This window comes from Ruegeria sp. F12 (assembly GCF_056533885.1).
In genome coordinates, this window is the sequence record NZ_JBQFOV010000003.1 from 341,632 (window position 1) to 396,500 (window position 54,869).

Consider the following 54,869-nt stretch of genomic DNA (forward strand, 5'->3'; position numbering starts at 1 on the left):
CTCGATCCCATCCTATTGCTCACCCAGTTGCCTCATCCAATCGGTTTGGCCTGAACCTATTGAAGAAGCGTAAACTCCGATCGAGAACTGTGGATTATTTCGTTTAATTTTTTGATACTTAAGTCGCAATCGCAGCAACAACCTATGTTACTGATGGGCCGGAATCAGAGGAACAAACGGGGATCAGATCAATGCAAAAAGCCGGGCAATATCTTGAGCATCAGATCAATTCCGCACAAACCGAACTGAACGACAAAGCCGAGATCGACTCTCACGTTGCGCGCGGCGTTTCGATCCAAGAGGATCCGACCCGCAGCACTTTGCACACGGGGGAACGGGTCGAAGGAACGATAGACGACAGGCTGCATCAAAACGGTGCACCTGAGAAAGCAGACATGCCTTCTGCGCGCGACGACTTCATCAGCGCCGAACGCTCGCTTCCTCAAGCACAGGCCGTCATTGATGGCCAGAAAACTGTGCAAACGCGGGCTGCTCCAGATGCACCTGAAGCACCCTCTTCTTTTTCAGGATCCGCCAATGAGCCTTTTTCGAAGCTCAACACCTCAAACACGGAGGGCTCTCCGACGGTTCCAGAAATTCCGGATGTTCCGCCAAGAATCGCTGCCCCGGTTTCCATTGGTCCCAGCGCAATGCCTCCTCCAGAACAGGAGGTTGACCTTGCGCCTGACGCGCTAAATCTGGACAACGCGACCGTCGCAGAGAATGCGTCTGGTGCAGCGATTGGCACCCTCACCGTCATTGATCCAAATAGCAGCGACGCGCATGAATTTACCGTCTCGGATGATCGGTTTGAAATCATTGATGGAGAGCTGCGAATAAAACCCGAAGTATCGCTGGACCATGAAGATGCAGCCCAGATCGAAGTGGACGTGACGGCCACAAACGCGCACGGGTTCAGCTTGACGCAAACCTTCACCATCGAGGTGCTGGATGTGAACGAAGGGCCCGAGGGCGTTTCGCTCAGCAATTCAACTGTGGCAGAAAATGCAGCCGGTGCCGTGGTTGGAGAGATTTCGGTGATTGATCCAGACAAGAGCGACAGCCACAGCTTCGAAGTCTCGGACGACCGTTTCGAAGTTGTTGATGGAAAGTTACGCCTCAAGCCTGAGGCGGACATTGACTATGAGACCACCCAACAGATCGAGCTTGAGGTGACAGCTATCGACGCCGTCGGGCTGAGTGTTTCTGAAACTTTCGTAGTGGATATCCAAGACATCAACGAAGCCCCGGTCGACTTGTCCATTGGCAATGCAACAGACAATCTGGTCGCAAACGGAAGCTTTGAAGAATTCGACCTCGACCGTGGCAGATGGCGCGGCTTCGACAATGACGATTCTGGGGGATGGACCGATGCTCATGGCCTTGAAATCTGGGATAATCTATGGGGGACCAAGGCTTCACATGGGGACCAATTGTTGGAGTTGGACCACGCAAGGGGCGTCGACAGTATTTCCCAGACGATTGAGACTGAAGACGGGCAGCTTTACGATTTGGGCATTGACCTGCGAGAGCGCCTATCCGGTGGCACCGACACGGTCGAAGTATATTGGAACGGACAGTTGGTCGGCGAACTGGATCCACAATCGTCCGATTGGGAAACGTTCCAGCTTCAGGTGGTCGGCTCTGGCCAGGACACGCTGGAACTCCGTGAACCAGAAAGTCAAAATGACAGCTACGGCGCCCTGGTCGACAACATCGCCTTGACAGAGGCTCAGCTTTCGGTCGCAGAAAATACCGAAGGCGCCATCGTTGGGTATCTGAGTTTCGCTGATCCCGATGCAAATGACATACACCGGTTCGAAGTTTCGGATGATCGGTTCGAAGTGGTCGGCAACCAGTTGCGACTGAAGCCTGGTGTCGCCTTGGACTATGAAGTAGCAGCCTCGATTGACATCGATGTATCAGTGATCGACGCAGGTGGTTTAAGCCGAACCGAGACAATCTCGATCACTGTTGCCGACATGCCCGAGACTGCAATCGCCAGCGGTCTGGCGTCAAAAAACAATTCCGCAAGTCAAAGCTACTCAAAAGCCAAATACCGTGATCAGGAAGTCCAACGCTCTTTCGATGAAAGCGCGCCGACCACCGCTTTGGAAACAGGTCCAGACAACCGGCCGGAAGGAGAAAGTTCAAACGCGCCCGAAATTCAGGTCAGCGGAATTCTCTCAGCCGAAGAAGGTGGAACTATAACTCTAAAAATCGACATAGCGGAAGCCAGTGAGCGCGCGACGATTTTGTTGGACGGCGCACCCGAAAACACTCTCTTCGTTAGTGGCGAAGCCTCATTGTTATCGGATGGAGAAGTGGTCAATTTGGATGGCTGGGACCTTTCGAGTTTGGAAATTTCCCCGCCCGCTGGATTCGAAGGTAGTATCAACCTCGAACTCGCAATCTCTGATCGCAACGATCCCGACTTAGTGGACAGAATAGAAATCCCGGTTCATCTCACTGTCGGAGGATCAGAACCAGCGGGCGCGGAGTCCGAAAGAATGGATGCATCTGTACTCGCCGACGCGACGGAAACTGATATGGCCTCTCAACCTTGGGACATGGCACCGGAGGCTCAGGATATAGCCCAAGAAGCAGATGTCCTGTCCGAAACAGTGACACTACCTGACAGCCCGCAAGTTTCGGCACTAGATACACAAGTCTATGAGCGTTTCGACTGGTGAAGTAATTTTGGGCAAAGGCTGATCCAAATGGACGGCCTAGTTGGATCGTATGATTTTCGGCAGATCAGTAAGCCCATGTCCTTTTGCAGGCCTATTACGCGGTTCCAGGATGGGAAACTCTACAAAAAATTCGGTTCCGACGCCTAATGTGCTGTAGTAGTCGATCGTGCCACCAAACTGTTCCACGATTTCCTTGGAAATGTTCATTCCAAGACCTGTACCTCCGGCATGGCGTTCATCAGATGAATCAATCTGCGAAAAGCGGTCGAAAACTTTGTCTCGGCTTCCCGCGGGAATACCGATCCCCTGATCCTTGACAAAAATCCGCACGCGGCCGCCAACCTGCTTGTAGCCGACGGTGATCGAGCCACCATCGAAAGAGAACTTGGCAGCATTCGAAATCATATTGGTCAGCACCTGAATCAGGCGCGATGTATCCCCGCGTATTTGCAGATCGGCTTGGCCGTCGACATTCTCTTCAATCACTACGTTATGGGCACTGGCATAACCCAGATTGGCCGCAATGGCTTCTTGCACAAGAGGACGAACATCAATCGCAGTTTGCCGAAAGACCATCTCACCCGCTTCCATCTTCTGAATATCGAGTACGTCATTGATCAGCGACGCCAGCCGCTCACTGTTGCGCGCAGCCAGATCAACAAGTTTTTGCATCTTTTCAGGCACCTCGCCCATCGCGCCTGTGTTGATCAGGTCCAGCGATCCCTTGATAGAGGTCAGCGGCGTGCGCAATTCGTGACTAACCGTAGAAATGAACTGTGTCTTGGCGATATAGGCCGCCTTAGTACGTTCGTGCTCTTCCCTTAGTTTTTCAAGCTGCTCTAGATTTTTTCGATAAAGCTTAAGAAAGACCAACGAACAGTCGATCAAAAAGTACATCACGAAGACGACCGTGAAGAAATGCAGCCAAAGTTCCGACGACAGGTCGGGTTGTTCAATCCAGATATCGGTAACGACGATCACCATGAACGACACGCCATACATGGCCAGCCGCACGATCATGGCCCAGACGAACTGATGGTTGTTCATCGCCGCAAAAAGCGCGGCCGCAAACAGGAAGAACAAGGGGGTGAAGTGCCCCCCCGACGGCTGTTTGAACGCAACTGACACCGCATAGAGGCAAATGGCAGCGGCGCTTAGGATCGTGTTCAGCAATATCCACGCGACCATCATCGCAATCGCGCGCCGTTCATCGCGCCGCAGGCGCGCCACACGTTTAGCAAGATACAGGTCTTGCGCTTCGCATATCAGGATCGTGCCATAGAACAGGATCGCGTTGAGCGAGTCGAAGAAGAAGCCCGTCAGAATGGTCGTCGCCAGAAAAATCGCTTGCCGCTGCCAAAGCAGCGCAAAGCTCATGGCGGTGTAGTCCTTGATGTTCTGTAGCAGCTGATCGACAGGCTCTTCCGAGAGCTCGATCGGCGGTGTCGTTTCTGTGATCGTCATCACGTCGTCTTCAATTGTGGCACTGTTCTCCTTGAACTACAGGCACAATGAGGACGCAGTTGGTCCGAAATTGGTTCACAGTTTGGCAATAATCTCAAAACGCGATGTGTATTGTTAATAGTCACTGTTCTCATATCAGCATCAGTGACGGAGTCTAATATGACACAGTCCGGAAACACATGGCGGTAAGTTAACGATTTCATTGATTCTTTGCGTGTTTTGACACTAAATGTTTCTGCCCAGGGGCCAATGAACCTGAAGGATGAGCAGCATGACCGCAATTGGTATGCAGGAAATGAGGCAGGCCGACGTGACACCGGTTTCGGCCCGACTGGCAGAAAAGCCCGTATCGTTGTTGCAATTCGCCCGATCAGCCGGGCGCAACATGCTTGAGGTTATCCCGATTGAGACGATTCAGCAGACCTATGTACGCGGTCCGTTGAACATCCATTATATATGCGACCCCGAAATGGTGACCGAATTGCTTGTTGGCAAAGGCCGCCGTTTTCCAAAGGCCAAGTTCACCAAAGACATCATCGGCTCAGCCGTTGGCAATGGTCTGATCCTGTCCGAGGGTGAGAAATGGCGCAAACAACGACAGCGCTACTCGCCGCTTTTCGCGGCCCGGAACTTGCCTGTCTTGTCGCGCCACTTTGCCGAAACTGGCTCCGAGATCGCCGCGTCGTTAGCTGAGAACGAAGGTCCTGTGGACATAGCGCAGGTCGCACCGGCTTCGACGCTAACGAATATCTCTCGTGTGATCTTTTCCGGCAATGAAGAGGTCAGCGCCGAACAGATCCGGGTGGGCTTGATCGCTTATTTTAACTATATTTCCGATATCTCTTTGTTCGACCTGATGGGCCTGCCCAAATGGCTGCCCCGCCGCAAATGGCTGCGCAGCACCGCCCCCGTCACTACGATGCGCGATTTGGCACGCACTGTGATCGAGCAGCGCCGCGCTGAAGGCCGGAAAGAGCCACAAGATTTCCTAGACCTGATGATCGACGCGCTTAAGGAAGACTTCGAAGATCTGGAAACCACGGTCGACAACCTGCTGACCTTTGTTGTAGCGGGGCATGAGACCTCGGCCAATGCGATGGCTTGGGGATACTACCTGCTGGCGCTCTACCCCGAGATGCAGCACAGAATCCGGGATGAGATTCGAACAGCCTGCCCTGAAGACAAAATCGAATTCTCGCATCTCGAACACATGCCGCTGTTGCGCGCGCATATCAAAGAGACGTTGCGTCTGTACCCTTCGGCTGCGTTTTTTGCGCGGGATGCTGAGGAAGCGGTGGAGATCAAAGGGATCAAGATCGAACCAGGTGACGCGTTGTTTTTCCCAGTCTATTCACTTCACCGCAATGAAAAGCTGTGGGAAGAGCCTGATCAGTACAGACCCCAACGCTTTTTGGGTGCTCCGCCTCCGCGTGGGCAATATATCCCCTTCGGTGATGGCCCTCGCATCTGTATTGGCGCGCAATATGCCGAGACCGAGATTATGGTTCTGATGGCGTCGGTTCTGCGAGACATTCATTTCTCGATGTCATCGGCTCCGATGCCCGAGCCGGTCCTGACGTTCACCATGCGCACCAGCGGTCCCATGATGTTGAACGCGGCCCGCGCCTGAGGCCAAGCCTTACTTGCGGGCCAGATAGGTCTGGCTGCCGTACATCTCCTGCAAAACGGTCTCGAACAGGCTGGTACGTGGCTTGTCCATCTTCACCACGTTAGATTTGCTAGGCAGTTCTGCCTCGGGCGCTTCGACCTTGCGAAGGGCCACTTCCCGTTCCTGCACCTTTTCGATCGCGTTATTCATTGCTGAGAATGCCCCTGACTTGGAAATAGACCGCATGGCAATAGCGGCTCCTTTGACAGCCCGAACCGACCCCGAGACACCTCGGTCCGCCAGCATCGCGCCAAAAAGCTGGTTCAATTCTTCTTCGGCAGGCAGGTCGGATGCGGCCTCGCGGCCATGCACGACGACAAGAAACACGCCGCTACCCCGGTACGAGAACACTGCTTGCGATAGCTTGGTCGTCTTTTCGATGGAGCGTCCCAAATCGGAGATCGCACGGCGGAACGCACTGAAATCGTTAAGATCGAACCGGAAGTCAGCGTCCTGAAGTTTGACGGCAACGACCCATGAATCGTACAGACATCCCCGCGAAAGTTGTTCGATGTAATTGTCGAACTCAACATATCGCAGGCACCGTTCGAGCCCGTCGATTGATAATGGATCATCAAAGCTGAACTGCTGTGTGCTGTCAAGTTCAGCCCGAAGGCTCTGCACCGAGGCCGAGCTGCGGCGAGCCTTGATACGTTCTTGCATCAAGAGATGCGCCGCGTTCATCCGGCTGCGCAGCTCGAAGAAATCAAACGGTTTGGTAACATAGTCGAACGCGCCTTCTAGAAACGCTTCTTCCACATGTTTTCTATCGCTCATCGCGGTCAGCATGATCGCCGGCGCATCGGCATGATCGGGCATTTGTCGAATACGCCGCAGCAATTCGATTCCGTTAATACCGGGCATTTGAATATCCAGCAGGAAACAGTCAAACGGCGTTCCGGTGGCTTCGATCAGCGCCAGGGCTTCAGTGGCCGAGGATGCAGCTGAAATATCACAATTCTCAAACTCGGCCAGCGCGGCCTGCAACAGCTCCAGAATGCTGGGTTCATCATCAACCACCAAGACGCGCAGCTTGGTCTTTTGCAACGCGCGGATTTCCAGTTTCCGCTGGAACTGTTCACTGTCCGGGTTGGAGTGTTTCATGACTGGTAAACCGTTTTCAACTTGTTTAACGGTCCCAACCTATTGAACGACTAGGACAAAACCGCGGCGAAAACGGTAAAAAACGCCGCGAAACGTGTTCATTTCTGGGCCTTATTTTGTCAAAACCGACCACTGGCCTCGCATCAAGAGACAAGGAACACGTAGGCCAACCCCGTGTTTACCATGCTTTCCAGCACCTTAACTGCGCTCTATGGCGATTGCCGATTGATATTGAACAAGACCGACTGGCTATAGGTCCCTTCGATCGAGAACTTCGCCCCAACCGGCGCGGCCCCTACCCCAAGCCGCCGCGACCAGCGCGCCCAGACTGACGGTACAATTCCAAGAATGCGCGTCGCCCCACCCTCGGCGGCTGTCACAGTCATTTGATAGAACAACTCTTGTTGCACGGCCATACGACGTGAGGACGGCACGCTGTCGGTGATGAAAAACCGCGATGCCTCCCACACATTGGGGGCAACTGGAGCCTCGAAAAAAAGGACATCCGTTGGCATACCCGGCAAATTCCCCTGCTGCGCATCCCGCAACATATAGGAGTAAATCCCGCAGCGCGCGGTTGTCGGTAAAAGGCGCACGCCGCCCAGAACCTCTCCGAATTCATGCAGAACGACCCAGCGACAGGCGGGTGTGTCGTATTGATCGAACTCCATGCCATCTACCTGCCCGATCTGCCAGTTCAGGCGGTCGATGAAAATCGACTTGCGGGTTTCCAGATACTTGGACAGCAGCGTGCCATATTCATGCATGTTGCGAAAACTCATCGTCGTCGCACGAATCTCACCCAGCTTTTCCTGACGGGAGGGTTGGCTTCGCTTGAGCGAAAACAACCGTCGCCGCGGCGCAGGCTTAGGCGCAGCCGCAGCGTCATTGGCAGGCTCAAGGTCCGGAAAAACTTTGGACGCCGGGTAGGCCTGCTCGTACTGGAGTGGTCGATCCATATTTTGCTCTTATTTTTGACACACTTATGCCAAGATGCCGGACACCAAGTCTACAACTTAGTGCTGTTCGCCTTATGATTGAAGCCCATGTGTGGCCAAATCACCTCCACCCTTCATTTTTGGCTGCTAAATTTTAGTTTATTCGCCATTTTGTTTGATTTTTTCGTGGATTTTCTGCGCCAGATGCAGACAGTTTGCCGCTCACAACTCTTTGAACACAAGAGAATTTTCTGGATTTTCCGATCAATTGGGAGGAATTTGGAGCGGCAAACATGAATTTTTCGCGATCACGACACGTCAACTCCGTTGCAACAGGGTGTAAAAGCTCCTACCCGAGCGGTCGAAATGATTGGCAAATTCCATGTTGATCCTAATGTTCATTAAATCCGCGCTTAATGAAAAAATGATTAATCGGACACATAGGTGCCTCTGACCCGTCAATCTTTTGCCGTTTTTCTCGGACAGCCTGAACGCACCTGAAAATCCACACGCCTGCCGTCCTTTGCCGGAAGTCTGCAAAGCAAAAGGATGGTTCGGTGGCAAAACCCGGTGATTTGTTATGCGTATACTTGCCGTAGACGACGACCCAAGCATTCTTGAGCTGTTGATCTGTGTATTGGGCGCCTTCGGTTATGAAGACGTGGTAACCGCGCGCAGCGGTCAAGAGGCGATTAAAGTCCTGTCCGAAACGGATCAGGTATTCGACTGTCTGCTGCTTGATGTGCAAATGCCCGAGATGAACGGTATTACTTTGTGCGAAGAAGCGCGCAAACTGCCGGATTATCGCTTTACCCCAATTATCATGGTCACCGCCATGGTGCAGAAACAGTATATCGACGAAGCGTTCGAGGTTGGCGCCACGGACTATGTCACCAAACCGTTCGAGTTTGCCGACCTAAAACAGCGTCTTTCGGATGCGTATCGACTGGCTGCCGAACGGCGTGCCGCGATCGAAGTGCTCGAGGCGGATGTCTACGCGCAAAACGATTCCGAGGTGAATCCGAATTTCCGCCTGAGCGATCCGCTCTATTTCGGCGATCTGCCTGGCTGCATCGGTCTGGCCGAGTTCGAAAATTACGTGGTTCAACTGGCAACCATGCACGCCAGAACGTCCAAAATGCTGGCCATCAAGGTCAACGAAGTCGAAGAGATCTTCGGCCTCAGCACATCAACCGAATTCCGCGAGATCATGGCGGTTGCAGGCGAGGCGCTACTGACATCCTCCAAGGATGGCCGCAACTTCGCGACCTATTGGGGCAATGGTGTGTTCCTTCTGATTCACGACCGCAAAAAGGGCCTGAACGCGCAAGAACTGAGCTTGCGCCTGTCACGCCTGCCTGGCACCGACGCCGGAGAGCTTCTGGCTAATGCGGGTATATCATACCACGTCGGTGAGGACGTCTCGCTGAATGCTTCGTCGAAGATGGAAGCTCTGTTCCTGATCGACAAGGCTGTTGAACTTTCAGAAATTCAGGATGGCCCTTTGGTCAGGTTCGGCTGAACCCCTTCTTCTGAAACTGAAAAATCTCGCAAGGCCGGGCTGACCACAGGTTTGCCCGGCTTTTCGTCGTTCAATTCGTACAAGATGTATCATGAGTGGCGGGGAGACAGGGATTCGAACCCTGGGGACGCTCTCACGCCCAACGGTTTTCAAGACCGCCGCATTCGACCACTCTGCCACCTCCCCGCGTGGGGCTGGGTCTAAGGCCAAGCGAAACCGGTGGCAAGTGCAAATAGGGAAAACTTGCTCAAGCCTGTCCAGCAGACTTTTCATGCTCCTTTGCTCGGGTTATGATCAACGGTGAAAAGACCGAAACACGCTGGCCTTTGAGAACCGGCAAACGGCAGTGGGGCATTGTGAACCAAGCCCTTTCAGGCAAGGGATGAGATAATGGATCGAGCGATTGTGACACGCGCAAAACCGCGGGCGTTGGTGGTTTTTGCTGTGGCGCTTACAGTTCTTGTAGGTTGCGACGAAACGCTGTCTTCGGATGAGGCTTCATCGGACGCGGACAGCAGTCCGCGCGGCAGTGACTCGGTAGAGCTGTTTCCCGATGCGACCGGAAACACACGCGAGGATGTCGAAGCCCCCGAGGTTTTCAACGTCACCGAAGCCGGGTTGTGGGATGGACGCCCGTCATTGGGCGGTATCTGGGTCGCGCACCCGGGTGTTACCCAGCCCGAACGTGTACGCATAACAAACACCGCAAATAACAAGTCCACCACAGGCGCCCTGTTCCGCCGCGAACGCAACCTTCCTGGTCCCGCGTTGCAGCTTTCTTCCGCTGCCGCCGAGAAGCTGGGTATTTTGGCCGGCGCGCCCACGCGAGTGGACGTTGTTGCCCTGCGTCGCAAACCGGTAGAGCCTGTCGCAGCCGAACCTGAACCCGAAGCTGCGGAAGAACCCGCCGCCGAGCCCGAGCAGGAAGTGGTTGAAAGCGCGGCGGTTGACGTCGAAGCCGATGGCGAGGCGGCGGTTGAAGACAAACCCAAGCGCAAATGGTGGCAAAAGAAGGAAACCGCAGCCGTCGCAGGGGCTGCCGCTGCTGCTGGCGCGGCAACCGCCGATGCCGCAGATACGGCGGTTGATACAGCGACCGAAACGGCCGCCGACACAGCCGAGGTCGCTGCAGCCGCTGCGGCTGCGCCGTCTCTGACTGACCCCGAAGTGACACCTCCCGCCGATGCCGCGCCAAAACGGAAGTGGTGGCAGAAGAAAGAGGTCGATGAAATCACCGAAACGCCCTTGGACCCGATTGAGGGCGCCGCAGCGGCGATTGAAGCCTCGGACCCGACCCCTGTGGCGGCCGAAGCCCCAGCTTCCGGCCCGCTGTCAAAACCATATGTGCAGGTGGGTACGTTCGGGGTCGAAGCCAATGCCAAAAGCGCCGCCGACAAGATCCGCAGGAACGGTCTGAGCGCCGAGGTGCGCGAATTAAAGACCGATGACAAGATCGTCTGGCGCGTGGTGGTTGGCCCCGCATCCACGCGGGCCGAGCGCAATGCCATTCATCGCGATGTCAAGGATCTGGGCTTTTCAGACGCCTTCACCGTCAAAAACTGAACCCGAAAGGAGGTGCCGCTATGCTGTCCTCACTACGCTCAACTGTTCTGACCCTCGGACTGGTAATGTTTGCTCTGCCCGCCCAGGCTTTCGATACGACGGCCAGGGCGGCCTATGTGATGGATCAGACGACCGGCACGGTCCTTTTGTCCAAAGACGCCGATCAGCCCCTGCCCCCGGCGTCAATGTCCAAACTCATGACCCTCTACGTGGCCTTTGAGGCCCTGCGCGACGGACGTCTGACACTGAATGAGACGCTTCCCGTATCAGAACACGCCATGAGCTATGGCGGCTCGACCATGTTCCTGAACACATTGGATCGCGTCCCAGTCGAGGATTTGCTGCGCGGTATCATCGTGCTGTCGGGCAACGATGCCTGCGTGGTGATCGCCGAGGCGCTCAGCCCCGACGGGACCGAGGCCGGGTTTGCCCGCTACATGACGCAGCGCGCGAAACAGCTGGGCATGGACAATTCTACCTTTGCCAATTCCAACGGCTGGCCCGCTGCCGGTCACATGATGTCAGTCCACGATCTGGCCGTTCTGGCAGATCGCCTGATCAGTGATTTTCCTGAATACTATCCTCTGTTTGCCGAGGAAGAGTTTGAATTCGACGGTCGGGCCCCCTCGAACAAGCGCAACCGCAACCCGTTGTTGAAATTGGGGATCGGCGCGGATGGTCTGAAAACCGGCCACACGCAAGAGGCAGGCTATGGCCTTGTCGGCTCGGCCAAACAGGGCGATCGCCGGGTGATCTTCGTGCTCACCGGTCTGGACAGCACCGCCACGCGCGCAGAGGAGGCTGAGTCCGTGGTTAACTGGTCGTTTCGAAATTTTGTCGAGAGGACAATTGCCAACAAAGACGCGCCGATAGCCGAGGCCGAGGTTTGGATGGGGGCGCAAAGGACGGTTGGCCTTGTACCCGAAGACGATCTGAACATCCTACTGCCGGTTCTGGGCGACGAAAACGTGGCTGCCGAGGTCGTCTATGACGGCCCGATCAACGCTCCGATTGCCAAGGGTCAGAAACTGGCCGAACTGGTCATCAAGCCTGAAGGTCTGCCCGAAATCCGGCGTCCTCTGGTCGCGGTACAGGATGTGGCCGCGGGTGGTTTTCTGGTTCGGATGATGACCGTCGGAGGGATCGTTCTGACCGATGTGATCGGCAACCCTCTGGACGCATTTTGACAAGGGCACCGCGTGTTTCTGACATTTGAAGGCATTGATGGGTCGGGCAAGTCCTCGCAGGCGCGTATGCTGGCCGATCACTTGCGCGGATTGGGCCGCGACGTTGTTCTGACCCGCGAACCCGGCGGTTCAGCCGGGGCCGAGGAAATCCGCAGGCTGGTATTGGAAGGTGATCCCGACCGCTGGTCAGCCGAGACAGAGCTGCTGCTGTTCACTGCCGCCCGCCGCGACCATCTGGAACGAACCATTGAACCCGCGCTGGCGGCTGGAAGAGTCGTGATCTGCGACCGGTTCGCCGACAGCACGCGCATGTATCAGGGCATGTCACGTGGCAATCTGCGCCCTGTGGTGGATCAGTTGCACAAGCTGATGATCGGGCGCGAACCCGACCTGACACTGCTGATCGACATGGACCCCGAAATCGGCCTTTCTCGCGCCAAGGGGCGGCAAGGCACCGAGGAACGGTTCGAGGATTTCGGCCTGGAGTTGCAGCAAAAGATGCGCGCAGGGTTTCTGGCGCTGGCCGATGAGTTCCCGGACCGTTTTCGCGTGATCGATGGCAACCGGGACATGGACAGTGTGGCCCGCGATGTGACAGATATCGTCCTGCAATCCTTGTGACGGACGACCCATGAGCGACGACACCCCGACCCCGGATCAGGCCCCCGGTGCCCCGCATCCGCGCGAAACCGCGACCTTGTTCGGGCAGGCCGAGGCCGAACAGGCCTTTCTGAACGCCTACACCTCGGACCGTCTGCACCACGGCTGGCTGCTGACCGGCCCGCGCGGGGTGGGCAAAGCAACGCTTGCGTGGCAGATCGCGCGGTTCCTGCTGGCGACCCCTCCGGCTGAGGATGACGGGCTGTTCGGCACGCCCCCGCCCCCTGAGACGCTCGCGATCGACCCCGACCACCCCGTCGCCCACCGCATTCAGGCCGGGGCCGAACCCGGCCTGGCCGCCATTACCCGAACGCTGAACGATCAGGGGCGGCTGCGGAATGAGATCGTGGTGGATGACATCCGCAAGCTAGGCAAGTTCTTCGGCCTGTCTTCGGCCGATGGCGGGCGGCGCGTGGTCATCGTAGACGCGGCTGATGAGATGAATGTCAGCGCCGCCAACGCCCTGTTGAAAATGCTGGAAGAACCGCCCGCGCGTACGACGCTGCTGTTGATCTCGCACCAGCCCTCGCGCCTGTTGCCAACAATCCGGTCGCGCTGTCGAACCCTGCGCCTATCCCCGTTAGGGGCTGACGATATGCAGTCCGCACTGGCCCAAACCGGAGCCGAAATGCCTTCGCAACCAGATCATCTGGCCGCCCTCGCCGCTGGCTCTGTCGGGGACGCGGTGCGCCTGATTAACCTGGGCGGGTTAGAGATCTACGCCGAGTTCATCGCCATCCTCGGCACCCTGCCCCGCATGGACCGTCAACGCGCCCTGAAACTGGCCGAGGCCGCCGCCCAGCGCGGCGCGGCTGAGAGGTTCGAGCTGCTTTTAACCCTGATCGACGTGGCCCTGTCGCGCCTTGCCCTGACCGGAGCGACCGGCGCAGCCCCTCTGCCCGAAGCCGCCCCGCATGAGGCCGAAATCCTGTCGCGCCTATCCCAATCCCCCCATCAGGCCCGCAAATGGGCTGAGGTGGCTGCGACAATCACAGCCCGCGCACGCCATGGTCAGGCGGTGAACCTTGACCCTGCGGCTCTGGTCCTAGATACGGTGTTCAAGATACAGGAAACGGCCGGTCAGAGCAGATGAGCGACACCCCCCAGATCACCGACAGCCATTGCCATCTGGACTTCCCCGATTTCGAAGGCCAGTTGGACCAGATCGTCGCCAATGCGATTGACGCGGGCGTAACCCGTATGGTCACAATCTGCACCAAGCTGCGCAATGAACCCAGCGTCCGCGCGATAGCCGAGGCCCACGCCCCCGTCTTCTACGCCGCCGGCACCCACCCCATGAGCGCTGCGGATGAGCAGATGGCAACCGTAGACGAACTGGTCGCACTGTCCCAGCACCCGAAATTCGTCGGTATTGGTGAGACCGGGCTGGATTACCATTACACCGCCGACAGCGCCGAAGTGCAAAAACAATCTCTGCGTGTCCATATCGAGGCGGCCCAGCGCACCGGCCTACCCCTGATTATTCACGCCCGTGCGGCGGACGAGGACATGGCCCGCATTCTGGCCGAGGAACATCGCAACGCGCCCTATTCCTGCGTGATGCACTGCTTTTCCTCATCGGCGGAACTGGCCAAAGCCGCGCTGGATCTGGGTTTTTACCTGTCGATGTCCGGCATCGCCGCCTTCCCCAAAAGCCAGGAGCTGCGCGATATCTTTGCCACCGCCCCAGTCGATCGCGTTCTGGTCGAAACCGACGCGCCCTATCTGGCCCCGCCCCCGTTCCGCGGCAAACGCAACGAGCCCGCCTATACCGCCCATACCGCCCGCAAAGGGGCCGAGGTGTTCGGTATGGACTATGCCGAGTTCGCCGCTCAGACCCAGCTGAATTTCGAGCGGCTGTTCACCAAAGCCGCAACCTACAAGGCGGCTGCATGACCCAGCTGCGCTGCACCATTCTGGGCTGCGGTTCCTCCGGTGGCGTACCTCGACTGGGCGGGCATTGGGGCGATTGCGACCCCGAAAACCCCAAGAACATCCGCCGTCGCTGTTCCATGCTGGTAGAGCGCGATGGGCCCGAAGGCACAACCTCGGTCCTGATCGACACCACGCCGGATATGCGCAGCCAGTTGCTGGATACGGGCACCGGGCGTCTGGATGGGGTGGTCTACACCCACAGCCATGCCGACCACGTCCACGGCATAGATGACCTGCGCATGATCGTGTTCAACATGCGCACCCGCGTACCTGTCTGGGCGGACGGTGACACGCAAAACGACCTGCTGGGACGGTTCGGATATGCGTTCATCCAGCCTGACAGCTCGCCCTACCCGCCGATCCTTGATTTGAAAACCATCAGTGGCCCGTTTGAGATCGACGGCCCCGGCGGCCCGATCCCGTTGCAGCCGTTCAAGGTTAATCACGGCTCGATCGACGCGTTGGGCTTTCGGATTGGCGGACTGGTCTATTTGCCAGACGTGGCCGAGATCTATGACGACGCGTGGCCTGCGCTGCAAGGGCTGGACTGTTTGGTCATCGACGCGCTGCGCCGCACGCCGCACCCAACTCACGCGCATCTGGAAAAGACGCTCGGCTGGATCGAACAGCTCGAGCCGAAGCGCGCGGTGCTGACCAATATGCATATCGACATGGACTATGCCACGGTAAAGGCCGAAACCGCCGACCACATCACCCCGGCCTATGATGGCATGGTGATCCATCAGGCGCTGTAAAATGTCGGTGGTGCCTGCCGCAATATCTCACCGGATGGCACCATGCTGCAAAGCCTGATCGACGTTATCCTGCCAGTATTTCTGGTGATCGGCGCGGGATATGCCTCGACCCGGTTAGGGTATTTCAAAGAGGTCCATATCGACGGGCTGATGAAGTTCACCCAGGGCTTCGCCATTCCCTGCTTGCTGTTTCTGGCCATCGCCAATCTGGACCTCAGCGCCAGTTTCGACCCGCGTCTGCTGTTCAGTTTCTACACCGCTGCGGGCCTATGTTTCTGCGCCGGCCTGTTCGGCGCGCGCCTGATCTTCCGGCGCGAGTGGGAGGATTGCGTCGCGATCGGCTTCTGCTGCTTGTTCTCGAACTCGGTCCTGCTGGGCCTGCCGATTACCGAGCGCGCTTATGGCCCTGAAAACCTGGCCGGGAACTATGCTATCATCGCCTTCCATGCGCCGTTTTGCTATGGCATCGGCATCACAGTGATGGAGGTCATTCGCAGTCGCGGCAACGGTGGCACGCATATGTTCCGTTCGGTCTTGTCAGCGATGTTCCGAAATGCGCTGATCCTGGGGATCGCATCGGGATTCATAATCAACCTGTCCGGGGTTGGCGTGCCCGGAGTGGTCGATGACGCCCTTGGCCTGATCACCCGCGCCGCCTTGCCCGGAGCCTTGTTTGCCTTGGGCGGCGTTCTCGTCAAATATCGGCCCGAGGGCGATCTGCGCACCATCGCCTATGTTTGCGGTGTGTCGCTGCTGCTGCATCCAAGTCTGGTCTGGCTATTCGGATCAAGCGTCGGGCTGCCGCAGGATCTGTTCCGCTCAGGCGTGCTGAACGCGGCCATGGCACCGGGGTTCAACGCCTATATCTTTGCCAATATGTATGGGCGCGCGCGACGGGTCGCGGCCTCATCGGTGCTTATCGGTACTGCGTCGTCGATCCTGACGGTATGGCTGTGGCTTGCTCTGCTGGGATAGAGCATTTGGTTTCCTGTTGACTTTGGGTTGTACAAACACACCTATCCGGTCACGCAACAAGGATCGTACTTATGCCGCATGCCGTCATCGTCGCCCATGGCCAACCCTCTGACCCGGAACCGGCCGAGGCCGCATTGGCAGACTATGCCCGTAGCGTCGATGCGCTGTGCCCGGATATCACGGTGGTTTCCGCCACGCTGGCCGCACCAGGACAGTTCGAATCCTGCCTGCAAAAGCTACCGGACGATACCGTTCTCTTTCCGCTCTTCATGGCCAAGGGGTGGTTCGTGACCAGCGCGTTGCCCAAGCGGTTGGACGAACGCCCCCTTCGTATTCTGGACCCGCTGGGAGTAGACCCCGAAATGCCCGATCTTGTGGCACAGGCTCTGACCGAGGCTCTTGCGCAGCGTCAGTGGCAGGCCACAGAGACCGATTTTGTTCTCGCCGCCCACGGGTCCGGCCGCAGCCGCAACCCCTCTGCCGTGGCTTTGCACTTCGCCGAGGCTTTGGGTCAAACTTTACCGTTCAAGTCTCTTCGCGTCGGCTTTGTCGAGGAACCCCCGTCCATCTCTGACGCCGCATCAAAAGCGGGTGCGCAAGCAATTTGTTTGCCGTTTTTTGCCTGCACTGGCGGACACGTTCTAGAGGACATCCCGCAAGAATTGGAAAAGGCTGCCTTTCAGGGCGACACCTTACCCGTCGTCGGAGAGCTTCCCGGCATTCAACGCCATATCGCCGCGACCCTCAGCAAGGCGTTTCTTTCTACCTGACGCCTGCTATTGCGGAGGCATCGCCTTGTGCGCCAGTGATGAGAACAAGCAGTGACGAGACCTGCCTTTTCGCTTGGCCTCGTACAAGGCCTGATCGGCGGCGTTCAAAATCTCGGCAGGTTTGGGGGAGTGAAATTGCGTGGAAAGCGCGGTTCCGATACTGGCCGATATGCAGCAGGTTGACCCTTCAAAACTTATGGGATGTTGCAACCGCTCGATCAGTCGGATCGCGATCGCGGACAGTACAGCCTCATCGACCAAGCCTTTGAACATGATTACGAATTCATCCCCTCCGACGCGCGCGACGGTGTCATCTGCACGCGTCTCTTCCATCATGATGCGCGCGGCCTGTTTCAGAACATAATCCCCAGCGGCATGGCCAAACCGGTCATTGACTGATTTGAAATAGTCCAGATCCAGATGCATTAGCGCAAATGGTCCATTGCCCGAGACCAGATGCCCCAACACCACATCCATCGCACGGCGGTTCTTGAGGCCGGTCAACATATCGGTATAGGCCTGCTCCTCGGCCGCAAGCATCGCGCCCTGCAGGCGCAGGTTTAGTGAACGGGACGCCTCCATCGCGGCGGATTTGGCTTCGACCAGATAGAGCAGTTCAATCGCAAGATCTGTGCCGGAAAAATCGGCACTGGTCAGCGCATAGTCCCGTACCGCATCCAGGATCGAAATTCCGAAGGACAGGTTCACGACCGCCCCCATATCGTTCGGCAAGGGCGCGACCAAGCCTTTAAGGGCCGTACGCGGCCTGTCATGCAGCTTGAGGTGCAGTTTTGCCCCGGCCAGAGAAAGCAAGGCCGACAAGGTTGTCACCTTTCGTGGTCGAACCAGTTCGAAAACGTCCAGGAAAGCCTGCCCACGCATCGGTGTATCCGGCCGAAGTTTTTGAACGGTCGGCCCCACACGCTGAATGTGTCCGTCTCGATCGACGAGAACGAACATCGGGCAAAGCGTGTCCAGCAACCCGGCCAATTCGACATTGCTCATCATGCTTTTCGCGCCCCCAACTCAAACTGTCGGCCTTGAGCAAAGGCGCTTTCAACCAGGATGATCGAAATAACTTCGGCGTCCCCCCTTTGCCCCTCATGGGTAAGAATGGCCAATGCACCATAGTCATCCGCAACCGCGCGGAGCACGCCCACCATCACGCTGGAATATCCGGGCAAACCCGGATGACACAGAAGCTGGAACTCGGTTGGCGACATCTCGCGTAGTTCCAGTTCGGGCAAACGCAGGTCCGAGACCGCAAGGCGAACCCGATCAGAAAGGTCATCAAGCGAATGCAGAAATTCGACATACGTCACTCCGCCAAACCGCAGCAGGCGTCGCAGATCTTCCATGTTGGGGTGAGAGACTAGATAGGTCCCCAAATCCTCCAGCAGTTCGGCGCGCGGGCGATCGAGTTTAGCGCACAATACCTCCAGCATGCGCGCGCTGACGTCATCGTCATAGACCAACATCGCCTCAAACTCGGAAAAGCCAAGTTCTGCGACTTCGGTCACGTGCAGCCAGCAGGATTGCCCGTATGTCGCGCAAACGAAGGATTGGACCGCTCGATTGATCAGACCATGCATGACAAAGCCCCAGCTTGGTTTCACACGTAGTCTGACCGACGAATCCTTAACAAATCGCCAAAACGCAGCTTCGGATATGGACAATCCAATCGAGTATCAAACTGGAATCTCTTTCTAAACTGCTAGAAATCGGTCGGTGCTCCGCCCTCGGCCTTTCGGCGTTCAACGAATTCCGCCAGTTCCTGTCGGATACCTTCGTCCATCGGTGGGGGTTCAAAGCTGGTGATGATCTCTTTGAACATATGATGGGCGCGTTCTGCAGTCCAGATACCACCCGCTACGTTCCACCCTTCGAAATTCTTCCAGTCGCTGAGGAAAGGTTGGTAGAATGCCGTAGTGTAACGGTCCTGCGTGTGCTGGATGCCAAAGAAATGCCCGTCATTGCCGACCGCACGGATCGCATCCAACGCAATCTCATCCGGCCCGGTCGCCGTGATCTCGGGCTGCATATACCTTTGGATTTGCTGCAAAACTTCGCAGTCCATAATGAACTTTTCCGGGCTGGCGATCAGCCCTCCCTCAAGCCAACCTGCGGCGTGGTAGACTATATTGGTCCCAGACTGCACCGCCGCCCACAGTGAGTTCGACGTTTCCCAAACCGATTGCCCATCTGGCACGTTTGCCGCACACACGCCCGAGGACCGCAAGGGCAGGCCGTAAAACCGTGCCATCTGGCCGGTCATCTGGGTCGAGCGCATATATTCCGGTGTTCCGAACGCCGGCGCGCCAGATTTCATATCCACGTTCGAGGTAAAGGTTCCGATCACGCAGGGAATGCCAGGCCGGACATATTGGAACAGCGCAATCGCGCAGAGCGCCTCGGCCAGAGATTGCGCGACCGCGCCCGCCATTGTAACCGGGGCCATCGCGCCAGCCAGCGTAAAGGGCGTCACCACAATCGCCTGCCCCCGCCGTGCCAGACGTAGGCAGCCGTCAATCATCGGGTGGTCGTGTTTCAACGGCGAGGTCGAGTTGATGTTGGTATACATCCGGGGCGTCGCCTCGAATTCCTCATGGCTTAGACCGCCTGCGATCCTCACCATCTCCATCACGTCTTCGACCCGTTCCTTGCCCAGTGAATAGGCGTGCATCGCCTTGTCGGTCAGGGTCAGCTTGTCATAGAGCACATCCAGATGGCGCACGCTGGCGTGGATGTCGACCGGTTCCACCGGATAACCGCCCGCAAAGTGAATGCAGTTGAAATATTGCGTCAGTTTCAAAAGGTTCCGGCACATTTCGCGATTGCCGGGCACTTTCGTGCCGATCTCCATATCCCAATAGTTGGGCGGGGACGAGACATTGCCGAACAGCAGATTGCGCCCACCGATTTCAATCTGGCGTGCCGGATTGCGCGGCGTGATGGTAAAGGATGACGGAGCCTTGCCCACCATCTCCATCACAAAATCGCGCCCCATGCGGACATTGTCGCCGTCAATGGTGCAGCCTGCCTGACGCAGTATGCCGATGGCTTCCTCGTTGTAGAATTCAATACCGATCTCTTCGAGAATGCGCATCGCCCCCTCGTGGATCGCTTCAATCCCCTCAGGACCAAGCGGCTCGGTCGGTGCATCCGTATTGACCGGAGGGTTCCACGGCATCTGGTCGATTACGGCCGAGCCTCGGCGTTCAGCGGCCCCCGCGCGCCCTCCACTGCGGCGTCTGCGCTTTGTCGTATCTGCCATCGGACCGTCCCCTTGTGTTCGCGTTGCCTCAAGCAAGCCCCGAACAGGGAAGACTGGCCGCTCTGTCTGCGACAGGCTATGTCGGATTTAGAACCTAATCCGCCGAAATCGAGCCGGATTCGGTCAGCGATCCGCCAACCAGCCGGGGATGTGCCCGATATCCGGCAAGACCACATCCGCCATAGGCGTAAGCGCTTCGGCCTCGGCCATACCGGTCAGAACACCGATCGTTGTCATCCCTGCCGCGCGTCCGGCCTGAAGGTCATGCAGGCTGTCCCCCACCATCGCAACGCGATCCGGGGTGACGCCCACATGTTTAGCAAAGGCCAAAAGCTGACCCGGACCCGGTTTGAACCCGTGCCCACTGTCATAGCCAGCCACAAAGTCAAAGTGATCCCGTATCCCGGCCGAGCTCAGATGCTCGAGCGCGGGCATCTCGCTATCATTCGTCGCCACGCCCAGCCTCAGGCCAGACCGCCGCAGCCCATCTAGGAACGGCGCAAGTGGCACTGCGGGGGCTTGTGGTGCATTTGCGGATTCGGTGTTCAGAACGTCGATCAGCCCTGCCTTAGGCAGATCAGGAAAATGCGGCGCCAGAACCTCGGCCACTTCTTCCACTGTTCCCGCAATTACGATGCTGTCAGGCGAATAAGTCAGCGTCTCAAGATCAAAGCCGATCACCTTGCCCAGCGTGGCAGCGCGGGCGTGATCCCCCTCCGTCAGATGCAACAGCATATTGCGTCCGAAGGCACCCCAGGTATCGGCAAAATCGAACAGAGTGCCGTCCTTGTCGAACAGAATAGCGTCGATTGGCATGGTGTTCTCCTGTGAGGGTCAGGTCCAGTGAATGTCAGCGCCGCCGGAAAGCGCGGCCTTGGCTTGCGCAGGCAGATCGTAAGGCACGGAATTGGCATCGCAAAACGCCACAACCCACGAATCGTCCAACATCAGAAACTCCAGCACCGAGCCCAGAAACTCGGGTTCGGACGCCCTTTCGCGCAGATCACCTTCGGATGCGCCTGTGGAGCCCAGAAACACCGGCAAGAGCTCGTCATTTCCGACCAGCCAGCCAAGCACATTCAACGCCAGCATTTCAGCGGATTGCGCGGTTATCGACATAAAGAGTTCCTGAATCTGCTCTTGGAAAGGGTTTGTTAACCAGACTCATAAACACTTTGGTCATACATGCAATCAACGGTGGCAGATATGTCCGTTCACGGCACCATCCTTGTCCTTGACGGGACCTCGACCAATCGGATCATGCTGAAAGTTCAGCTTACGGCAGCGTGGTATCACGTTGTGCAGGGCGAAAAGGTTCAGGGGCTGGCCGGGCTGTTGCGGCGGGCTCGGCCCGACCTTGTGCTGACCGCACAAACCTTGCCAGATGGCACCGCAGCCGATGTGAAAAAGCTGGTGATGGCCGACCCCGAACTGGCGGATGTGCCGGTTGTCGCAATCGCACCGCAAAACGACAAGGCCGCGCGTCTTCAGGCTTTGTCGGACGGGCTGGATGATGTTCTGGCGCATCCTTTCAAAGACACGCTGCTTTTGGCGCGGGTCCGCAGCCTGATGCGCGTCCGAGCCGAATCGCAGGACCTGCGTCTGGGTGGCTCGCAGCCCATCGGATTTGCCGAACCCGCACCCGTGTTGATCATTCCGCCGAAATCTGGCCATGTTGCCTTGCTGACCCAAACATCAAGCATTGGCGCGAAGTGGCGAAACGCTTTGGCTAACCGGTTGAAGCACAGGTTGACGGCCCATACGTCCTCCAACTTGCAGTGTCTGTTATCCGGCCCCACCCCCGACGCCATCCTGATCGAGATCGGAGCCGACCGGTCTGGTCTGTCCGTTTTGAACGATCTTAAATCGCGCGGCGCCACCCGCCACACGGCGGTTATAGGCATTCTGACGCAAAATGACCCCGGTATTGCAGCAGAAATTCTGGACCGGGGGGGAGATGCAGTCTGCATGAACGGGTTCTGTGCCGACGAAACCGTGCTGCGTTTGGAGAACCTGATCGCGCGCAAGACCCGCTTGGACCAGATGCGTGCATCGCTGCGCCGCGGGATTGCGGAATCCTGGATTGATCCGCTGACTGGGTTGCACAACAGGCGTTATGCAATACACGCAATCGACCGCATCGTCACTCAGTCCAACCAAACCCAGCGCGGCTTTGCGGTAATGTTGGCGGATCTGGATCATTTCAAATCCATCAATGACCGCTTTGGCCATGTGTGTGGTGACCGTGTCTTGACCGAAACCGCAAGCCGGATGCAGCGCGCCATCGGCACGGCTGGGTTCGTGGCCCGGATCGGCGGAGAGGAATTCATGATTGGCGTACCCGATACCACTCAGGACAATGCGCTGAAACTGGCGCGCACGTTGTGCGATTGTATCTGCAAAACACCCTTCAAGCTGCCGGGCACCTTCGCGCCAGTACCGGTCACGATCAGCATCGGCGTGATTTCAGCGCAACCGGCCCGCTCAAGTGGTGCTCCGGTCGAGACGTTGATTCAATCAGCCGACACCGCGCTCTATGCCGCGAAGCGCGCGGGACGCAATCAGGTCAGTTTTCGGCAATGCGCCGCCTGACGGATCAATCCTTTTTACCCCGCTTATGCGGGCCGCGGCGTACGACCTCATCCAAACGCGCGGCATAGTCCATACGTTCCTCTTCGCTCATTGCAGAGACGCGCGTCAGCCATTCATTCTGCAAGGACATCTGCAACGACACCAGTGACGCGCTCTGATTAGCCAGTATCGCCCGAACGGATTCGGGGTCGAACGGATCGGCCCGCAGGGCTGCGCTGAGCATGGCGAAATCCTCGGCCCGCAGCTTTGAGCCTTTGCGGTGCTGTTTCGACAAATCCCCGCGCAGCGCCTTGCGGTCCTCTTTCGGCAACGCGCGATAAAGAGCCGAGCCAAAACCAGGTGGCGCCTTTGCATGGTCACTGCCTTTGACCCGTAGAACCGTTCCGACTGCTACGCCTACAATCAGCAAGTTCACAGCAAGGGAAACCGCCAACAAGATTGGCATCCAACGGCGTTTGGGCTTGGGATTGTCGCTCATTCGGCGTCCTCCAGGAATGATGTGTCCAGATCGGCAAGTGCAAATGTGGCCTCCGATCCGTAGAGGTAAGTGGCCGCGTCAGGCAGGAAATCCGGCGCAGCGAACCCGATCCACAGGCCGGCGACACTGGCGGCGGCCAGACCGCTCAGGCCCTGCCAGCCACCGATCCCTTCGACCATGCGGCGAAAAACGGATCGGGGTGCAGACCGCTTGGGTTTGGCAAGGTCCAGCCGCACCGCTTCGGCATCGGTCAGGATGCGAACGGCCAAATCGTCAGGCAGCGCCGGCCGATCCTGACGAGCCTGTGCAAAAAGCTGATCCAATCTCGTGTCATCTTCAGTCATCGTCATACCCCAATTCGTCCCGTCTCCCCGCCAATATCGCTGTCAGAGCCCGCTTGCCCCGCGCCGTCAGACTTTCCACCGCTTCGACCGAAAGCTCCATGATCCCGGCAATCTCGGGGTTGGGCAATTCCTCGATATGGCGCAGTATCACGGCCTGTCGCTGCCGGTCCGGAAGTTTCGACAAGGCCGCCTGCAACGCGTCCCGGCGGGCCTCGTCCTGCATCTTCTGCGCTGCGCTGGCACACTCGTCCTCAGGCTCTGGCACATCCGACAAACGGTCGGGCGTCTGTTTGCGCAGCCGGTCCAGACACAGGTTCATCGTCACACGGTACAGCCAGGTCGAGACCTTGGCATGCCCCGCCACCCAGTCCGGCGCGACCTTCCACAGCCGCATCATCGCCTCCTGGGTCATATCCTCGGCCTCGGCCCGGTTGCCCAGCATCCGCAGCGCCACCGAATAGCTTCGCGGGCCCAGCCTGTCGGTCAGCACACGCGCAGCCGCCGCATCACCTGCGGCGAACATGGCCAGCAGGACGTCATCCGCTGGCGCATCCGCGGCACTGTCAGCGCCGCGGACGATCTGACCTGAGGGCCTCAAGTCCCGCATTCCAAATCAGCTATCGTCGGTATCCGATTTGGCGCGTTTCTTGTGACGCTTGCCCATCCTGTCCTTTGCATCGGCAAATTCCTGTTCCGAGATCGAACCGTTGCTATCAGCGTCGATACGATCAAACATCTTGTCAGCCCGGCGCGGTTTGGGCAACTCATCCTCGCTCAGAAATCCGTCCTGATTGGCATCGTGCTTTTCGAACATTTTGGCGACACGGTCGTTCACCTTCTGCTGCCCCGCCGCCTGCATCTCTTCGACGGTCAATTGCCCGTCGCCATTGGCATCTGCATCCGTAAAGCGCTTGGCGCGGTGGGCCTGCATTTCATCCTTCGTCACCTGCCCGTCGACATTGGCATCCAGTTCCTGAAACGTCACAGGTTCGTGATTGCGTGGCCCTGCGGCCAGAGCGGAGGTCGCCGTGATCGCAACGGCCCCAAGGATAATCGCAGGTATGATTTTTGCGCTTTTCATGTCGGTTTCCCTTTGTTTGCACAGCGCTTTTGTCGCTGCCTACATAGGTTCAAACGCAGATTCACCGGGGTTCCGTCGCAAAAATTGAAATTTTTTTCCGTCACCTTTCAGGGCGCAAAGCGACGCACCCCCCTTTTAAGTTGCACAAAAGATGCGCAATATCCGCCCATTGAAACCCGTGAGTCTCGCAATGACAGATCAAACAATAGACACCCAGCCCGATGCGGATCGCGCCACCAAGCCAGCACTGCTGAAAGGCTTTCGCGGCCGCTGCCCGAAATGTGGTGAGGGCAAGCTGCTGAGCGGCTATCTCAAGGTCAATGATAGCTGCTCGAATTGCGGGCAAGAGCTGTTTCATCACCGCGCCGACGATGGCCCTGCCTATCTGACGATCCTGCTGGTCGGCCACCTGCTGGCCCCTGCGCTGCACGTGACTTATGTCGAGTTCCGGCCTGAACCGCTGACCATGTTCCTGATTTTTGCAATCGGTTGTACGGCGTTGTCGCTGTTCTTGCTGCCGCGCCTGAAAGGGGCTGTTGTGGCCTATCAATGGGCACGTCGCATGCACGGATTCGAGAACGCGTAATGCGATTTCCGACCGGATTGATCCGCACATGACACAGGACAAGACCGCCATCCGCAACGCGGCAACGGTCATTGTTCTACGTGACCGTTTGTCAGACCCGTCGATCCTGATGGGGCAACGGGGCGCGAAAGCCGCTTTCATGCCCAACAAGTTTGTCTTTCCGGGCGGCGCGGTTGACGCCGAAGACGCCAATGTCGAATTGGCCACGGCCCTGTCTGAGTTGTGCCATGACCGCCTGTCCGAGCGGGCGGAAGCGGGTCTGCAAAATGCACTTGCCGCCGCCGCAATCCGCGAGTTGTGGGAAGAGACCGGCCTAGTTCTGGGGCAACCCGGCGCATGGCCCGGACAACCGCCGGAGGATTGGGCCGAGTTTGCCCAGCTAGGTTTTCGCCCCACGGCCCAAGCGCTGCAATTCGTATTTCGCGCGGTGACGCCTCCGGGAAGACCCCGGCGGTTCGATGCGCGGTTTTTCCTTGTTGATGCTTCGGCGGTTCAGGGCGACCTGGACGACTTCTCGCGCGCCTCGGATGAGCTGTCTCACCTGCAATGGGTGCCTCTGGATCGCGCACGCGAGTTTGACCTGCCCTTTATCACCGAGGTCGTGCTGGCCGAGATTGCAGCGCGCGTATCAGACCCCACACCACCGACATCGGTCCCCTTCCTGCTGAATCAGGAAGAGGAGAGCTTATTTCTGAAACTCAAAGGCTATCCGATGCCTCTGACAGACTGAGGTCGCGCCTATTTCATTCGGCTGATCACCGTCGTGACCTCGGGCTTTTTGCCGATCTCGGCCTTGGCGGTCTGGCGCACGATCCGGCGCATGGCCTCTTCCAGCTTGTCGTCGTCGCGCAGCGTTTTGGCGTCGGCGCGCATCAGGAATTGGTTCAGATCCTCTTCCAAAACCTCGGCCAATGCCGCGCGCGAGGACCCAATCTCGGGCAGGCCCATCGTATCGCACCACGGCTCACCCAACGGTTCATCCTCTTCGTCCAGAATGACCGTGACGGTCACATGACCGTTCAGAGCCATGCGGATACGATCCCGTACAACGCCGTCCAGCGCCCCGACCTTGACAGTGCCGTCCAGATAAGTCCGACCCGTCTCGACATAGTCCACCACTTTCGGTGCGTTGCCGGTCAGATCCAGCATCGTGCCGTTCACGGCCAGAATTCCTGTGCGTCCCCCAGCTTCGGCCAGCTTGGCGTGCTCGCGCAGATGGCGATGTTCACCATGCATCGGGATCACGACCTGAGGGTCGATCAGCGCATGTACCCTCTCAAGATCAGGGCGGTTGGCATGGCCCGACACGTGATATAGCCCCGAGCTGTCATCGACCACGTCCACCCCTTTTTCACTAAGCTGGTTGATGATGAAGATCACGCCCCGCTCATTGCCCGGAATGGTTTTCGACGAAAACAGAAACAGATCGCCCTCTTTCAACTCCAGACCGCGATACTTGCCACGGGCCAGTTGCGCGCTGGCGGCACGGCGTTCGCCTTGGCTGCCAGTCACGATCAACATTAGGTTCTGGCGTGGAACGTCCACCGCCTCTTCGGCGCTGATGACTTTGGGGAAATCCGACAGGATGCCGGTTTCGGTGGCGGCTTCGATCATGCGGCGCATCGCGCGGCCCAACAACACGACCGAGCGTCCGGCCCGCTGCCCCGCCTCGGCCAGGGTTTTCACCCGTGCCACGTTGGACGCGAAAGTGGTCGCGACAACCATTCCTTCGGCGCTTTCGACCAGTTTGGTGATCTCGGGGCCGACCTCGGATTCCGATCGCCCGTCATGGGGCGAGAATACATTGGTGCTGTCACAAACCAGAGCCTTGACGCCCGGTTTGGCAATCTCGGCCCACAAATCGGCGTCAAAAGGCTCACCTACCACAGGGTTGGTGTCCAGCTTGAAGTCACCCGAATGCACGACCCGGCCCGCAGGCGAGTCGATGACCAAGGCTGCACTTTCCGGGATCGAATGCGAGACCGGCAGGAAACCGACCGAGAACGGCCCCACCTGAACCTGCTCGGGCCATGGCGACACGGTTTGAACGGCGTCCTCGGGATGGCCATGTTCATCCATCTTGCGGCGCGCGATATTGGCGGTGAAGGCACGGGCATAGACCGGCGCGCCCAATGCCTCAAAGCAATGCGCTACGGCCCCCACGTGGTCTTCGTGGGCGTGTGTGACGAAGATGGCGTCAAGACGATCAGCGCGTTCCTGCAGCCACGAGATATCCGCGTGGATCAGATCGACGCCCGGCGTGGTGTCCATATCCGGGAACGTCACCCCAAGATCGACGAGGATCAGACGTTCCTGCCCCGGCTTGCCATAGCCATAGACATAGGCGTTCATGCCGATTTCGCCTGCACCGCCCAGCGGCAGATAGATCAGTCGTTCACTGCTCATGTTGAGCCATTTTCCTTGTTATAGCGATGGATCACGGTCAGACCGTGCATCGTCAGATCATCCTCGATCACGTCAAAGCCCACATCCGCCTGATCGAACAGAGGTGCAAGCCCCCCGGTTCCAACGACTTTCATCGGCATTCCATATTCCGCCTTGATCCGGGCAATCAGCCCCTCGATCAAACCGGAATAGCCCCAATACACGCCCGATTGGATACAGCCAACCGTATTTGTCCCAATCACTTTTTCGGGGCGCGTGATGTCGATATGAGGCAACGCCGCCGCGCCTTGGTGCAGCGCTTCAAGGCTGAGGTTCACACCCGGTGCAATAATGCCGCCCACGTAAGCCCCGTCCGATGCAACAACATCGAAATTCGTGGCGGTTCCGAAATCAACCACAACCACATCGCCACCATGACGATCAAACGCTCCAACCGCATTGGCCAGCCTGTCCGGTCCGGGAATGGTGCCTTCGTCGATGCGTGGGGCGACTGGCAACAGGCATTCCGGCTTGCCCACAACCAGCGGACGGCAGCCAAAGAAACGGTCTGCAAAGATGCGTAGATTGAACACCACGCGTGGCACGGTCGACGCGATCACGACATCAGTGATATCCGCCTCGATCCCGTAATGTTTCACCAGAGTAGAATACCATGTGAAATAGGCATCCGCCGTACGGGAGTGATGGGTCGAGGTGCGCAAGGTGCACAAAAATTGCGCGCCGTCCCAGATCGAGAACACGGTATTTGTGTTGCCGCAGTCGATTGCAAGAAGCATCTCAGCCCCCTTTAGAAATAAACATCCGCGGCAGGTATGGCCGCGCGGCCTTTGGCGGTGTTTAAGACAAGGTTGCCATTCCCGTCCACCGTTTCAAACGTGCCCACCGTTTCCGACGTTGTGGTCCGCGCCGTGATCACTTCCCCCAGTCGCGCGGCCCGGTCCAACCATGCCGTGCGGATCGGTTCGAACCCGTAGGTCACGAACTGGCTTTCGTAGCGCGCATAGTTGGCGGCCAGCTCGGTCAGAAAATCCTCGGGCATGACGTCGGCCCCAGTCTCGGACAAAAGCGAAACCGGGCGTACCGCTCCTTCCTCGAGCGCGTCAGGCTGCGGAGCTTGCGACAGGTTGACCCCTATGCCAATCGCCAAATGGCCCAGCTCGCGCCCCATACCCGTGCTTTCAAGAAGGATGCCAGCCAGCTTGCCACCGTTCAGCAGCACGTCATTGGGCCATTTCAGCGACAATCCGTCAGACCGCCCCGTCACAGCGACACAAGCATCGTACAGTGCAAGCGCTGCGACGAAGCTGCGCAATGCGGCCTGTTCCGGCTCACCCTGTGGACGCATCAACAAAGTAGCTGCGAGGTTTCCGACAGGATTGGCCCATGCCCTGCCCCGCCGCCCGCGCGCCGACGTTTGATTATAGGCCATGATCCAGACCGGCCCTGCCGCCGTTGGGGCGATACGCGCAGCTTCGTTCAACGTGCTGTCGACCGTTTGCAGCACGTGCAACCCATATCCTTGCGGCCACTGCGTCATCGTAAAAAGGCCCGGTCCAGCGACCGAGCCCTCCTGAATTGAGTTAGCTGGAGATCAGTTAACAAGCGTCGCTGCCGCAGCTGCCGCTGCGCCCTCAACCCCGAACTGATAGAAGATACCTACCAACATCAGAGCAGCCGACCCCATCAACGCAACCCACAGAACGGGCGTGGAATGCGTCTCGATCGGGTCCTCGTTCTCCTCGCCGAAATACATATAGAACACGATCCGCAGGTAGTAGAACGCACCAATGACCGAGGCGATGGCCGACACGATCACCAGACCGGTCAGACCCGCGCTGACACCGGCCTGCCAAACGCCAAACTTGGCGAAGAAACCCAGCATCGGCGGGACGCCCGCAAGGCTGAACATCAGGATCAGAACCGCCAGCGCCTTACCCGGATCACGTTTAGAATATTGCCGCAGCGCATCAATATCGGTGACGGGTTTGCCGTCGCGCTCCATCATCAGGATGAAGGCAAAGGTGCCGATATTCATGGTCACGTAGATCGCCAGATACATCAGCATCGCCTTGACGCCCATTTCAGTACCCGCCGCCAGACCGATCAGCGCATAGCCCATATGGGCAATCGACGAAAACGCCATCAGTCGCTTGATGTCGCGCTGACCAATCGCAGCCACAGCCCCCAACAGCATCGACAGGACCGAGAGCAGAACGATCACCTGCTGCCAATCCTTGATAACTCCGCCGAACGCGTCATGCAGCAATCGCGCAAACAATGCCATCGCGGCCACTTTGGGCGCAGTGGCAAAGAAAGCGGTGATCGGCGTGGGTGAGCCTTCGTAAACATCCGGTGTCCACATATGGAACGGCACCGCCGAGACCTTGAACGCCAGTCCCGAGATCAGGAAGATCAAACCGAACAGCAGGCCAACCGAGACGTCGCCGTGATGAACCGTCTGGATGATGCCCGAGAACAGCGTGGTGCCCGTGAAGCCGTAAACCAATGATGCACCATACAGCAGCAAGCCCGAGCTGAGCGCGCCCAGAACGAAGTACTTCAAACCGGCCTCAGTCGATTTCGCACTGTCGCGGCGCAGAGCGGCCACGACGTACAGGGCCAGCGATTGCAGTTCCAACCCCATATACAGGGACATCAGGTCGCCCGCGCTGACCATCATCATCATACCCACGGCGGCAAGTGCCACCAGCAAGGGGTATTCGAACCGCAACAACCCACGGCGCGACATGTAATCCTGACTCATCAATAGAACGGCTGCCGCTGACAGCAGGATTGCAACCTTGGCAAAGCGCGAGAACCCGTCATCCACGAACATCCCGTTAAAGGCCACATTCACACCGTCGCCATTGGTGGCAATCCAAATCGCCAGCAGCGCCATCAGGCCCGAGGTCGCCCAGACCAGAACCGGCGCCAGCCCGTCTTTTGTGGTGTAGACAGCCCCGATCAGCGCCGCCATCGCATATACTGCCAGAACGATCTCTGGCAGGATGATTGTCAGATCAGCCTGGATCATCTCCGAAGCCCCCTTAATGCGCAGCGGCAGACTGGGTCACGGCCTCAGCCGCGGCCAGAGCCGTGTCATAGTTCGAAATCAGCGCGGCAGTCGAATTGCCGATCACATCGGTCACCAGCGATGGGTAGACGCCCAGCAGGATCGTCATGATGATCAGCGGTGCAAAGATCAGCCGCTCGCGCGAGCTCATGTCAGTCATGGCCTTGAGGCTTTCCTTGATCAGATCGCCAAAGACCACGCGACGGTACAGCCACAGCGCATACCCGGCAGAGAAGATCACGCCGGTTGCAGCCACCGCCGTTACCCATGTGTTAACCTGGAAGGCCCCCATCAGGGTCAGGAATTCGCCGATAAACCCGGACGTGCCCGGCAGGCCGACATTCGCCATGGTGAACAGCATGAAAACCAGCGCGTAAGCCGGCATCCGGATGACCAGACCGCCATAAGCGTCGATATCCCGGGTGTGCATCCGGTCATAAATCACGCCCACACACAGAAACAGTGCCGCCGAGATAAACCCGTGGCTCAGCATCTGGAAAATCGCGCCATCAATCCCTTGCTGGTTCGCCGCAAAGATGCCCATGGTCACAAAGCCCATATGCGCGACCGAAGAGTAAGCGATCAGCTTTTTCATATCCTCCTGCACCAGCGCCACCAGCGAGGTGTAGATAACGGCAATGGCCGACATCCACAGCACCAGATCGGTCATCACCGCCGAGCCCACAGGGAACATCGGCAGGCTGAACCGCAGGAAACCATAGCCCCCCATCTTCAACAGGATCGCCGCCAGTACGACGGAACCCGCCGTCGGCGCCTGAACGTGCGCGTCCGGCAGCCAGGTATGAACCGGCCACATCGGCATTTTCACGGCAAATGAGGCAAAGAACGCCAGGAACATCAGCGTCTGCATCCCGCCGACCACATAAATGCCCATCACGCTGAAGCTCTCGGATGAGAAGTGATGGCTCATCAGCGCCTCAATATCCGTCGTGCCCGCATCCGCATACATCGCCACCATCGCCACCAGCATCAGCACCGAGCCGAGGAATGTGTAGAGGAAGAACTTGAAGCTGGCATAGATGCGGTTCGCGCCGCCCCAAATGCCGATGATCAGGAACATCGGGATCAGACCGGCCTCGAAGAACAGGTAGAACAGCACCAGATCCAGCGCCATGAACACGCCCAGCATCAGCGTTTCCAGCAGCAGGAAGGCGATCATGTATTCCTTGACCCGCTCGGTCACGTTCCAGCTGGCCAGTATGGTCAGCGGCATGATGAAGGTGGTCAGCAGCACGAACAGCACGCTGATGCCGTCCACGCCCATCTTGTATTTCAGGCCCAGCAGCCACTCACCCTCTTCCACCATCTGAAAGCCGGTGTTGGATGGATCAAAGCCCGTATAGATGCCAATCGAGACAAGGAACGTCACCGTGGTCGCCACCAGCGCGACCCATTTCGCGTTGCGCTGCGCGGCGTCGTCATCTCCGTGCAGGAACAGGGCCAGAATGGCCGCTGCCACAGCGGGGATGAAAGTAACGATCGAGAGGATATTGTCCATTAGTGTGCGCCTCCGCCGATCGACATCCAGGTGACAAGGGCTGCTATCCCCAAGACCATCCAGAAGGCATAAGTAAAGATGTAGCCCGTCTGCGCCTTGCCTGCGAGGCGGGTGAAGAAGGGAACAACGCCCATGGCAATCCCGTTTAGGAAGCCGTCAATGGTGTTGCCATCACCGCGTTTCCACAGGAACCGGCCAAGCGCCACGGTGGGTTTGACGAAGATCACGTTGTAGATCTCGTCAAAGTACCATTTGTTCAGCAGGAACAGGTACAGCGGACGCTGGTTCTGTGCCAGACGTCCCGGCAGCGATGGGTTCAAGATGTAGAACCAATAGGCCATCGCAAAGCCCAGCAGCATCGCAACAAAGGGTGAAACCTTGACCCACTTAGGCGCCGCATGCGCATCGTCCAGCACATGGTTGTCCGGCGCCATGTACAGCGCGCCCTCGCCCGGCTCACCTGCGAAAACATAGTGATGATCGCCATGAGCATCCTTTTCACCATGACCGTCATCTGCGTGGTCATCACCATGGCTTTCATCTGCGTGGCTGTCATCGCCATGCGCGTCCGCTTTGCTGTGATCACCGGCCTCGGCATGTTCCGACGCCTCAGCCACCGGGATGCCATAGAACTTGCCCACCTTGTCCGCGTGGCCGAAGAAATTGCCGTACCAAATCATGCCCGCAAAGACCGCACCAAGAGACAGAACGCCCAGCGGCACCAGCATGACCATCGGGCTTTCATGCGCGTGGTCATGCGTATGTTTGTCGCCACGCGGCGCGCCATAGAAGGTCAGGAAGATCAGACGCCAGCTGTAGAAGGACGTGAACGCCGCCGCCACGACCAGCAGCCAGAAGCCATAAGACGACCCACCGGCATAGGCGCTCTCGATGATGGCGTCTTTCGACAGGAAGCCAGCGAAACCGAAGGTCGTCAGCGGAATACCAACGCCTGTGATGGCCAGCGTGCCAATCATCATCGCCCAGAAGGTATAGGGGATCTTTTTGCGCAGACCGCCATACTCGGTCATTTCCTGTTCGTGGTGCATGGCGTGGATCACGGACCCCGCGCCAAGGAACAACAGCGCCTTGAAGAACGCGTGCGTGAACAGGTGGAACATCGCCGCCGAATACATCCCAACACCTGCGGCCACGAACATGTAACCCAGCTGCGAACAGGTCGAATAGGCGATGACGCGCTTGATGTCGGTCTGAACCAGACCCACGGTCGCGGCGAAGAACGCCGTCGTTGCCCCCAGTACGGTGATGAATCCGGTCGCACCCGGCGCGAACTCCATGAGCGGCGACATGCGGCAGACAAGGAACACACCCGCCGTCACCATAGTCGCGGCGTGAATCAGGGCCGACACAGGCGTCGGGCCTTCCATCGCGTCGGGCAACCATGTGTGCAGGATTAGCTGCGCCGATTTCCCCATCGCGCCGATGAACAGCAATACGCAGATCACCTCGATCGCTGTCCATTCGCCCCATAGGAAGTGCAGCTTTTCTTCCGCCAGCGCTGGTGCCGATGCAAAGATGTCCGAAAAGTTGATACTGTCCGTCAGGAAGAACAGCGCGAAAATCCCCAGCGCAAAGCCAAAGTCGCCGACACGGTTCACGATAAACGCTTTCATCGCCGCCGCATTGGCACTCGGCTTACGATAATAGAAGCCGATCAGCAGGTACGAGGCGACGCCCACGCCCTCCCAGCCAAAGAACATCTGAACCAGGTTGTCCGCCGTCACCAGCATCAGCATCGCAAAGGTGAAGAAGGACAGATAGGCGAAGAACCGCGGCTTATAGCTTTCGCCTTCACGCCACTGCGGGTCGTGATCCATATAACCAAAGGAATAGAGGTGCACGAGCGCTGAGACGGTCGTCACCACGATCAGCATGATCGCGGTCAGACGGTCCAGACGGATGGCCCAGCTTGTCGACAACGATCCGCTCTCGATCCAGCGCATGATCTCGATCTGCTGCGTCACCCCGTCGAAGGCAAAGAACACGATCCACGACAGAAGACAGGCCAGAAACAGCAGGCCCGTTGCGGTCCACATGGCGGCTTTCTCGCCAATGAACCGCCAGCCGAAACCGCAGATCAACGCGCCCACCAGCGGGGCAAAGAGGATGGTGGTTTCCATAGTTCTCTTAGCCCTTCATCATATTGACGTCTTCAACCGCGATGGTGCCACGGTTGCGGAAGAAGCAGACCAGAATGGCCAGACCAATCGCCGCCTCGGCCGCCGCCACGGTCAGCACAAACAGCGTGAACACCTGCCCGACCAGATCGCCCAGGAAACTGGAAAACGCCACAAGGTTGATATTCACCGCCAGCAGCATCAGTTCGATGCTCATCAGCAGGATGATGACGTTCTTACGGTTCAGAAAGAGACCGAAGATGCCGATGACGAACAGCGTCGCCGCCACAGTCAGGTAATGTTCAAGTCCGATCATTTTCTTTCGGTCCCATTCGTTTCCTGTTTTTCGCGGCCCTATACCCGATCCAACCAAGTACAACAGGCACCGCAACTAGTATTTTTAGCAGCCGGTACTCCATTGGAAGTACCAGCGGCAATGTCACAACCCCTGCCCCGGTTTCACGTCCTTCAGCTCCATCGCCTTAGCCGGGTCGCGCATCATCTGGCCGATGATGTCCTGACGTTTGATGTCTTGACGGTGGCGAAGGGTCAGTACGATGGCGCCAATCATAGCCACCAGCAGGATCAGACCCGCCAGTTGGAACAGAAGGAAGTATTGGTCGTAAAGGATGACACCCAGCGCCTCGGTGTTGTGTCGGTCGGTCGGAACCGGCTGGGCCAGATTGGCCTCAACGCCTTGTGCTTTGTCCCATGCACCGAACGCCATGACGAACTGCATCAGGATGACCAGACCGATCAGCAATGCCAGCGGCATATAACGTGCCATCTCGGCCTTAAGCTCGGCAAAGTCGACGTCCAGCATCATCACCACGAACAGGAACAACACCGCGACCGCGCCCACATAGACGATGATCAGCAGCATCGCCACGAACTCGGCCCCCAGCAGCACGAACAGTCCCGCCGAGGACAGGAAGGACAGGATCAGCCACAACACTGAGTGCACAGGCTGGCGGCTGATCACCGTGAACAGGCCGCCGGTGATGGCGCTGATGGCAAACAGATAGAAGGCAAAGACGGTCATTGATCCTTATCCTCGTTGTCGCCCAGAACCTCTTGCGCCAGTTCCAGCGCACGGGTCATGGCCGGGATGCCGGCAAAGACCGACATCTGCCCGATCGTTTCGACGATCTCTTGTTTCTTGGCACCGGCCTCTAACGCGTGGCGCACGGTCTGACGTACCGCTGAATCCGCTTGCGCGCCCTGCATGGTCAGCCCGGCCAACGTCAGCAACAGGCGGGTCTTGGCGTCCAGCCCGTCCTTGTTGACGGTGTTGCCGAACATCATTTCCATGACCTCTTTCGGCATCGTCGGCCAAAGCGCTTCGAACCCTTTGGGCGAAAAGTTCTCCATCGCCGGATTCATCGCCTTCGCCATGTCCTGCGCCTGTTTCATCATCAGTTCAAACGGGTTCGAGCTTTTGTCGTTCATCGGTACGGCGCGTCCATTTCCAGATTACGGGCGATTTCAGCCTCCCAGCGCTCGCCATTCGACAGGAGTTTTTCCTTGTCATAGAAAAGCTCTTCGCGGGTTTCCGTGGCGAATTCGAAATTCGGACCTTCGACGATAGCATCGACCGGGCAGGCCTCTTGGCAGAAGCCGCAATAGATACACTTGGTCATGTCGATATCGTAACGCGTGGTGCGGCGGCTGCCATCTTCGCGCGGTTCGGCGTCGATGGTTATGGCTTGGGCCGGGCAGATCGCCTCGCACAGTTTACAGGCAATGCAGCGCTCCTCGCCATTGGGATAGCGGCGCAGGGCGTGTTCACCGCGAAAGCGCGGGGAAAGAGGGCCCTTTTCATGCGGGTAGTTCACGGTGGCCTTGGGGGCGAAGAAGTACTTCAACCCCAGCTTCATGCCGACCCAGAAGTCCTGCAGAAGGAAGTATTTGGCGGCGCGGGTATAGTCGATTTGGGTCATATCAGCCTCCAACGCTCCAACGGGCGAACGCGCCCCAGAACCAGTCGAATTTCGCCGCGAAGGCCACGAAAACCACCCATACCAGCGAGAATGGCAGGAACACTTTCCAGCCCAACCGCATCAGCTGGTCATAGCGGTAGCGGGGTGTGATTGCCTTGACCATCGCGAAGAGGAAGAAGAAGAACGCCATCTTCGCGACCATCCACAGAACACCATCCGGCAGGCCCGGGATCGGCGACAGCCAGCCACCAAAAAACAGCAGCGAGATCAGCGCGCACATCAGGAAGATGGCGATGTATTCACCTGCCATGAACAGCAGGAAAGGAGTGGCCGAGTATTCGACCTGATAGCCTGCCACCAGCTCCGATTCTGCCTCCGGCAGGTCAAACGGTGGACGATTGGTTTCGGCCAGTGCCGAGATGAAGAACAGGAAAACCATCGGGAAATGCGGCAGCCAGTACCAGCTAAAGAAGCCAAACCGACCGTCCTGTGCCTCGACGATGTGTCCAAAATTCATCGACCCGGTCGAGATGATCACGCCTATAATGATCAGGCCCAGCGAGACCTCGTACGAGATCATCTGCGCCGCAGACCGCAGTGATCCAAGGAACGGGTACTTTGAGTTCGACGCCCAACCGCCCATAATCACGCCATAAACTTCCAACGAAGATACGGCAAAGACATAAAGGATCGCCACGTTCAGGTCAGACAACACCCAGCCATCGTTGAAGGGGATCACCGCCCAGGCGATCATCGCCAGCACGAAGGAGGTCAGCGGAGCCAGCATGAATACCGTGCGGTCGGCACCTGCCGGAATGACAACCTCTTTCACCACGTATTTCAGCGCATCCGCCACCGATTGCAGCAGGCCATAGGCGCCCACCACATTGGGGCCCCGACGCATCTGGACCGCGGCCCAGATCTTGCGGTCGCCATAAACGAGGAACAAGAGCGAGATCATCACAAAGGCAACGACTGCAAGCACTTGCGCCAGAATGATGATGGCAATTCCGCCTGGGGTGTTAAAGAATTCAGCCATTGGTCCTCACACCGTGGGTATTCCGTTTTCCGCGTGCGATACGAAGGCCAGATGCCTGCGCATTTTGCGGCTGGGTCGGCGCGTTGGTGTAAACAGCATCTGCCGGCATTGCGCCACCCTTATTGTTGAATTTCACACGCAATTCGGGCGCGGCGATCTGCCACCCGGCACTCGCCCCTGCCTGCGATATGAAAACTGTCTGGTTCATTCCGCCGCAATCTTTTCGGATTTGCGGGCCTGTGCCTGCGCCGAAAGCTCGGCCATTAGCTGCGAGGCACGTGCGATCGGGTTAGTCAGATAGAAATCCTTGATCGCATATCGGAAGCTGGCATCACCCAGTTTTCCCGATTCCAGCGCTTGAACTTCGTTCTCTACGACCTCGTCGATCTGCGCCAGATGCGGGACCGCCTCGATCAATGCAGTGCGCAGTTGCGCCAGCGAGTCGTAGGGCAGTGTCGCGCCCAACTCGGCCGACAAGGCCCGCAGGATTGCCCAGTTTTCCTTGGCGTCACCCGGTGCAAACCCGGCGCGCATGGCCAGTTGCGGACGGCCTTCGGTGTTCACGAACAGGCCATTTTCCTCGGTATAGGCCGCGCCCGGCAAGATCACGTCGGCACGGTGCGCGCCCCGGTCGCCATGGCTACCCTGATAGATCACAAAGGCACCCTCGCCAATCTCGACCTCATCCGCGCCGAGGTTGTAGATCACGTCAGCGGCACTGACCGCTTCCATGCCGCCTTCGTTGGTAGCATCCACATCCATCGCACCTACACGAGACGCAGCAGTGTGCAGAACAATCAGGCCGCTTTCGGTATTTGCAGCGATGGTTTGCGCTGCGGCCAGAACAGCGGCCCCGTCAGCCTCTTGCAAGGCACCCTGACCCACGATGACCAGCGACGGCTTGGCCTTGATCTCATCATCCCCGCCCATATCCAGCGCAGCCTGCAGCGCCGCGCGGTCGTCGCCCATATGGTGATATTCATAGGTCAGATCAACGGCGGGCCCGACCAGAGCAACCTCAGCGCCATGCGCCCACGCCTTGCGGATGCGGGCGTTCAGAACCGGAGCTTCGTCGCGCGGGTTGGTGCCGATCAACAGTATACGTTCGGCGCTGTCGATATCCTCGATCGCAGCGGTGCCAGCATAGGCCGCACGGTTGCCCGCCGGCAGCTTAGCCCCGTCCGTGCGGCATTCGACAACACCGCCCTGCCCCTCGATCATCTGTTTCAATGCAAAGGCGCCCTCAACCGGAACAAGATCACCCACGATCCCGGCCAGCTTCTCGGCGCCTTTAAGCGCCTCGGCGGCCTTGGTCAGCGCCTCGGGCCACGAGGCCGGGCGCAGTTTGCCGTTTTCGCGCACGTAAGGCTTGTCAAGACGCTGGCGACGCAGCCCATCCCAGACAAACCGCGTCTTGTCGCTGATCCATTCCTCATTCACGCCATCATGGTTGCGCGGAAGGAACCGCATCACTTCGCGTCCCTTGGTGTCTACGCGAATGTTCGAGCCCAGAGCATCCATGACATCGACGCTTTCGGTCTTGGTCAGTTCCCACGGACGCGCGGTAAAGGCATAAGGCTTCGAGGTCAGCGCCCCAACCGGACATAGGTCGATAACGTTGCCCTGCAGGTTCGAATCCAACGTCTGGTTCAAGTACGAGGTGATCTCGGCATCCTCCCCACGCCCCGTCTGGCCCATCTGAGTAATCCCGGCGACCTCGGTCGTGAAGCGCACGCAACGCGTACAGCTGATGCAACGGGTCATCGCCGTTCCAACCAACGGCCCCAGATCCAGATCATCAACCGCGCGCTTAGCTTCCTTGAAGCGCGTGCCGGACAAACCATAGGCCATCGCTTGATCCTGCAGATCACACTCGCCGCCCTGATCGCAGATCGGGCAGTCCAGAGGGTGGTTGATCAGCAGGAACTCCATCACGCCTTCGCGGGCCTTCTTGACCATGGGAGAGTTCGTCTTGACCACCGGCGGCTGGCCTTCCGGCCCCGGCCGCAAGTCGCGCACCTGCATCGCGCAAGACGCGGCGGGTTTCGGCGGGCCGCCCACAACCTCAACCAGACACATCCGGCAGTTCCCGGCAATCGACAGACGTTCGTGGTAGCAGAAACGCGGCACCTCGACCCCGGCCTCTTCACACGCCTGAATCAGGGTCATCGCACCATCGACTTCGATTTCCTGCCCGTCGATATTGATCTTGCGGAGGTCAGACATGGTCTAGTTCGCCCTCAAATAAACGCCAATGGCGCTGTTTCTTTCGATTTCCTTCTGCCCCAACGAGCAGAATGTTTCAGGAGAGTCATACGTCACCCCCTGCTGCGCCAGATACGCCTCGCCCTTGGCGCGCATCCGGTCTTTTTCAGCATCGGATTCGATATACGCCCGGATTTCCTTGTCCGAGTACCCCAGTTTGTTCGCTTTCGACCGAAGATCCCACAACACGCCAATCGCCTTGAGCCGTCGCCCACTGACGGTGGGGCAAATCTCGGAAATCTCATTTGCGATCGCGATATAGTAAAGCTGATCGTCGATCTCTTTGACCTCGCGCAAAGGCGGTTTGGCATCCGCTGAGACCGGCAGGGTCAGCACGGCGGCCAAGGTCAGCATCTTCATTCCAGACATCACAGATCCTTTCGTCTTGGGAAACCCAAGACGACCGGTGTGCGCTGCGCTATGCAATAACACGTCGCGCAACCCTGCGTGATATGCGGAAAATCGCGTCATGGACGACGGCACCGCCCGATAAAGGTGATCTTGTCATCGCTGATGCGCAGTTTTTCCGTCTCTGTAAACGGCCCCACGGCCCAGTCGATACGGGACGAGCCAAAATTGGCAATGCAGAACTTGATAGCCTCATGCTGTGCTGCCGCGCGCGCGCCATCCAGCGAGGTCGAGACGTCGTTTACCAGGACGGTAAAATCCGTAGGCGAGGCCTTTTTGTCCACCTGCTTGACCTTGGTTTTGAAGAAGTGACCGTCAAAGGCCACACGCTGTGAGGACGGTGTTATGACGCCGCAGGCCGACACCAGCATCAAAGCGATGATCGCAAAACCCAAGGGGGGGCGCGCGCGTTTTCTTACAGATGAAAAATCTACCTGCTGCATCAGAACGCCGCCACCAGTGCCATCAGGCCTATCACGAACATGCAGACCCACCCCAACACATAAAGAATCGAACGCAACCCACTGTTTGGCTTTCCGATTCCACGAATATGCACTACCAGCATCACAAGTCGCGCAACCAGTGCGATCGACGCCAGTAGGTTCACCCAGAACGGGCTGACCCCCATCAGAACCGCCGCCACAACCACTGCTGCAAAAGCAGGCAGGGTTTCCGTCCCGTTCAAATAGGCTCGGTTCAGTCGATAGGCCTTATCTGCATAGTCTTGCGACGGTGTAGCCCCCGGTGCCAGCCCCTTGGCCGTCTTTGCCAGTGCCGTGAACGGAGCCATGAAAAGCACCACCAGGGTGAAAACCATTACCGAGGCAATTGCGTGGCCGTATTCTGCGAAGACGCCCATAGTTATTCCGCCGCCATCGCGCCGCTGCGACCGGATTTTTGCGCTTTGATGCGATCCTCGATCTCTTCGCGGAAATTGCGGATCAGACCCTGGATCGGCCAAGCAGCCGCGTCGCCCAAGGCGCAGATTGTGTGACCTTCGACCTGTTTGGTCACATCGAACAGCATGTCGATCTCTTCCAGCTCAGCCTCACCGCGCACCAGACGATCCATCACGCGCATCATCCAGCCGGTGCCTTCGCGGCACGGCGTACACTGGCCACAGCTTTCGTGCTTGTAGAACTTCGACAGCCGCCAGATAGCCTTGATGATATCGGTGGATTTGTCCATCACGATCACCGCCGCCGTTCCCAGGCCCGAGCCCAGGTCGTTGCGCAGGTAATCGAAATCCATGATCGCGTCGCGCATGTTTTCACCGCGCACGCAAGGAACAGACGAGCCGCCCGGAATCACCGCCAGCAAATTGTCCCAGCCGCCGCGAATACCGCCGCAATGGGTCTCAATCAGTTCCTCAAACGAGATCGACATCGCTTCTTCGACCACGCAGGGATTGTTCACATGGCCCGAGATCGCAAAAAGCTTGGTGCCCGCGTTGTTCTGACGGCCAAAGCCCGCAAACCAATCCGCGCCTCGGCGCAGGATCGTCGGCACAACGGCAATCGATTCCACATTGTTCACCGTGGTTGGGCAGCCATAGAGGCCAGCGCCCGCCGGGAATGGAGGTTTCATCCGCGGCATGCCCTTCTTGCCCTCAAGGCTTTCGATCAGGGCGGTTTCCTCACCACAGATATAGGCCCCGGCCCCGTGATGCAGGAACAGGTCGAAATCCCAGCCCGAACCGGCGGCGTTCTTGCCCAGCAGACCAGCGTCGTAGGCTTCATCAATCGCCGCCTGCAGCGCCTCACGCTCGCGAATGTATTCGCCGCGCAGATAGATGTAGCAAGTATGTGCATTCATCGCGAAAGAGGCGATCAGACAACCCTCGATCAGCGTGTGCGGATCATGGCGCATGATCTCTCGGTCTTTGCAGGTGCCGGGCTCGGATTCATCCGCATTCACAACCAGATAGGCCGGACGACCGTCGCTTTCCTTGGGCATGAACGACCATTTCAGACCTGTCGGAAAGCCCGCCCCGCCACGCCCCCGCAGGCCCGAGTCCTTCATCGTCTGGATGATCCAGTCGCGGCCTTTATCGATCAGGCCCGCCGTGCCGTCCCAATGCCCGCGCGCCTGTGCGCCCCGCAATGTGCGCTCATGCATCCCATAGATGTTGGTAAAGATCCGGTCCTGATCCTTCAGCATCGCGTGTTACCTTCAGCTATCCTGGCGCATGCGCCAGAGTTGAAAAATGTTGATGCCCGCATAGATGAATCCTGCCAGAGCGGCAAAATCAAACAGCAGCGCATAACGGCCCGGCAGCCCCAACTGCGGACCGACAAAAGACATGGCAAGCCACAGCACCATTGTCGCAGCGATGACAATGCCGATGTGACGGCCCTTTCGGGCTATGGCCTGTTCCTTGTCTTTGTCCATCTCATCCCGATGCCCCGGATGGGCACCCGCTTAATCCTCGTAAGTGCCGTCTTCCTTGGCACGTTTGGCAAAATCGGTCTCTTCCCCCGCAGCCAGACTGGTTGCCTGCGCAACCCAGCCATCGCGTTCAATCCGCCCCCTGAACTTCAACCGAGCGTCCACCCAAGCGATATTCCCGGCCGTCCAATTCGCGATCTGGTCATAGTGGTAGACGCCCAGATCGTTCAGCTTTTCTTCCAGCTTCGGCCCGACACCTTTCAGCATCTTCAGATCATCGGCCTTGCCACCGCGCGCTGCGGTTAGCGTTTCGGGCTGGTCCTCATCCGCCGCTTTGGCCTTCGCCTCTTCAGCCTGCTTCACAGCAGGTTTCGGCGTCGCGCCTTCCTTCGGAGGTTTCGGGGCCGATTTGCTTGCCGCCGTCTTGCCATCCTTGCCCAACCACGGGGTCAGGATCGGAACCTCGGTCCCGTCGATGCGCTTGACGGTGTCACCCAGATCGGTCGCCAGCTCAACACTGGCATTGTGTTCAGGCTTGCCCGCCTCGTACTCCGCCAGGCTGCTGAGCCCGCTGAGCGGCTCAGCTGCATAGCGCCCATTCTGCGGACCCGGAGTCGGAACCTTGCCCGCCACCAGATCATCGATGATCTTGCCAAAGCTCTCGGCGGTTAGGTCTTCGTAGTAATCCTTGCCGATCTGCGCCATCGGCGCGTTGGTGCAAGAGCCGAGGCATTCAACCTCTTCCCAGCTCAGCTTGCCATCGGCGGAGAGCGCGTGCGGCTTGGCCGCGATCTTTTCCTTGCAGACCGTGATCAAGTCCTCGGCCCCGCAGATCATGCAGGACGTCGTGCCGCACACCTGAATATGCGCCACCGATCCAACCGGTTGCAGTTGGAACATGAAATAGAACGAGGCGACCTCAAGCACGCGGATATAGGCCATGCCCAGCATGTCGGCAACGGATTCAATCGCCGGACGGGACAGCCACCCCTCCTGCTCTTGCGCGCGCCACAGCAGCGGGATCACCGCGCTGGCCTGGCGACCCTCGGGGTATTTGGTGATCTGTGCTTCGGCCCATTGCTGGTTGGCAGCAGTGAAGGCGAAAGCATCGGGTTGTTCGGGGTGAAGACGGCGGAGCATTAGCGGTCAATCTCTCCAAATACGACATCCATGGTGCCGATGATGGCGGCGACGTCGGCCAGTTGGTGCCCTCCGGCGACGTGGTCCATGGCTTGCAGGTGCAGGAAGCCCGGCGCGCGCAGTTTGGCGCGGTAGGGTTTGTTGGTGCCGTCGGCCACCAGATAGACGCCGAACTCACCTTTAGGGGCTTCGACGGCGGCATAGACCTCGCCTGCAGGGACGTGGAAGCCCTCGGTATAAAGCTTGAAGTGATGGATCAGGCTCTCCATCGAGGTCTTCATGTCCGAGCGTTTCGGCGGGGTGATCTTTCCGCGTGCCAGCACGTCACCGGGGCATTCGCGGATCTTTGCGATGGCCTGACGGATGATCAACAGCGACTGACGCATCTCTTCCATCCGCACCAGATAGCGGTCGTAGCAGTCGCCATTCTTACCGACGGGGATCTGGAACTCGAACTCGTCATAGCATTCATAGGGCTGCGCGCGGCGCAAATCCCATGCCAGACCCGAGCCACGGACCATCACGCCCGAGAAACCGTATTTCTGAATGTCGTCCTCGGTCACGACGCCAATATCGGCGTTGCGCTGTTTAAAGATGCGGTTTTCGGTCAGTAGCCCGTCAATGTCGTCCAGAACGGCGGGGAATTCGTGGCTCCACGCCTCGATATCATCCAACAGTTCGGGCGGCAGGTCCTGGTGGACACCACCGGGGCGAAAATAAGCGGCGTGCAAGCGGGCACCACAGGCGCGCTCATAGAACACCATCAGCTTTTCGCGTTCTTCAAACCCCCAGAGCGGCGGCGTCAGCGCGCCAACGTCCATCGCCTGCGTGGTCACGTTCAGCAGGTGGTTCAGGATGCGTCCGATCTCGGAATACAAAACTCGGATCAGCGAACCCCGGCGCGGCACCTCAACCCCGGTTAGTTTTTCAATGGCCAGACACCAGGCATGTTCCTGGTTCATCGGCGCCACGTAGTCCAGACGGTCGAAGTACGGCAGGTTTTGCAGATACGTCCGGCTTTCCATCAGCTTTTCGGTGCCACGGTGCAGCAGACCGATATGCGGGTCGCAGCGTTCGACAATCTCGCCGTCCAGCTCAAGCACAAGGCGCAAAACTCCGTGCGCCGCTGGGTGTTGCGGACCGAAGTTAATGTTGAAGTTGCGGATCTTCTGTTCTCCGCTCAGCGCGTCCGTGCTGCCGTCATCGTATCTTGAGCCGTCCATCAACGCCCTCGTTTCTTCTTTGCCTCGGCCCGAACGCGGACCTTTTCGGCCTCAGCCGCCTTGGCTGCAGCCCCTGCAAGCAAGACGCCCAAAGCGCCCAAAATGATCAGTTCGCCCATCATGTCAGCGTCTCTCCATCTCTTGCAGTTTCATGGCCATCATCCACAACAGGACAATCACAGCCGGAGAGATAACGCAGGCAAACGCCCAGTTCTTGTTGATCCCGAAATGCGGCAGCAGCTTGATCATCGGTACGATCGTTACGACCACCAGAACTATCCAGATCAGGAACTCAAACATGATGGCTACTCCTGTTTTTCATCCCCTGGTAGGATGTAATTCGCACCTTCCCAAGGGGACATGAAATCGAATTGCCGGTATTCCTGCACTAGGCTAACCGGTTCGTATACGACACGCTTTTCAGCCTCGTCATAGCGAACCTCGGTATAGCCCGTCGTCGGGAAATCCTTACGCAGCGGATAGCCGCGGAAACCATAGTCAGTCAGGATCCGCCGCAGGTCGGGGTGACCCGAGAACAGGATGCCGAACATGTCGAACACCTCACGTTCGAACCAGTTGGCCGAGGGGTGAATATCCACGATTGAAGGCACCATATCCTCTTCGCGCACCGAAACCCGCAGGCGAATGCGCTGGTTCTGATACATCGACAAGAAGTGATAAACCACATCGAACCGCTTGGCCCGCTCGGGGTAATCGACGCCGGTGATATCAACCAGAGACGAGAATTTGCAGTTCTGGTCCGTCCGCAGGAACTCCACGAATTCCACAAGGTTCGACGGGGCCACATCCACGTTCAGTTCGCCATGGGTCACATCCCAGAACAGAACACAATCGGCCCGCTTCAGCTCAAGCTGCGCGCCGAGTTCTTTGAGCGCGTCACTCATCGCGTCCCTCCTGAAGAACTTCGTCATAAAACGTTGCTTCGGCATCGTATGACTTGAAAAACTTCGCCATAAAATCAGGCATGACCGTCTTTTCGGCGTTTTGGCCAGCGTAAGCCACAATAGCCGCCATATCGCGCCATTTTGTCAGCACGACGATGTGGCAAGGGTCCTGCTCGCGTCTGACCAAGAAGGAAACTGACAGGAACCCGTTCAGGGTGCGCATTCCGGGCAAAGCACGGGTACGAAATGTCTCAACCCAGCCCGGAACATCCTCCCGAGCGACAACGGCTTCCCAGCGCCTGACGACAGCAGCACTCATCGGACAATAGTCCCCGTGCGGCGAATTTTGCGTTGCAGCTGCATCAGGCCGTACAGCAGCGCCTCGGCGGTCGGGGGGCAACCGGGCACGTAGATATCCACGGGCACGATCCGGTCACAGCCGCGCACGACAGAATAGGAATAGTGGTAGTACCCGCCCCCATTGGCGCAGGACCCCATCGAGATGACATAACGCGGCTCGGGCATCTGGTCATAGACCTTGCGCAGCGCAGGGGCCATCTTGTTGGTCAGCGTCCCGGCCACGATCATCACGTCGGACTGACGCGGTGAGGCGCGCGGCGCGATACCAAAACGTTCCGCATCGTAGCGCGGCATCGAGGTATGCATCATCTCAACCGCACAGCAAGCCAAACCGAATGTCATCCAGTGCAAAGACCCGGTACGCGCCCAGTTGATGATGTCCTCGGTCGAGGTCAGCAGAAAACCCTTGTCCTGCAATTCCGCATTCAGGGCCTGGGTGGCGACTTCTTTATCGACGCCGGCGGTGTTTGCGCCCGTCATCACTCCCATTCCAAGGCCCCTTTCTTCCATTCATAGGCAAAGCCAATGGTCAGAACGCCCAAAAACACCATCATGGACCAGAAGCCCACATCGCTGATGTCTTTGAAGCCGACGGCCCAAGGGAACAGGAAGGCGATTTCGAGATCGAAGATGATGAACAGAATCGAGACCAGATAGAACCGGACATCGAACTTCATCCGCGCATCGTCAAAGGCGTTGAAGCCACATTCATATGCGCTGACCTTTTCAGGGTCGGGATTGCGGACAGCCAAAACCACAGCGGCCAGAATCAGGACGATCCCAAGGCCTACGGCAACGGCCAGAAACACCAGAATCGGGAGGTACTCCCGCAGCAGGTCTTCCACGAATAGCTCCTTTCCTGCGCATACCCTCAAAAGGTGCGCCGTCAATTGGCGAGTTGACTGGACATTCTCTATCCCTGCGGGGTCAGAGGGTCAACCGAACACAAACGCGCAGGGCATGAAATATCCGCTTGCCAATACGGGTTGGTTCACCACGGCGATTCCCGACCCCGCTGGCTTGGGACTATCGGCTAAACCTTATCAATCCATGCAGCTTTTCGTTTCTCGAAAAAGGCGGCGATTCCCTCCTGCGCTTCATCGGTTTCCCACCGGTCCACCAAGGCGCGGATGGTCTGGTCGATCACGGTGTCGTCAATCCGCGGTCCCAGATCACGCACCAGCGCCTTGGCCGAGGCGACCGCGCCAGGCGCACAGGACAGATAGGGGGCAACTTCGGCCTCAACCGCATCGGCCAGATCATCTACCGAGGCGGTCTTGGCCAACAGCCCAAGCTGAACGGCTTCGGCGGCATCGAACAGGCGCGCCGACATGAAGACGCGTCGTGCGCGCGCCGCGCCCATACGGGAGATTACATAAGGGCCAATGGTGGCCGGGATCAGACCCAACCGGGTTTCGGTCAGCCCCATCTTCAGCGTATCAACTCCAATGGCGACATCGCAGACCGAGGCCAGCCCCACCCCGCCTCCGAATGCGTTTCCCTGCACCAAGCCGATCAACGGTTTGGGCATCGTGTTCAAGGCCTGCAACATCTCGGCCAGTTTGCGTGCTTCAACGAAACGGGTTGCGGGGTCAGCCGCCATCTGCGCCTGCATCCAGCCCAGATCACCTCCGGCGCAGAAGCTTTTGCCCGCGCCGGTCAAAACGACCACCCGAACTGCGTCGTCGGCCCCCAACTGCGCAGCCGCCTGCGTCAGTTCGGAAATCATTTGCGCCGACATGGCATTGTGTTTTTCTGGGCGGCTCAGCGTCAGAGTGGCAACACAACGCGCATCCGACGTAACCGAGATCGTTTCGAACATCCCTCACTCCGCCCGCATGGCGCGCGCCATCTGCGCGGCTTCTTCTACTGTGGCCATGTCAATGCCCGTCTCATACCCCAATCGTTCCAGATGAGCGACAACCGCTTCGGTCGCGACATTGCCAGCCGCCCCCGGCGCATAAGGGCACCCTCCCAGACCGCCGACCGCCGAATCGAATGTCCGCACACCAAGCGCCAGAGCTGCGTCGATATTGTCGATGGCACGTCCTGTGGTGTCATGAAAATGCCCCGACAAACGCGTCACAGGCACCCGTTCGCGCACGGCCAGAAGCATATGAGCGATTGTGTCAGGCGTCCCCTGCCCGATCGTGTCGCCCAGCGAGATCTCATAGCAGCCCAGCGCGAACAATGTGTCGGCCACCTCGGCCACCTTTTCGGGCGAGGTCGGACCGTCATAGGGGCAGTCGGTCACGCAGGACACATAGCCCCGCACCGGCAGGTCGATATGGCGCGCGGCCTCAAGGATCGGGGTGAAGCGTTCGATGGATTCTGCAATCGTCGCGTTGATATTGGCCTTCGAGAACCCCTCGGACGCCGAGGCAAACACTGCAATCTCATCCGCTTTAGCGGCCAACGCGTCCTCATATCCACGCATATTCGGTGTCAGCGCAGCATAGCGGATTCCATCGGCCCGGCTGATCCCGGCCAGCACCTCGGCACTACCTGCCATGTGCGGCACCCATTTGGGCGAGACAAAGCTGGCCACCTCGATCCGGTTGAACCCGGCGCGGCTGAGGCAATCCACCAGAGCGATCTTTTCCGCTACCGGGATTTCCCGCTGTTCATTCTGCAGCCCGTCGCGCGGCCCCACTTCGAATATCTCGACCCGATCGCCCATCTTACTCCTCCGCTAAGCTGTTGATCCAACTGTGCCACGGCTAAGGCGGCAGGAACAGGTCATTCCTCCTCCAGCCGGACCAGCGCGGCCCCGGCCTCGACCTGAGCGCCCGCCTCGACCAGCACTTCGGCCACGACGCCATCGCGGGCTGCCAGCAACGAATGCTCCATCTTCATAGCCTCAAGGATGGCCAACCGGTCGCCCTCGGCCACAGCTTGCCCAGCCTGCGCAAAGACCGCCTTGACCAGACCGGGCATAGGGGCCTCGATCACATTGGTGTCGCCGGTGGCGCTGGTATCGCGGTCCAGCGGATCGATCTGATCGAACACCTGACCATACGTCTCGAACACAGTGATCCGAGAGCCCGCAACCGATACAGACGGTATCGCTTCGCCATCGATCACCCAGCCTCCGGGGCCACGTTCAGCCACTAAAGTATCGTTGCCGATGTGCCAAACCTGCCGGTTCGGAACTTCGACCTGCACATCCAGATCAATCACATCATCCGCCATAAGCTGAACGGCACGATGCAGAGGCGCCCAAAGCGAGAACCCAGTTTCCTCGGATGTGTCCACCAAACCCGCAGCGGTCATGGCCGCCGCAACTGCAGCACGCGTTGAGGTTGCGGAGGTCTGAACCAACCCATCCAGATCACGCCCGATCAGCCCGGTATCCACATCACCCGACGCGAACCCCTGATGGCGCGTCAGCGCGCCAAGAAAGGCAAGGTTGGTTACAGTGCCCGCGACCTCAGTCTGACGCAACGCACGGTGTAACTGTTCCAGCGCAATGTCGCGCGTAGGGCCGTGGACGATGACTTTTGCGATCATTGGGTCATACCAAGGACTGATCGTATCCCCTGCCCGCACACCGCTGTCCGCCCGGCAGAGTGCCGGGAAGTGCAGATGCGTCAACGTTCCTGTCGCAGGCAGAAAGCCTTTGGGCACGTCCTCGGCATACAGCCGCGCCTCGAACGCGTGACCCGAGATAGAAAGGTCACTCTGCTGTTTCGGCAGCGTCTCGCCCGCGGCCACGCGCAACTGCCATTCCACCAGATCAACCCCGGTAATCGCCTCGGTCACAGGATGTTCCACCTGCAAGCGCGTGTTCATCTCCATGAACCAAAACCGATCCGGCCGCAGCCCGTCCGAGGCATCAACGATGAATTCAACCGTACCCGCGCCCTTGTAGCCAATCGCCTCGGCGGCGCGTACACCGGCCTGCCCCATCGCTTCGCGCATTTCAGCCGTCATACCGGGTGCCGGAGCCTCTTCGATCACCTTCTGGTGGCGCCGCTGCAACGAGCAATCGCGTTCGAACAGATGAACCGCATGGGTGCCGTCGCCGAAAACCTGCACCTCGATATGGCGCGGTTTGGAGACGAATTTCTCGACCAGAACGGCGTCGTTGCCAAAGGCCGTGCGCGCCTCGCCTCGCGCACTGTGCAGCGCGTCTGCGAAATCTTCGGCACGTTCAACCAGCCGCATACCCTTTCCGCCGCCACCTGCAACAGCTTTGATGAGAACAGGGTAGCCGATTGTGTCCGCGGCACCGGCCAAATGCTCCGGGTCCTGATTGTCGCCATGATAGCCCGGCACCACAGGCACGCCCGCCTGTTCCATCAAGACTTTGGCAGCATCCTTGAGGCCCATCTTGCGGATCGCATCCGCCGAAGGCCCGATGAAGGTAAGGCCTGCCGCCTCGACCGCATCGACGAAATCGGGGTTCTCGGACAGAAACCCGTATCCCGGATGGATCGCCTGCGCTCCGGTGTCGAGCGCCGCCTGAATGATCGTGTCGCCCTTCAGATAACTCTCCGCCGGGGCCGCACCACCGATATGCACTGTCTCGTCCGCCATCTGCACATGCTTGGCCGAGGCGTCCACATCAGAATAGACCGCAACGCAGGCCACACCCATCTTCTGGGCGGTCTCGATCACCCGACAAGCAATCTCACCCCGGTTGGCAATCAGGATTTTGGTGAACATGACTTACCCCTCAACCGTCAGATCTTCGACCAACCGGAACCGCTCGCAGAGCAGCTCCATCTCGGGCTCGAACCCGCCATTTCGTTTAAAGTACCGGCGGTGATCTTCGCGCCACCCCTCAAGCGTCTCATTCTCGCCTTCGGCCAACGCAAACTCCTCGGTCACATCGCAATAGCGGCAGATCGAAACTTCGACCGTTTCGATGACCAAAGCGGGGCGATCATCCCAATCCAGAGCAATATCGCGCCGTCCCACAACCGGAGTGTCCGCGCTGCCCTCAGGATAGTCTCGCAACGCACCGCAGGTCGCGGTTTTCTTTCCTGCGCGCACCAACGCCAACAACTCGGCGCTCAGCGTTGGGTTGTCTCCAAACTTGAAGGTCTGCGCACCGGGGTAGCGGGATTTCAGTTTTTCCAGATCGACCATTTTACATCCTGAACACGCCAAAGCGTGTCTCCTCGATCGGAGCATTCAACGCCGCACTCAGCGACAAGGCCAACACATCGCGCGATTTGCGCGGGTCGATGATGCCGTCATCCCAAAGCCGCGCCGAGGCATAGAGTGGATGCGATTGCTCTTCGAACATGTCCAAGGTTGGGCGTTTGAATTCGGCCTCTTCCTCGGCCGACCAGGTGCCGCCCTGCCGCTCGATCCCATCGCGCTTGACGGTGGCCAGAACGCCCGCAGCCTGCTCCCCGCCCATCACGGAAATCCGGGAATTCGGCCAGGTCCACAGAAAACGCGGCTGATACGCCCGCCCGGCCATGCCGTAGTTCCCCGCGCCGAACGAGCCTCCCACCAACATTGTGACCTTCGGCACCGAGGTCGTCGCCACCGCCGTCACCATCTTGGCCCCGTGCCGCGCGATGCCCTCGTTCTCGTATTTGCGGCCGACCATAAACCCGGTAATGTTCTGCAGGAACACCAGCGGGATGCGACGCTGAGAACACAGCTCGACAAAATGCGCGCCCTTCTGCGCCGCCTCGGAAAACAGCACGCCGTTATTGGCGATGATCCCAACTGGGCAGCCTTTAACATAAGCAAAGCCGGTTACCAGCGTTTCCCCGAAGCGCGGCTTGAACTCATCGAAGCGCGAGCCATCGACCAGCCGCGCAATCACCTCGCGGATGTCATAGGGCGTGCGCAGATCGGCGGGGACAACACCAAGGATTTCCTCGGGGTCATAGGCCGGGTCCTCGGGGCTGGCCCAATCCACCGTCTGCGGTTTGCGCAGGTTCAGCGAGCCTACGGCGCGGCGCGCCAAAGCCAGTGCATGCGCATCATCCTCGGCCAGATAGTCCGCCACGCCGGACAGACGCGTATGTACGTCACCACCGCCCAGATCCTCGGCGCTGACCACCTCGCCCGTTGCGGCCTTGACCAGAGGCGGACCGGCCAGAAAGATCGTGCCCTGTTCCTTGACGATGATCGTCACATCCGACATCGCGGGCACATAAGCCCCACCCGCCGTACACGACCCCATCACCACGGCGATCTGAGCAATCCCCTTGGCGCTCATCCGAGCCTGATTGTAGAAGATGCGGCCAAAGTGATCGCGGTCGGGGAACACCTCATCCTGATTGGGCAGGTTCGCGCCGCCGCTATCGACCAGATAGATGCAGGGCAGATGGTTTTCCTCGGCAATCTCCTGTGCCCGCAGGTGTTTCTTGACGCTCATTGGATAGTAGGTGCCGCCCTTCACGGTGGCATCGTTGCACACCACCATGACCTCACGCCCCTGCACTCGGCCTATCCCCGCTATCATCCCAGCACAGGGCGCGGCGTCGCCATACATCCCATGCGCCGCCGTTGCGCCGATTTCCAGAAACGGCGACCCCGCGTCCAGCAAATTCGCCACTCGGCGTCTGGGGAGCATCTTGCCCCGGGACACATGCCGCGCGCGGGATTTCTCACCCCCGCCCATGCGAGCCGCTTCGGCAGCAGCTGAGATGTGCGCCAGAGCGTCGAGATGGGCGGTGCGGTTTGCCTTGTAGCCCTCAGAGGTAGGTATGGCTTTGGATACTAGCTTCATTGGTCGTTACCTTCCGGTTTAGATAGCCCAGCCCACCTAGCCAACCTGCGAGCCTCCACCCATCGAAGCCCCGACGCTTTCACGTGACACCTAGTCAGGATGTCACCGTTTTCCCCGCCTGAGGTGCAATCGCTTGCCCCAACCTTTGCGCGTGATCGGGATGGAACGTTTAGGTAGTTCTGGGCTTCCGCCTCATTCACAGCAGGAATCTCATTCGGGAGATCTGCAAGTATTTCATGCGATCGTATTTCTAGGTGCCTGACAAACGCATTCTTGCAAGAAATTCGCGTCTCTAAAGAGGGTGGATAGTAGCAATGCCTAACTCCCCACTCAAAGCACTTGGTATCCATATGCATCTGAGTGATTGGGGCGCCCCTCGACAAAGCCGAACATCCGTCAAGCCATGGAAGAGCATCAATGTATTGGGATTCCGTACTCTGCGCACTCGCTTTTGATGCAAAGCACAAAGTAACTAAAAATAGGCTGACTAGTTTCATACAGCTGTCTCCCCAGCAGCCCGCGCCTTCAATTCCTTCCGGATAACCTTTCCCGTCACCGTCATCGGTAATTCCTCCAGAAACGCCACCTCGCGCGGGTAGGAATACTGCGCCAGACGAGCCTTGACCCACTCCTGCAGCTCTGTGCCCGACGCTTCGGCCCCTGGCTTCAACACCACATAGGCCTTGACGATCTCGGTCCGCAGCTTGTCGGGCTTGCCGACCACGCCCACGGTCGCCACTGCCGGGTGGGTCAGCAGGCAATCCTCGATTTCGGCGGGGCCGATCCGGTATCCGGCCGACGTAATCACGTCATCATCGCGCCCCACGAAGCGCAGATAGTCACCCACCCACACGCCACGGTCGCCGGTGATCAGCCAGTCGCCACGATACTTCTCAGCTGTTGCCTCAGGCCGGTTCCAGTATTCCAAGAGCATCGAGGCCGAGCCGCGCCGGATGGCCACGTCGCCCTCGTCGCTGGTCGGATTGCCAGCCTCGTCGATCACCGCAACCTCATGCCCCGGAACAGGTTTGCCGATACAGCCGGGACGCACCGGGAAATCCTCGGCGCAGGAGGACACGACCATGTTGCATTCGGTCTGCCCATAGAATTCGTTGATCGTCAAACCGAACGCCTGCTGCCCCCAAGACAACATCTCGGCCCCCAGTGGCTCACCGCCCGAGGCGACCGAACGCAGACCGGGAATGGCCTGATCCGCCGCTTTCAACATCCGCAGCGCGGTGGGCGGAAAGAAAACGTTGCGCACCCCGCCGCGCGCGACCACATCGGCGCAGGCCTCGGGCGTGAACTTCTCAAGCCGCGCAGCGACCACCGGAATGCCCAGCGCCAGACCTGGCATCAGCACGTCAAACAGCCCACCGATCCACGCCCAGTCGGCGGGGGTCCACAGGCAATCGCCGTCGCGCAGATGGTTATGGCTGATCGACACGCCGGGCAGATGGCCGGTCAGCACCCGATGCCCGTGCAGCGCGCCCTTGGGGCTGCCAGTGGTGCCCGAGGTATAGATCAGCACCGCCGGATCCTCGGGGCCGGTATCGGCAAAGGGTAGCGTCTGATCCGACGGCGCGATTTGGTCGACACGCAGCGGATCCGCCAACCCACTCAGCAGCGTCTGCCCCTCGGCATCCGTCAGCGCAACTTGCACCCCGGCGTCGCCCGCGCGTGACGCCAGCGCATCGTGTTGGAACAGCTTGAACAAAGGCACCGAGATCGCGCCCAGTTTCCAGATCGCCAGATGCGCCGCCGCACACCAAGAC

General features: G+C 58.6%; 59 protein-coding genes and 1 tRNA gene (2 of these 60 only partly in view). 14 read left to right on the forward strand and 46 right to left on the reverse strand.

What is annotated here, in order from left to right; all coding sequences use genetic code 11:
* Nucleotides 1-11, reverse strand: partial view of an ABC transporter transmembrane domain-containing protein gene (locus tag ACR0CA_RS06405; RefSeq protein WP_480897821.1) — the beginning only. The gene continues 1,696 nt to the left of window position 1, outside the view; the window shows 11 of its 1,707 coding nt (coding positions 1-11); the start codon lies at nt 9-11; its stop codon lies off the left edge, out of view.
* 180 nt (nt 12-191) lie between these two features.
* Here ACR0CA_RS06405 and ACR0CA_RS06410 point away from each other — a divergent pair, with 180 nt between their 5' ends.
* On the forward strand, nt 192-2,693 hold the full coding sequence (locus tag ACR0CA_RS06410; RefSeq protein WP_480897823.1) for a cadherin repeat domain-containing protein: 2,502 nt from the start codon (nt 192-194) through the stop codon (nt 2,691-2,693).
* A 36-nt stretch (nt 2,694-2,729) separates the two neighbouring features.
* On the opposite strand, the gene ACR0CA_RS06415 is transcribed toward ACR0CA_RS06410, so the two are convergent.
* Nucleotides 2,730-4,157 carry a sensor histidine kinase gene (locus tag ACR0CA_RS06415; protein WP_170769311.1) on the reverse strand — a complete coding sequence of 476 codons (1,428 nt, stop codon included), beginning with the start codon at nt 4,155-4,157 and terminating at the stop codon, nt 2,730-2,732.
* A gap of 271 nt (nt 4,158-4,428) precedes the next feature.
* Between ACR0CA_RS06415 and ACR0CA_RS06420 the strand changes: the two genes are divergently transcribed.
* Nucleotides 4,429-5,787 (forward strand): cytochrome P450, encoded by a 1,359-nt coding sequence (locus ACR0CA_RS06420; RefSeq protein WP_480897826.1) that lies wholly within the window; start codon nt 4,429-4,431, stop codon nt 5,785-5,787.
* Between the two features lie 9 nt (nt 5,788-5,796).
* Here the strand turns inward: ACR0CA_RS06420 and ACR0CA_RS06425 are convergent, their stop codons facing one another.
* Nucleotides 5,797-6,930, reverse strand: coding sequence for a response regulator (locus ACR0CA_RS06425; protein ID WP_480897827.1), 1,134 nt, complete (start codon nt 6,928-6,930; stop codon nt 5,797-5,799).
* Between the two features lie 209 nt (nt 6,931-7,139).
* The gene (locus tag ACR0CA_RS06430; protein WP_170769308.1) at nt 7,140-7,889 is read right to left on the reverse strand and encodes an acyl-homoserine-lactone synthase; all 750 of its coding nucleotides are present in this window, start codon (nt 7,887-7,889) and stop codon (nt 7,140-7,142) included.
* A gap of 559 nt (nt 7,890-8,448) precedes the next feature.
* On the opposite strand from ACR0CA_RS06430, the gene ACR0CA_RS06435 reads away from it, so the two are divergent.
* Nucleotides 8,449-9,390, forward strand: a complete 942-nt coding sequence (locus ACR0CA_RS06435) for a response regulator (RefSeq protein WP_170769307.1) — start codon at nt 8,449-8,451, stop codon at nt 9,388-9,390.
* Nucleotides 9,391-9,486: 96 nt separating this feature from the next.
* On the opposite strand, the gene ACR0CA_RS06440 is transcribed toward ACR0CA_RS06435, so the two are convergent.
* A tRNA-Ser gene (locus tag ACR0CA_RS06440) sits at nt 9,487-9,576 on the reverse strand.
* A 204-nt stretch (nt 9,577-9,780) separates the two neighbouring features.
* Here ACR0CA_RS06440 and ACR0CA_RS06445 point away from each other — a divergent pair.
* The 8 genes from ACR0CA_RS06445 (at nt 9,781) to ACR0CA_RS06480 (ending at nt 17,235) form a co-directional block, all read left to right on the forward strand.
* Nucleotides 9,781-10,953 carry an SPOR domain-containing protein gene (locus tag ACR0CA_RS06445; RefSeq protein ID WP_480897830.1) on the forward strand — a complete coding sequence of 391 codons (1,173 nt, stop codon included), beginning with the start codon at nt 9,781-9,783 and terminating at the stop codon, nt 10,951-10,953.
* A 20-nt stretch (nt 10,954-10,973) separates the two neighbouring features.
* Nucleotides 10,974-12,140, forward strand: coding sequence for a D-alanyl-D-alanine carboxypeptidase family protein (locus tag ACR0CA_RS06450; protein ID WP_480897832.1), 1,167 nt, complete (start codon nt 10,974-10,976; stop codon nt 12,138-12,140).
* Between the two features lie 12 nt (nt 12,141-12,152).
* Nucleotides 12,153-12,761 carry a dTMP kinase gene (gene tmk / locus ACR0CA_RS06455; RefSeq protein ID WP_480503099.1) on the forward strand — a complete coding sequence of 203 codons (609 nt, stop codon included), beginning with the start codon at nt 12,153-12,155 and terminating at the stop codon, nt 12,759-12,761.
* Between the two features lie 10 nt (nt 12,762-12,771).
* Nucleotides 12,772-13,893: a DNA polymerase III subunit delta' gene (locus ACR0CA_RS06460; protein ID WP_480897834.1), complete on the forward strand. Its 1,122-nt coding sequence runs from the start codon at nt 12,772-12,774 to the stop codon at nt 13,891-13,893.
* Nucleotides 13,890-14,696, forward strand: coding sequence for a TatD family hydrolase (locus ACR0CA_RS06465; protein ID WP_170784261.1), 807 nt, complete (start codon nt 13,890-13,892; stop codon nt 14,694-14,696). The genes ACR0CA_RS06460 and ACR0CA_RS06465 overlap by 4 nt, the downstream gene beginning before the upstream one ends.
* On the forward strand, nt 14,693-15,490 hold the full coding sequence (locus ACR0CA_RS06470; protein ID WP_170769301.1) for an MBL fold metallo-hydrolase: 798 nt from the start codon (nt 14,693-14,695) through the stop codon (nt 15,488-15,490). Before ACR0CA_RS06465 ends, ACR0CA_RS06470 begins: the two co-directional genes overlap by 4 nt.
* A gap of 42 nt (nt 15,491-15,532) precedes the next feature.
* Entirely contained in the window at nt 15,533-16,465 is a 933-nt protein-coding gene (locus ACR0CA_RS06475) for an AEC family transporter (protein ID WP_170788393.1), read from the forward strand.
* Between the two features lie 71 nt (nt 16,466-16,536).
* Complete coding sequence (locus ACR0CA_RS06480) at nt 16,537-17,235, forward strand: CbiX/SirB N-terminal domain-containing protein (RefSeq protein WP_480897836.1); 699 nt, start codon at nt 16,537-16,539, stop codon at nt 17,233-17,235.
* Nucleotides 17,236-17,241: 6 nt separating this feature from the next.
* Here ACR0CA_RS06480 and ACR0CA_RS06485 read toward each other — a convergent pair whose 3' ends face one another.
* The 5 genes from ACR0CA_RS06485 to ACR0CA_RS06505 form a co-directional block, all read right to left on the reverse strand.
* Nucleotides 17,242-18,243: a GGDEF domain-containing protein gene (locus tag ACR0CA_RS06485; protein WP_480897837.1), complete on the reverse strand. Its 1,002-nt coding sequence runs from the start codon at nt 18,241-18,243 to the stop codon at nt 17,242-17,244.
* Nucleotides 18,240-18,827 (reverse strand): heme NO-binding domain-containing protein, encoded by a 588-nt coding sequence (locus tag ACR0CA_RS06490; protein WP_170769297.1) that lies wholly within the window; start codon nt 18,825-18,827, stop codon nt 18,240-18,242. Before ACR0CA_RS06490 ends, ACR0CA_RS06485 begins: the two co-directional genes overlap by 4 nt.
* 122 nt (nt 18,828-18,949) lie before the next feature.
* A complete protein-coding gene (locus ACR0CA_RS06495; protein WP_170769296.1) occupies nt 18,950-20,509 on the reverse strand; it encodes a trimethylamine methyltransferase family protein in 1,560 nt (519 codons plus the stop codon).
* A 123-nt stretch (nt 20,510-20,632) separates the two neighbouring features.
* Nucleotides 20,633-21,325, reverse strand: coding sequence for an HAD family hydrolase (locus ACR0CA_RS06500; RefSeq protein ID WP_480897838.1), 693 nt, complete (start codon nt 21,323-21,325; stop codon nt 20,633-20,635).
* Nucleotides 21,326-21,343: 18 nt separating this feature from the next.
* Nucleotides 21,344-21,628, reverse strand: coding sequence for a DUF3572 domain-containing protein (locus ACR0CA_RS06505; RefSeq protein WP_480897839.1), 285 nt, complete (start codon nt 21,626-21,628; stop codon nt 21,344-21,346).
* 87 nt (nt 21,629-21,715) lie between these two features.
* Between ACR0CA_RS06505 and ACR0CA_RS06510 the strand changes: the two genes are divergently transcribed.
* The gene (locus ACR0CA_RS06510) at nt 21,716-23,101 is read left to right on the forward strand and encodes a diguanylate cyclase (RefSeq protein WP_480897841.1); all 1,386 of its coding nucleotides are present in this window, start codon (nt 21,716-21,718) and stop codon (nt 23,099-23,101) included.
* Between the two features lie 4 nt (nt 23,102-23,105).
* On the opposite strand, the gene ACR0CA_RS06515 is transcribed toward ACR0CA_RS06510, so the two are convergent.
* The 4 genes from ACR0CA_RS06515 to ACR0CA_RS06530 are packed head-to-tail and all read right to left on the reverse strand — an operon-like array spanning nt 23,106 to nt 25,004.
* Nucleotides 23,106-23,579, reverse strand: coding sequence for a periplasmic heavy metal sensor (locus ACR0CA_RS06515; RefSeq protein WP_170788388.1), 474 nt, complete (start codon nt 23,577-23,579; stop codon nt 23,106-23,108).
* Nucleotides 23,576-23,923 carry a hypothetical protein gene (locus ACR0CA_RS06520; RefSeq protein WP_170788387.1) on the reverse strand — a complete coding sequence of 116 codons (348 nt, stop codon included), beginning with the start codon at nt 23,921-23,923 and terminating at the stop codon, nt 23,576-23,578. The genes ACR0CA_RS06515 and ACR0CA_RS06520 overlap by 4 nt, the downstream gene beginning before the upstream one ends.
* Nucleotides 23,916-24,530, reverse strand: coding sequence for an RNA polymerase sigma factor (locus tag ACR0CA_RS06525; protein WP_480897843.1), 615 nt, complete (start codon nt 24,528-24,530; stop codon nt 23,916-23,918). Before ACR0CA_RS06525 ends, ACR0CA_RS06520 begins: the two co-directional genes overlap by 8 nt.
* A gap of 6 nt (nt 24,531-24,536) precedes the next feature.
* A complete protein-coding gene (locus tag ACR0CA_RS06530) occupies nt 24,537-25,004 on the reverse strand; it encodes an EF-hand domain-containing protein (RefSeq protein WP_480897844.1) in 468 nt (155 codons plus the stop codon).
* A gap of 190 nt (nt 25,005-25,194) precedes the next feature.
* Here ACR0CA_RS06530 and ACR0CA_RS06535 point away from each other — a divergent pair, with 190 nt between their 5' ends.
* A complete protein-coding gene (locus ACR0CA_RS06535; RefSeq protein ID WP_170769288.1) occupies nt 25,195-25,590 on the forward strand; it encodes a DUF983 domain-containing protein in 396 nt (131 codons plus the stop codon).
* 28 nt (nt 25,591-25,618) lie between these two features.
* Nucleotides 25,619-26,320 carry an NUDIX hydrolase gene (locus ACR0CA_RS06540; RefSeq protein ID WP_170788384.1) on the forward strand — a complete coding sequence of 234 codons (702 nt, stop codon included), beginning with the start codon at nt 25,619-25,621 and terminating at the stop codon, nt 26,318-26,320.
* An 8-nt stretch (nt 26,321-26,328) separates the two neighbouring features.
* Here the strand turns inward: ACR0CA_RS06540 and ACR0CA_RS06545 are convergent, their stop codons facing one another.
* The 32 genes from ACR0CA_RS06545 to ACR0CA_RS06700 form a co-directional block, all read right to left on the reverse strand.
* A complete protein-coding gene (locus tag ACR0CA_RS06545; protein WP_480897845.1) occupies nt 26,329-27,996 on the reverse strand; it encodes a ribonuclease J in 1,668 nt (555 codons plus the stop codon).
* On the reverse strand, nt 27,993-28,772 hold the full coding sequence (locus ACR0CA_RS06550) for a type III pantothenate kinase (protein WP_170769285.1): 780 nt from the start codon (nt 28,770-28,772) through the stop codon (nt 27,993-27,995). Before ACR0CA_RS06550 ends, ACR0CA_RS06545 begins: the two co-directional genes overlap by 4 nt.
* An 11-nt stretch (nt 28,773-28,783) precedes the next feature.
* Entirely contained in the window at nt 28,784-29,533 is a 750-nt protein-coding gene (locus ACR0CA_RS06555; protein WP_170788382.1) for a biotin--[acetyl-CoA-carboxylase] ligase, read from the reverse strand.
* Between the two features lie 54 nt (nt 29,534-29,587).
* Nucleotides 29,588-31,030, reverse strand: a complete 1,443-nt coding sequence (gene nuoN / locus ACR0CA_RS06560) for an NADH-quinone oxidoreductase subunit NuoN (RefSeq protein WP_480897846.1) — start codon at nt 31,028-31,030, stop codon at nt 29,588-29,590.
* 13 nt (nt 31,031-31,043) lie between these two features.
* A complete protein-coding gene (locus ACR0CA_RS06565) occupies nt 31,044-32,588 on the reverse strand; it encodes an NADH-quinone oxidoreductase subunit M (RefSeq protein WP_480897848.1) in 1,545 nt (514 codons plus the stop codon).
* Nucleotides 32,588-34,729 carry an NADH-quinone oxidoreductase subunit L gene (gene nuoL, locus ACR0CA_RS06570; RefSeq protein WP_480897850.1) on the reverse strand — a complete coding sequence of 714 codons (2,142 nt, stop codon included), beginning with the start codon at nt 34,727-34,729 and terminating at the stop codon, nt 32,588-32,590. Before nuoL ends, ACR0CA_RS06565 begins: the two co-directional genes overlap by 1 nt.
* Before the next feature lie 7 nt (nt 34,730-34,736).
* Complete coding sequence (gene nuoK / locus ACR0CA_RS06575; RefSeq protein WP_005984024.1) at nt 34,737-35,042, reverse strand: NADH-quinone oxidoreductase subunit NuoK; 306 nt, start codon at nt 35,040-35,042, stop codon at nt 34,737-34,739.
* Between the two features lie 123 nt (nt 35,043-35,165).
* A complete protein-coding gene (locus ACR0CA_RS06580) occupies nt 35,166-35,768 on the reverse strand; it encodes an NADH-quinone oxidoreductase subunit J (protein ID WP_480897851.1) in 603 nt (200 codons plus the stop codon).
* Entirely contained in the window at nt 35,765-36,175 is a 411-nt protein-coding gene (locus ACR0CA_RS06585; protein ID WP_170769279.1) for a carboxymuconolactone decarboxylase family protein, read from the reverse strand. Before ACR0CA_RS06585 ends, ACR0CA_RS06580 begins: the two co-directional genes overlap by 4 nt.
* A complete protein-coding gene (gene nuoI, locus ACR0CA_RS06590) occupies nt 36,172-36,666 on the reverse strand; it encodes an NADH-quinone oxidoreductase subunit NuoI (RefSeq protein ID WP_170769278.1) in 495 nt (164 codons plus the stop codon). Before nuoI ends, ACR0CA_RS06585 begins: the two co-directional genes overlap by 4 nt.
* Nucleotide 36,667: 1 nt before the next feature.
* The gene (nuoH, locus tag ACR0CA_RS06595) at nt 36,668-37,705 is read right to left on the reverse strand and encodes an NADH-quinone oxidoreductase subunit NuoH (protein ID WP_480897854.1); all 1,038 of its coding nucleotides are present in this window, start codon (nt 37,703-37,705) and stop codon (nt 36,668-36,670) included.
* Nucleotides 37,698-37,913 carry a hypothetical protein gene (locus ACR0CA_RS06600; RefSeq protein WP_480856834.1) on the reverse strand — a complete coding sequence of 72 codons (216 nt, stop codon included), beginning with the start codon at nt 37,911-37,913 and terminating at the stop codon, nt 37,698-37,700. Before ACR0CA_RS06600 ends, nuoH begins: the two co-directional genes overlap by 8 nt.
* Entirely contained in the window at nt 37,910-39,931 is a 2,022-nt protein-coding gene (gene nuoG, locus ACR0CA_RS06605) for an NADH-quinone oxidoreductase subunit NuoG (RefSeq protein ID WP_480897856.1), read from the reverse strand. The genes ACR0CA_RS06600 and nuoG overlap by 4 nt, the downstream gene beginning before the upstream one ends.
* A gap of 3 nt (nt 39,932-39,934) precedes the next feature.
* A complete protein-coding gene (locus ACR0CA_RS06610; protein WP_170769274.1) occupies nt 39,935-40,339 on the reverse strand; it encodes a DUF5333 domain-containing protein in 405 nt (134 codons plus the stop codon).
* Between the two features lie 98 nt (nt 40,340-40,437).
* Nucleotides 40,438-40,821: a hypothetical protein gene (locus ACR0CA_RS06615; protein WP_170788375.1), complete on the reverse strand. Its 384-nt coding sequence runs from the start codon at nt 40,819-40,821 to the stop codon at nt 40,438-40,440.
* Nucleotides 40,821-41,237 (reverse strand): MAPEG family protein, encoded by a 417-nt coding sequence (locus tag ACR0CA_RS06620; RefSeq protein WP_480897857.1) that lies wholly within the window; start codon nt 41,235-41,237, stop codon nt 40,821-40,823. Before ACR0CA_RS06620 ends, ACR0CA_RS06615 begins: the two co-directional genes overlap by 1 nt.
* Nucleotides 41,238-41,239: 2 nt before the next feature.
* Entirely contained in the window at nt 41,240-42,538 is a 1,299-nt protein-coding gene (gene nuoF / locus ACR0CA_RS06625) for an NADH-quinone oxidoreductase subunit NuoF (protein ID WP_170788373.1), read from the reverse strand.
* A 12-nt stretch (nt 42,539-42,550) separates the two neighbouring features.
* Nucleotides 42,551-42,769: a DUF5337 domain-containing protein gene (locus ACR0CA_RS06630; protein ID WP_480503119.1), complete on the reverse strand. Its 219-nt coding sequence runs from the start codon at nt 42,767-42,769 to the stop codon at nt 42,551-42,553.
* A gap of 30 nt (nt 42,770-42,799) precedes the next feature.
* A complete protein-coding gene (nuoE, locus tag ACR0CA_RS06635; RefSeq protein WP_480897859.1) occupies nt 42,800-43,906 on the reverse strand; it encodes an NADH-quinone oxidoreductase subunit NuoE in 1,107 nt (368 codons plus the stop codon).
* Nucleotides 43,906-45,129 carry an NADH-quinone oxidoreductase subunit D gene (locus ACR0CA_RS06640; RefSeq protein ID WP_170352614.1) on the reverse strand — a complete coding sequence of 408 codons (1,224 nt, stop codon included), beginning with the start codon at nt 45,127-45,129 and terminating at the stop codon, nt 43,906-43,908. The genes nuoE and ACR0CA_RS06640 overlap by 1 nt, the downstream gene beginning before the upstream one ends.
* Entirely contained in the window at nt 45,129-45,251 is a 123-nt protein-coding gene (locus ACR0CA_RS06645; RefSeq protein WP_257599041.1) for a hypothetical protein, read from the reverse strand. The genes ACR0CA_RS06640 and ACR0CA_RS06645 overlap by 1 nt, the downstream gene beginning before the upstream one ends.
* Before the next feature lies 1 nt (nt 45,252).
* Nucleotides 45,253-45,429: a hypothetical protein gene (locus ACR0CA_RS06650; protein ID WP_170784206.1), complete on the reverse strand. Its 177-nt coding sequence runs from the start codon at nt 45,427-45,429 to the stop codon at nt 45,253-45,255.
* A gap of 5 nt (nt 45,430-45,434) precedes the next feature.
* The gene (locus ACR0CA_RS06655; RefSeq protein ID WP_480875241.1) at nt 45,435-46,034 is read right to left on the reverse strand and encodes an NADH-quinone oxidoreductase subunit C; all 600 of its coding nucleotides are present in this window, start codon (nt 46,032-46,034) and stop codon (nt 45,435-45,437) included.
* On the reverse strand, nt 46,027-46,353 hold the full coding sequence (locus ACR0CA_RS06660) for an antibiotic biosynthesis monooxygenase (RefSeq protein WP_170769266.1): 327 nt from the start codon (nt 46,351-46,353) through the stop codon (nt 46,027-46,029). Before ACR0CA_RS06660 ends, ACR0CA_RS06655 begins: the two co-directional genes overlap by 8 nt.
* Nucleotides 46,350-46,883: a NuoB/complex I 20 kDa subunit family protein gene (locus ACR0CA_RS06665; protein WP_037307875.1), complete on the reverse strand. Its 534-nt coding sequence runs from the start codon at nt 46,881-46,883 to the stop codon at nt 46,350-46,352. Before ACR0CA_RS06665 ends, ACR0CA_RS06660 begins: the two co-directional genes overlap by 4 nt.
* The gene (locus ACR0CA_RS06670; protein ID WP_050602775.1) at nt 46,874-47,239 is read right to left on the reverse strand and encodes an NADH-quinone oxidoreductase subunit A; all 366 of its coding nucleotides are present in this window, start codon (nt 47,237-47,239) and stop codon (nt 46,874-46,876) included. Before ACR0CA_RS06670 ends, ACR0CA_RS06665 begins: the two co-directional genes overlap by 10 nt.
* Before the next feature lie 188 nt (nt 47,240-47,427).
* Entirely contained in the window at nt 47,428-48,216 is a 789-nt protein-coding gene (locus tag ACR0CA_RS06675) for a crotonase/enoyl-CoA hydratase family protein (protein ID WP_480897862.1), read from the reverse strand.
* A gap of 3 nt (nt 48,217-48,219) precedes the next feature.
* Nucleotides 48,220-49,074 (reverse strand): hydroxymethylglutaryl-CoA lyase, encoded by an 855-nt coding sequence (locus tag ACR0CA_RS06680; protein ID WP_480897863.1) that lies wholly within the window; start codon nt 49,072-49,074, stop codon nt 48,220-48,222.
* 59 nt (nt 49,075-49,133) lie between these two features.
* On the reverse strand, nt 49,134-51,062 hold the full coding sequence (locus tag ACR0CA_RS06685; protein WP_480897865.1) for an acetyl/propionyl/methylcrotonyl-CoA carboxylase subunit alpha: 1,929 nt from the start codon (nt 51,060-51,062) through the stop codon (nt 49,134-49,136).
* Nucleotides 51,063-51,065: 3 nt separating this feature from the next.
* Nucleotides 51,066-51,488 carry an ASCH domain-containing protein gene (locus ACR0CA_RS06690; protein ID WP_480897867.1) on the reverse strand — a complete coding sequence of 141 codons (423 nt, stop codon included), beginning with the start codon at nt 51,486-51,488 and terminating at the stop codon, nt 51,066-51,068.
* A 1-nt stretch (nt 51,489) separates the two neighbouring features.
* Complete coding sequence (locus tag ACR0CA_RS06695) at nt 51,490-53,094, reverse strand: carboxyl transferase domain-containing protein (protein WP_480897868.1); 1,605 nt, start codon at nt 53,092-53,094, stop codon at nt 51,490-51,492.
* Between the two features lie 493 nt (nt 53,095-53,587).
* Nucleotides 53,588-54,869, reverse strand: partial view of an AMP-binding protein gene (locus ACR0CA_RS06700; RefSeq protein WP_480897870.1) — the 3' portion only. It continues 245 nt past the right edge of the window; the window shows 1,282 of its 1,527 coding nt (coding positions 246-1,527); its start codon lies beyond the right edge, outside the window; the stop codon is at nt 53,588-53,590.

What these genes read in the sequence shown, in the direction of transcription:
- ACR0CA_RS06410 (WP_480897823.1), top strand. Translation starts at nt 192, where the DNA reads ATGCAAAAAGCCGGGCAATATCTTGAGCATCAGATCAATTCCGCACAA.
- ACR0CA_RS06415 (WP_170769311.1), bottom strand. Translation starts at nt 4,157, where the DNA reads ATGACGATCACAGAAACGACACCGCCGATCGAGCTCTCGGAAGAGCCT.
- ACR0CA_RS06420 (WP_480897826.1), top strand. Translation starts at nt 4,429, where the DNA reads ATGACCGCAATTGGTATGCAGGAAATGAGGCAGGCCGACGTGACACCG.
- ACR0CA_RS06425 (WP_480897827.1), bottom strand. Translation starts at nt 6,930, where the DNA reads ATGAAACACTCCAACCCGGACAGTGAACAGTTCCAGCGGAAACTGGAA.
- ACR0CA_RS06430 (WP_170769308.1), bottom strand. Translation starts at nt 7,889, where the DNA reads ATGGATCGACCACTCCAGTACGAGCAGGCCTACCCGGCGTCCAAAGTT.
- ACR0CA_RS06435 (WP_170769307.1), top strand. Translation starts at nt 8,449, where the DNA reads ATGCGTATACTTGCCGTAGACGACGACCCAAGCATTCTTGAGCTGTTG.
- ACR0CA_RS06445 (WP_480897830.1), top strand. Translation starts at nt 9,781, where the DNA reads ATGGATCGAGCGATTGTGACACGCGCAAAACCGCGGGCGTTGGTGGTT.
- ACR0CA_RS06450 (WP_480897832.1), top strand. Translation starts at nt 10,974, where the DNA reads ATGCTGTCCTCACTACGCTCAACTGTTCTGACCCTCGGACTGGTAATG.
- ACR0CA_RS06460 (WP_480897834.1), top strand. Translation starts at nt 12,772, where the DNA reads ATGAGCGACGACACCCCGACCCCGGATCAGGCCCCCGGTGCCCCGCAT.
- ACR0CA_RS06465 (WP_170784261.1), top strand. Translation starts at nt 13,890, where the DNA reads ATGAGCGACACCCCCCAGATCACCGACAGCCATTGCCATCTGGACTTC.
- ACR0CA_RS06470 (WP_170769301.1), top strand. Translation starts at nt 14,693, where the DNA reads ATGACCCAGCTGCGCTGCACCATTCTGGGCTGCGGTTCCTCCGGTGGC.
- ACR0CA_RS06475 (WP_170788393.1), top strand. Translation starts at nt 15,533, where the DNA reads ATGCTGCAAAGCCTGATCGACGTTATCCTGCCAGTATTTCTGGTGATC.
- ACR0CA_RS06480 (WP_480897836.1), top strand. Translation starts at nt 16,537, where the DNA reads ATGCCGCATGCCGTCATCGTCGCCCATGGCCAACCCTCTGACCCGGAA.
- ACR0CA_RS06485 (WP_480897837.1), bottom strand. Translation starts at nt 18,243, where the DNA reads ATGATGAGCAATGTCGAATTGGCCGGGTTGCTGGACACGCTTTGCCCG.
- ACR0CA_RS06490 (WP_170769297.1), bottom strand. Translation starts at nt 18,827, where the DNA reads ATGCATGGTCTGATCAATCGAGCGGTCCAATCCTTCGTTTGCGCGACA.
- ACR0CA_RS06495 (WP_170769296.1), bottom strand. Translation starts at nt 20,509, where the DNA reads ATGGCAGATACGACAAAGCGCAGACGCCGCAGTGGAGGGCGCGCGGGG.
- ACR0CA_RS06500 (WP_480897838.1), bottom strand. Translation starts at nt 21,325, where the DNA reads ATGCCAATCGACGCTATTCTGTTCGACAAGGACGGCACTCTGTTCGAT.
- ACR0CA_RS06505 (WP_480897839.1), bottom strand. Translation starts at nt 21,628, where the DNA reads ATGTCGATAACCGCGCAATCCGCTGAAATGCTGGCGTTGAATGTGCTT.
- ACR0CA_RS06510 (WP_480897841.1), top strand. Translation starts at nt 21,716, where the DNA reads ATGTCCGTTCACGGCACCATCCTTGTCCTTGACGGGACCTCGACCAAT.
- ACR0CA_RS06515 (WP_170788388.1), bottom strand. Translation starts at nt 23,579, where the DNA reads ATGAGCGACAATCCCAAGCCCAAACGCCGTTGGATGCCAATCTTGTTG.
- ACR0CA_RS06520 (WP_170788387.1), bottom strand. Translation starts at nt 23,923, where the DNA reads ATGACTGAAGATGACACGAGATTGGATCAGCTTTTTGCACAGGCTCGT.
- ACR0CA_RS06525 (WP_480897843.1), bottom strand. Translation starts at nt 24,530, where the DNA reads ATGCGGGACTTGAGGCCCTCAGGTCAGATCGTCCGCGGCGCTGACAGT.
- ACR0CA_RS06530 (WP_480897844.1), bottom strand. Translation starts at nt 25,004, where the DNA reads ATGAAAAGCGCAAAAATCATACCTGCGATTATCCTTGGGGCCGTTGCG.
- ACR0CA_RS06535 (WP_170769288.1), top strand. Translation starts at nt 25,195, where the DNA reads ATGACAGATCAAACAATAGACACCCAGCCCGATGCGGATCGCGCCACC.
- ACR0CA_RS06540 (WP_170788384.1), top strand. Translation starts at nt 25,619, where the DNA reads ATGACACAGGACAAGACCGCCATCCGCAACGCGGCAACGGTCATTGTT.
- ACR0CA_RS06545 (WP_480897845.1), bottom strand. Translation starts at nt 27,996, where the DNA reads ATGAGCAGTGAACGACTGATCTATCTGCCGCTGGGCGGTGCAGGCGAA.
- ACR0CA_RS06550 (WP_170769285.1), bottom strand. Translation starts at nt 28,772, where the DNA reads ATGCTTCTTGCAATCGACTGCGGCAACACAAATACCGTGTTCTCGATC.
- ACR0CA_RS06555 (WP_170788382.1), bottom strand. Translation starts at nt 29,533, where the DNA reads ATGACGCAGTGGCCGCAAGGATATGGGTTGCACGTGCTGCAAACGGTC.
- nuoN (WP_480897846.1), bottom strand. Translation starts at nt 31,030, where the DNA reads ATGATCCAGGCTGATCTGACAATCATCCTGCCAGAGATCGTTCTGGCA.
- ACR0CA_RS06565 (WP_480897848.1), bottom strand. Translation starts at nt 32,588, where the DNA reads ATGGACAATATCCTCTCGATCGTTACTTTCATCCCCGCTGTGGCAGCG.
- nuoL (WP_480897850.1), bottom strand. Translation starts at nt 34,729, where the DNA reads ATGGAAACCACCATCCTCTTTGCCCCGCTGGTGGGCGCGTTGATCTGC.
- nuoK (WP_005984024.1), bottom strand. Translation starts at nt 35,042, where the DNA reads ATGATCGGACTTGAACATTACCTGACTGTGGCGGCGACGCTGTTCGTC.
- ACR0CA_RS06580 (WP_480897851.1), bottom strand. Translation starts at nt 35,768, where the DNA reads ATGACCGTCTTTGCCTTCTATCTGTTTGCCATCAGCGCCATCACCGGC.
- ACR0CA_RS06585 (WP_170769279.1), bottom strand. Translation starts at nt 36,175, where the DNA reads ATGAACGACAAAAGCTCGAACCCGTTTGAACTGATGATGAAACAGGCG.
- nuoI (WP_170769278.1), bottom strand. Translation starts at nt 36,666, where the DNA reads ATGACCCAAATCGACTATACCCGCGCCGCCAAATACTTCCTTCTGCAG.
- nuoH (WP_480897854.1), bottom strand. Translation starts at nt 37,705, where the DNA reads ATGGCTGAATTCTTTAACACCCCAGGCGGAATTGCCATCATCATTCTG.
- ACR0CA_RS06600 (WP_480856834.1), bottom strand. Translation starts at nt 37,913, where the DNA reads ATGAACCAGACAGTTTTCATATCGCAGGCAGGGGCGAGTGCCGGGTGG.
- nuoG (WP_480897856.1), bottom strand. Translation starts at nt 39,931, where the DNA reads ATGTCTGACCTCCGCAAGATCAATATCGACGGGCAGGAAATCGAAGTC.
- ACR0CA_RS06610 (WP_170769274.1), bottom strand. Translation starts at nt 40,339, where the DNA reads ATGTCTGGAATGAAGATGCTGACCTTGGCCGCCGTGCTGACCCTGCCG.
- ACR0CA_RS06615 (WP_170788375.1), bottom strand. Translation starts at nt 40,821, where the DNA reads ATGCAGCAGGTAGATTTTTCATCTGTAAGAAAACGCGCGCGCCCCCCC.
- ACR0CA_RS06620 (WP_480897857.1), bottom strand. Translation starts at nt 41,237, where the DNA reads ATGGGCGTCTTCGCAGAATACGGCCACGCAATTGCCTCGGTAATGGTT.
- nuoF (WP_170788373.1), bottom strand. Translation starts at nt 42,538, where the DNA reads ATGCTGAAGGATCAGGACCGGATCTTTACCAACATCTATGGGATGCAT.
- ACR0CA_RS06630 (WP_480503119.1), bottom strand. Translation starts at nt 42,769, where the DNA reads ATGGACAAAGACAAGGAACAGGCCATAGCCCGAAAGGGCCGTCACATC.
- nuoE (WP_480897859.1), bottom strand. Translation starts at nt 43,906, where the DNA reads ATGCTCCGCCGTCTTCACCCCGAACAACCCGATGCTTTCGCCTTCACT.
- ACR0CA_RS06640 (WP_170352614.1), bottom strand. Translation starts at nt 45,129, where the DNA reads ATGGACGGCTCAAGATACGATGACGGCAGCACGGACGCGCTGAGCGGA.
- ACR0CA_RS06645 (WP_257599041.1), bottom strand. Translation starts at nt 45,251, where the DNA reads ATGATGGGCGAACTGATCATTTTGGGCGCTTTGGGCGTCTTGCTTGCA.
- ACR0CA_RS06650 (WP_170784206.1), bottom strand. Translation starts at nt 45,429, where the DNA reads ATGTTTGAGTTCCTGATCTGGATAGTTCTGGTGGTCGTAACGATCGTA.
- ACR0CA_RS06655 (WP_480875241.1), bottom strand. Translation starts at nt 46,034, where the DNA reads ATGAGTGACGCGCTCAAAGAACTCGGCGCGCAGCTTGAGCTGAAGCGG.
- ACR0CA_RS06660 (WP_170769266.1), bottom strand. Translation starts at nt 46,353, where the DNA reads ATGAGTGCTGCTGTCGTCAGGCGCTGGGAAGCCGTTGTCGCTCGGGAG.
- ACR0CA_RS06665 (WP_037307875.1), bottom strand. Translation starts at nt 46,883, where the DNA reads ATGGGAGTGATGACGGGCGCAAACACCGCCGGCGTCGATAAAGAAGTC.
- ACR0CA_RS06675 (WP_480897862.1), bottom strand. Translation starts at nt 48,216, where the DNA reads ATGTTCGAAACGATCTCGGTTACGTCGGATGCGCGTTGTGTTGCCACT.
- ACR0CA_RS06680 (WP_480897863.1), bottom strand. Translation starts at nt 49,074, where the DNA reads ATGGGCGATCGGGTCGAGATATTCGAAGTGGGGCCGCGCGACGGGCTG.
- ACR0CA_RS06685 (WP_480897865.1), bottom strand. Translation starts at nt 51,062, where the DNA reads ATGTTCACCAAAATCCTGATTGCCAACCGGGGTGAGATTGCTTGTCGG.
- ACR0CA_RS06690 (WP_480897867.1), bottom strand. Translation starts at nt 51,488, where the DNA reads ATGGTCGATCTGGAAAAACTGAAATCCCGCTACCCCGGTGCGCAGACC.
- ACR0CA_RS06695 (WP_480897868.1), bottom strand. Translation starts at nt 53,094, where the DNA reads ATGAAGCTAGTATCCAAAGCCATACCTACCTCTGAGGGCTACAAGGCA.